This window comes from Streptomyces sp. SP17BM10 (assembly GCF_036322405.1).
GTDB lineage: Bacteria > Actinomycetota > Actinomycetes > Streptomycetales > Streptomycetaceae > Kitasatospora.
This window is the reverse complement of sequence record NZ_JAQYXB010000334.1, coordinates 1-53264: the sequence shown is the minus strand read 5'-3', so window position 1 is coordinate 53264 and position 53264 is coordinate 1. Positions and strand designations below refer to the sequence as shown.

The window sequence follows — 53264 nt, the reverse complement described above, 5'->3', positions numbered from 1 at the left end:
CAGCCCTCGGTGAGGAACTTCACGATGTCCGCGTCGGTGCCGTCCATCGCCCGGTTCGCGGCCTCCTTGACCCCCCGGCCGGTGGCGGCCGCCAGGATCTGCATGACCTTCACGCGGTTGTCGTCCGCGCGCTGCTTGGGGAGTTCGACGTCCAGGAAGTGCCGCACGGCGGCGGCGTCGCCCTTGAGGGCCTTCTCGCCGGCCTCGCGCACACCTCGGCCGGTGTCCTTGTCGGCGAGGATGGCCTGCACCGTGGCGCGGTCGCGCTTCTCCTGGTCGCCCGCGTCCTGGTGCCCGGCGTCCTGGTGCCCGGCGTCGTCGGGCTTGTCGGAGGCGGTGTCGGGTCCGGAGACGCCGGCCGGCTGCGGAGTGTCGGCGGCCGAGGCCGAGGACGGGAAGAGAACGGCGGGGGCCAGTACGGCCGCCACGAGTACGGCGGACACCTTGGGCAGCTTCATCCAGCGAAACCTGATTCGTGCGGAGAGTTTGTGAACGGCGCCAGCATAGATCAACTGACGCTATCTCAATACCAAGTTATTAACCGACTGTGTCACGTCGCCGCCCCTGTGCACCTGACGTCGGGGAGGGGCGAGGAGCAGGCGTTCGGCCGGGTGCTGCTGGAGGTCTTCGCCGACGCGGTGCACGCGCGGCTGGAGCTGTTCTGACGCCCCGCCCGCGGGCGGGGCACGGGTGTGGCGCCGCGGTCCCCCCACGGACCGCGGCGCCTTTTCCCCGTTGTTCCCCCTCCCCCGTCTCCCCCGTCTCCCCCGTGTCTCTCCGCCGTTGGTGTCCGGTCAGGCGCCGGCCGGGTACCACGTGGTGCCGTTGCCGCCGGTGGCGGAGAGGGTCTCGTTGATGATGGTGGCGGGGTAGCGCGGGTGCTGGGCGAGGAAGCCGCTGAAGGAGTCCAGGGACGTCGCGTCGCAGACGCCGTCGGTCTTGATGCAGAAGCGCCGGACCGGCACGCCGCCGGGGAAGTTCTCCGGGCCGGTGCCCGGGGAGTACGCCACGAACGGGATCAGGGTGCCCTGCGGGACGAGGTGCCAGAAGCCGGTGCCGGGCTGCATCGGGTCGGAGTAGAGCATGCCGTCGACCTGCTCGCGGGGCACGGCGGTGCCGTTGTTGGCGATGGTCTGCAGCAGCAGGTCGCCGACCCAGGCGCCCTGCGAGTAGCCGGCGATGGTGAAGCGGGCGGTGGGGTCGGCCTTGTAGGCGTTCTCCAGGGCGGCCTTGGCGTTCCAGTAGCCCGCGTTGACGCTGTCGCCGAAGCTCGGCGTGAACAGCGGGGCCGGCATCTCGTTGTGGCTGCCGACGAACGGGCCGCCGCTGGCCGGGTAGCAGACCGGGATCGCGGTGCTGCCGGCCGCCAGGTGCTGGTTGGCGAGGTCGAAGGTGTAGGTGCAGCGGGGGGCGTCCAGGGCCGTCCCGGTGCCGCCGATCTCGATGTAGTAGTGGTGCGGCTGCGCGGTGTCGGCGTGCGCGGCGGTGGGGACGACGGCGGCGCCGGTGAGCGCGAGCGCCGTCGTCGCGAGGACGGCCTTGAGGCGGCGGGCGAGGCTGGCACGCATGGTCATGTGGGGTCGGCTCCCTCTGGTCGGGTGGGGCGCCGCGTCGGGTGCGGCGACCTGTGGCCATCGTGGTGTCCGGGCGCCGCGGGGAACCAGGACGGGCACCGGCCATATCTGGCCGGTGCCCGGAATCCCTGGTCAGGGGCCGTTCCTGACGCCGCCGTAGCCGGTGCGGAGGTCAGGGGAGCCGGCCGGCCCCGGCCGCTCGGGCCCTCACGACCACGCCAGCCCCGCGCGCGTGTGCCAGTACTCCTGCGCCGGCTCCGTGAGCGGGGCGAGGGCGGTGAGGTCGTCCGGGGTGAGGGGGTGGGCGGCGGCGGTGAGGTTGGAGGCGAGCTGGGCGGGGGTGGCGGCGCCGGACAGGACGAGGCCTGCCCAGGGCTGGGCGGCGGCCGCGGCCAGGGCGAGGGCGTCGCAGGTGGCGCCGGTGCGGGCGGCCAGGGCGCGCAGGGCGGCGGTGTCGGGGCCGGTGGCGTTGCGGCCGGCGAGGCGGCCGTTGGCCATCGCCTCCTTGACGACGACGAGCCAGCCGGCGTCGTGGGCCTCGGCCAGGGCGGGGGCGGCGGAGGTCTCCAGCAGGTTCCAGGTGGACTGGACGGCGGCGAACAGCGGCTGCCCGTCGACCGTCACGGCGAGGGCGGCGCGGATCGCGGCGCCCTGGTCGGGGCCGCTGGTGGACAGGCCCACCCGTACGCCGTCGGCGGCGAGGCGGGCCAGGCGGGCGTGCAGGGCGGGGTCGGTGAGGGCGGGGCTGTCGGGGGTGACGGAGTGGACGAGGTAGACGTCCAGGTGGCGCCCGAGCAGGGCCCTGGTCTCCTCGACCTGACGGTCGAACACCGCCGTCGAGTGCTCCTTGACCTCGTGCGCGGCCACCCCGGAGGTGCGCCAGCCGGCCGTGTAGGTGTAGCCCCACTTGCTGCCCACCACCGTGTCGGCCGCCTCCGCGGGGTGCTCGGCCAGCCACTGCGCGACGAACTCCTCGGCGCGCCCGTAGGAGCGGGCCGTGTCGACGTAGCGCACCCCGGCCGCGTACGCGGCGTCCAGCAGTTCGTGGGTGCGCCGGCGCAGCGCCTCGACGCCGCGTCCGGCGGGCAGGTCGGCGTCGCGCCCGAGGTTGATGTAGCCCGGGCGGCCGACGGCGGCGGTGCCCAGGCCGAACCGGGTGACCGGCGCGCCGGCGGGCGGGTTCGGCGCGGCACTCACGGCGGCATTCATGGGCGGCACTCCTCGAAGATCGTCCGGTCGTCCGTAGGGACCCTATCCGCGCTGTCCGGCCGGGGGCCGCCAGCGCGGAGCCTGGTCGTCCGGTTCGTCGGGGGCGGCGAAGTGGAAGGGCACGCCCAACTGCCCGGCCAGGGCGCGCCCCGCCTGTTCGGCGACGGCCGCGGACGGGTGGCGGCGGCCGGCCGGGGCGTCGCCGAGGAAGCGGACGGCGGTGCCGTGATGGACGGTGGCCAGGTGGTGCTCGCCCGCCGGATCGGCCGTGACGGCCACCAGACGGACGAACCAGTCGTGCACGGTGTCGCCGTCCCAGAGCGCTTCGATCGCCACGATCCGGCCCGGTGCACCGGTGGCGAGCAGTGCCAGGGACTCCGGGTCGAGCGGACTGTCGGGGGTGCGGGCGATCCGGTCGCCGAGGTGCTCGTAGCGGTGCGCCACGATGTCCTGGGAGTCGACGAGCCCCCATCCGAGGGCGCGCCCGGCCGTCCACACGACGCGCACCGCACGCATCGGCGAGTCCTGCAGGACGTAGCCGTCGACCTGCTGCCGGATCCCCTCCGGCAGCGACTCCCAGCGCTGCTCGGTGGCGGCGGCACGCCCGCCCGTCCTGTTGCCCATGCGGTCCCCCTCAAGGTGCTCGGCCCGGGCCCGCGCGGTGCCGGGGCCCGGTCGGGCGTCACCCTATCCGGCCTGCTCGCGCGGTTCGGGGCGGCCCGCGGCCTCCGACGGCGGCGGTGCCGGGTCCGGGGCCGCTTCCGGCGCCGGGGCGTTGAGGGCGGTGAGCGTCGCCGGGGTGAAGCCGAAGGCGTGGGTGACGGCGCAGGCGGCGAGCGCGGCGGTGAGCCAGCCGCCGGTGTAGACGAGGACGGCCGGGCCGATGCCGTGGCTGCCGTCGAGCAGGGGCAGAAGGACGAGCCCGGAGGGGCCGACCGCGGTGGAGCCGGTGGTCAGGCCGAACTGGGCGAACGCGCCGACGACGGCGCCGCCGACCGCGGCCCCGATCCCGGCCGTGACGAAGGGCCGCACCAGCGGCAGGGTGACACCGTAGATGACCGGCTCGGCGACGCCCAGGACGCACGTGGGCAGCGCGGACCTGATGACGCGGCGCAGCGAGGGGTTGTGGCGGGCGCGCAGGTAGACGGCGACGGCGGCGCCGGCCTGGCCGGCGCCGGCCATGGCGAGGATGGGGTAGAGCGCGCTGTAGCCCTGCTGCTCGATGAGGGTGGTGTGGATGGGGATGAGGGCCTGGTGGAGGCCGAACATGACGAGGGTGGCGAAGGTGCCGCCGAGGACGACGCCCGCGCCGGCGCCGGCGTGGGCGAGCAGCCAGGTGGCGCCGTTGCCGATGCCGTCGGCGAGGAGGCCGGCGAGCGGCATGAGCAGGAGCAGTGCGGCCAGGCCGGACAGGGCGAGGGCGAGGGTGGGCACGAGCAGCATCTGCAGGGCGTCGGGGATCCGTCGGCGGGCCTGGCGTTCGAGTGCGGCGCACAGGGCGGCGGCGGCGAGGGCTCCGAGGACGCCGCCCTGGCCGGGCTTGAGGTGGCCGAAGGGGGTGTGGGTGATGGCGGCGACGCCGGGGTGGACGACGATGGCGGCGACGGCGCCGCCCAGGACGGGGGTGCCGCCGAACTCCTTGGCGGTGTTGTGGCCGACGAACACGGCGATCAGGGACATGAAGCCCTGGGAGAGTGCGGTGGTGACGGGGACGATGCCGGTCAGGGCGCCGGTGTGGGTGGACAGGGCGAGGGAGTTGAGGGTGGCGCCGAGGCCGGCGATGACGCCGCAGGCGACGAGGGCGGGGATGAGCGGGACGAAGATGTCGGCGATGCGGCGCAGGAACAGTTTGCCGGGGGTGGCGTTGCGGCGGGCGCGGTCGTCCTTGAGGGCGGCTCCCCGGGCGGCGAGGGCGTGGGCGTCGGTGGCGGGGGTGGTGGCTGCGGCGGCCCGTTCTCGGGCCAGGGCCCGGTCGAAGGCCTGTGCGACGTGGTCGACGGCCGCGGGGCCGAGGACGATCTGGTAGGTGTCGTCCACGACGACCCCCAGCACCGCCGGGTGGTCCTTGATCTGCCGGGTGCGGGCGAGGCCCGGGTCGGCCAGGCCCAGGCGCAGGCGGCTGATGCAGTGGGCGGTGGAGGTGACGTTGGCGGCTCCGCCGACGAGGGCGAGGAGGTCGCGGGCGGTGCCGGTGTGGGTGTCCGTCATGGGTCCTGATTGTCCGCGCACGGTGCGGGCATACCGTTGACTTCTCCCCGTCCTGGAGGGCGGGGGTTCCACACCGACCGGCGGATACCGCCGAACTCCTCACATGACTCAGCCTGTGCCACGTCGGGTTCAAGCCGATACCCGCGGCCTGACAGCATGGGAGCGCCCCCGCTCGGTTGCCGTGTTCACCATGGGGCACGTCACTGACAACGCAGCGAACTCCGCCGCTTCGCGGCTCCGGAGCAAAGATCATCGTCCGTACGCACCCGCCCGCCGCCCCCGAAAGGCCCGCGCATGCTCGACCACGACGCCTCCGGCTTCCTGCGCGACGGTGCCCCGCACCGCATCGTCGCCGGCGCCCTGCACTACTTCCGCGTCCACCCCGACCAGTGGGAGGACCGGCTGCGCCGGCTGCGGGCGCTGGGCGTCAACACCGTCGACACCTACGTCCCGTGGAACTTCCACGAACTGCCCACCGGTGAGGTGGACTTCACCGGCTGGCGGGACGTCGCCCGGTTCGCCCGCGCCGCGCAGGCGCTGGGCCTGGACGTGATCCTGCGCCCCGGCCCGTACATCTGCGCCGAGTGGGACTTCGGCGGCCTGCCCGCCCGGCTGCTGGCCGTCGAGGGGCTGCGGCTGCGCTGCTCGGATCCCGTCTACCTCGCGGAGGTGGACGGCTGGTTCGACGCCGTCGTGCCCGAGATCCTGCCGCTGCTGGCCGGCCGCGGGGGGCCGGTGGTCGCGGTGCAGGTGGAGAACGAGTACGGCAGCTACGGGCGCGACGGCGCCTACCTGCGCCACCTGCGCGACGGCCTGGTGCGCCGCGGCGTGGACTGCCTGCTGTTCACCGCCGACGGCGCCCACGACACCATGCAGCAGGGCGGCGCCATCCCCGGCCACCTGTCCACGGCCACGTTCGGCTCCCGCGCGCCCGAACGCCTGGAGGTGCTGCGCCGCCGGCAGCCGCAGGGACCGCTGACCGCGATGGAGTTCTGGATCGGCTGGTTCGACCGCCTCGGCGAGCCGCACCACGTGCGCGACCCCGAGGAGAGCGCCGCCTCCCTCGACGAACTCCTCGCCACCGGCGCCTCCGTCAACCTCTACATGGCCCACGGCGGCACCAACTTCGGCCTGTGGGCCGGCGCCAACCACAGTGGCGCCCACCCCTGCGACGCCGGCTTCGAGCCCACCTCCACCAGCTACGACTACGACGCGCCGATCGGCGAGGCGGGCGAGCTCACCGAGAAGTTCCACGCGCTGCGGGAGGTCATCGGCCGCTACGTGCCCCTGCCCGATGGCGAACTGCCCGCCCCCGTGCCGCGCCTGGCCCCGCGCCGCCTGGAGCGGGCCACGGGCCGGGCCCGGCTCCTCGCGGCCCTGGACTGCCTGTCGGCGCCGGTGGAGCGGGCCTGCCCCGAACCGATGGAACGCCTCGGCCAGGCCCGCGGCCTCATCCACTACCGCACCCGTGTGCCCGGACCGCGCCCCGAACTGCCGCTGCGCATCGACGGACTCGCCGACCGCGCGCACGTCTTCGTCGACGGGCGCCCGCTCGGCGTCCTGGACCGCAACAGCCCCCGCGCGACGCTGCCCCTGGCCACCGGGCCCGGCGGCGCCACCCTCGACATCCTGGTCGAGGCCCTGGGCCGGGTGAACTACGGCCCCACCATGGACGACCGCAAGGGCATCACGCGGGGCGTCGCGCACGACGGCCAGTTGCTCTTCGAGTGGGAGATCCGGCCGCTGCCGCTCGACGACCTCACCGCCCTGCGGCTGGAGGAGCCCGAGGCGGTGGCGCCCGCCGACGGCGACCCGGTGTTCCACCGCTTCGAGACGGACGTGGACACCCCCGCCGACGCCTTCGTCGCCCTCCCCGGCTGGGGCCGCGGCCTGCTGTGGCTCAACGGTTTCCTCCTGGGCCGCCACACCGCCGAGGGGCCCCAGCGCACCCTCTACGCCCCGGCCCCCCTGTGGCGGCCGGGGCGCAACGACCTCCTCGTCCTCGAACTCGACCACCACGGCGAAGCCCTGGAACTGCGTGACCGCCCGGACCTGGGCCCCACTGCCCAGGCCCCGAGCAGCGAATACTGACCGCGCCCGACCGGGAGCCGGCCCCCGACGTGCCGCGCCGACGTGCGCGCGGCGCCGGCTCCTACCGGTCCTCGGGTCCGGCGGCCCCGGCGCGGGCGGCGGCCGCCTCCAGCAGGGACCAGCCGTCGAGTTCCACCGCGCGCCGCTGCCCCGGGTGCCATCCGCGGGCGGTGGCCGCGTCGAGCAGGGCCCGGACGGCGCCCGGCTCGTGCAGGTTCAGGCAGGCGCCCCGCGCGTACCCGACGTCCCCGGAACCCAGCGGGGCCCCGCCCACGTAGCGGTCCGGGCCCTTGGCGAAGACGATGCGCAGCGGGCCGCCGGTGCCGGCCGGCTGGGGGTGCAGCGTGAGGGTCTCGCGGCAGTGCGCCGGGCGGCCGCCGTCCAGCGCGCGGTGGCTGTGGCGCAGGGTCCACACGTAGGCGCGCCCGTCGGCGACCAGGCGGCGGGGTTTTCTCGGATCACGGGGCACGCGGGCGAGGGTACGCGCAGTGCCACGTGCTCGGCGGCCACCCGCAGGGCCTCTTCCCTCGTCATGGGCGGGGCGGGGACGCTCAGTTCCACGGTGTCGAAGCCCGCGCGGAGGACGCGGACGTTCGCCCGACAGCCAGGGGCGGAAGTCCGGCGAGCGCTCGAGCGGGGCGAGCGGCAGCGGCCACAGTCCGGTGCGCGGGTGGGCGCGGTGGAGCGTCTCCCACAGTCCGGGGGCCGGCGCCGCGTCGCTGACCCACATCGCGGGCGCGTCGCGGGCGCCGACGACACGGCCCGGCGGCGGATCGGGGCAGTCGGCGTGGACACGGCGAGGTCCACGTGGCTCATGCCGCTCACCCTAGGCGCGGGCACCGACAGCAGGGCGAGAGGATTCCCGCCCCGTCCGTCGTGCCTTCACGCCCCCGACCGCAGCGGGTCCAGGGCCGCCGGGGGGATCGCGGCCGCGGCGGCGGAGCCCTGGAGGAGGTCGGCCAGGGTGTGGGGCGGGGAGGGTTCGGTGGTGGGGGTGGCGGCCGTGATGCGGTCGAGGCGGAAACCGCGGCCGGCGTGGCGGGTGCGGCACCAGGCGATGAGGTACCACGTGCCGCCGGCGGTGAGCAGTCCGGCGGGTTCCACCTCGCGTTCGCTGGTGCGGCCGGCCGCGTCGACGTAGGACAGGCGCAGCACGGTGGCGTCGGTGAGGGCCCGTTCGACGGCGGTGCGCACCGGCTCCTCGGTGCGCGCCGCCGGCAGGGCGACGATGCGGGCGGCGAGGTCGCGGGCGGCGGTGGCGGCGGGGCCGGTGATGGTGGCGGCGATCTTCTGGGAGGCGGTGCGGGCGGCGCCGGCGTAGGGAGCGCCGGGGTCGGCGGCGGCGAGGGCGGCGACCAGGGCGCAGGCCTCGTCGGTGGTGAAGCGGATCGGGGGCAGGGTCATGGCCCGGTCGATGGACCAGCCGCCGCCGCGTCCGGTGGTGGCGCGGACGGGGACGCCGGCGTCCATGAGGGCCTGGAGGTCGCGTTGGACGGTGCGGGTGCTCGTCTCGAACCGGGCGGCGAGCGCCGCGACCGTCAGCGGTCGCGGCGCCGCGGCGCGCAGTTCTTCCACCAGGGCGTAGAGGCGCGGGGTGCGGTTCACGGCGCCGACGCTACCGTCCGGGTCCTCACGCGCCGGCCAGGAAGTCGCGCTCGCGCCGGTGTTCGCGCTCGGTGACGGTGAGCGGGAACAGGGTGAATCCGTGCATCGCGCCGGCGACGACGCCGAGGTGGGCGCGTGCGCCGGCGGCCTGCCAGCGGGTGGCGAGGAAGAGCGAGTCGTCGAGGAGGGGGTCCTCGGTGCCGACGACGATGCGGGCGGGCGGCAGGCCGGTGAGGTCGGCGTGGAGCGGGGACAGGGCCGGGTCGCGGCGCCGTTCGGCGTCCAGGCCGGGGGTGCAGAGCTCGTAGGTGCCGCGCAGGGAGTCGGTGTTGCTGAGCAGTTGCCGGGAGCCGAAGAGGCGCTGGCTGGGGGTCATCGACAGGTCGTAGGGGCCGTAGACGAGGTTGGCGGCGCGGAAGGCCCCGGTGACGCCGTGGCGGTCGCGCAGGCGCAGCAGGGTCAGGACGCTGAGGTGGGCGCCGGCGGATTCACCGCCGATCATCAGGCGCCGGGTGCCGAACTCGGTTTCGGCGTGGTCGACGAGCCAGCGGGCGGCGGCCTCGCAGTCGTCGGGCCCGGCGGGGAAGGGGTGTTCGGGGGCGAGGCGGTAGTCGACGCTGAGGACGGCGAGGCGGGTGCGCCGGGCGAGGTGCCACAGCCGCTGGTCCTGGCCGTCGGCGGAGCCGAACGCCCAGGCGCCGCCGTGGATGTGGAGGTAGACGCCCTCGACGTGCTCGGGGACGAAGGCCCGCACGCCGACCCCGCCGGGGAGGATCCGGTCCTGGGCCTGCGGCAGGCGCACGGGCGGGGTGTCGCCGCCGAGGCGGTTGGCGCGCAGGCGGGCGAGGGTGGCGGCGTCGAGGGCGGTGGAGCGGGAGGGGCGGGTCGCGGCGGCGGCCTCGAACTGGGCGTTGAAGGCGAGGGTCTCGGCGAGGCAGTCCTCGTCGGTGAGGGCGGCGAGGGCGGTGGTGGCGGTCGTCGTTGCGGTCGTCGTTGCGGTCGTCGTGGTCATCGCGGTGATCGTCATGCGTCGATGATCACGCCCGTCCGCGACAACACCATGTCACCCTTTTCGGGTGTCCTGCGTCACACTTCCGCCGCCTGCCCGCCGCGGACTTGCGGCAGTACCGACGCCGGCGTGGGACGGGCGCACGCGAAGCGGCTGGTATTACTGGGGCATGCAGGAAGAGACCGCACGCTCCGCGATCGACACGTTCATCTCGGCCTTCAACGCCTCGAACGACAGCTATGTGACTGCCCTGCTCCCGCAGGCCCTGACCTCGGACGTGGTGTTCTGGGGGCCGTTGGGTCGCAGCGAGGGGATCGCGGCGGTCGAGCGGTTCGTGCTGGACATCCGGCGCCACCCGGCGGGGACCGGCACGATGGTGCGCTGCTCAGCGGTGGACATGCCTGACGAATGGGCCCGGTACCAGTGGGTCTTCACCACGCCTGACGGAGGCCCCCGCCTGGCGGGAACGGATGTCGTCCATCTGCGACGGAGCCTCATCGACCAGATCATCGTCTTCGCGGGGGAGATCCAGCCGTTCGCCCCCTGAGTCATCCGTCTGACGCCGCCGGGCGGGTCTCGGTGGGGCGGCCGTAGGAGGCGGCGGAGGACGTCGTGCGGATCGCCCGTGGGGCGGTGGGGGCGGCCGGGGTCATGGGGGCGCCGACGGGGCGGAGGGCGCGCAGGGCGGTGGTGGGCTGATCCAGGCGCAGCACGAGGTTGGGGTAGTCGAGGGGCTTGCCGGGGAAGTGGCGGTCGCTGCTGGTGAGCAGGCGGCTGCGCAGGCCGGCGTGGTCGGTGAGCGGGCCGGTCGTGGTGCGCTGGTTGGGTTCCCAGGTGCGGCCCCAGGCCAGGTGTTCCAGGGCGAGCGTCCAGGTGTCCTCGTCGACCTCCAGGGTGGCGCCGGGCCGGCCGGGGACGACGCGGGTGCCGTGGGGGCCGCGGACGACGGCGCGCTGTTCGAAGTCGGCGTCGCGGGTGAGGACGGTGATGCGCCACGCGCCGTGGAAGGTGAGCATGGGACAGCGGCTCCCTGGCCTCTCGCGCGCTGCCGGCCGGCGCGCTCCTGCCTGCGTCAACGGGCATGGGCGGGCGGCGCGTTCAACGGCAGCGCGTTCAACGGCGCCACGGTCAGCGGCGCCGCGTTCAGCGGCGGCCCAGCGGGGGCCTGCCGTGGGCGGACAGGACGAGGGCGGCGTAGTGGGGGGCGTCCAGGCGCACGCCGTGGCGGTCGAGGAGGGTGAACAGGTCGGCGAGCTCGGGGGGTTCGGTGCCGCGGGGAAGGCGGTCGCCGGTGGTGGGGAGGGTGCCGAGGGCCGGTCCGCAGCCGGTGCGGCGGGTGGTGGTCAGGCGCAGGCGCAGCGCCAGGCGGGGGCTGCCGCTCTCGGAGTCCTCGCCGAAGTCCATCTCCAGGCCGGTGACGTCCTGCCAGCGGTAGCGGCGGCTGAGCAGGAGGCGGGTGAGGGTGAGTCCCTGTTCGTCGGCGCGCAGGCGGAAGGTGCGGGGGGCGGGCAGCGCGACGGCGGCGGCGGTGACGAGCAGCAGGGACGGGAGGACGCCGAGGTGCTCGACGGCGCCGCTCTCGGCGAGGGTGAAGGCCAGCAGCAGGCCGGCGAGGCTGCCGAGGGCCCAGCCGGCTCCGCGCCACAGGAAGCCGAGGCGCACGGTCGAGGCCGGGCCGTCGGTGACGGTGGGGTACGGGCTGTTGTCGGCGGTGTTGTCGGCGGTGTTGTGCACGGCGTCGTTCACGAACCTCCCGGGCCGGCGGTCAGATCGGCCAGGATGGCACCCGCCACTCCACCGGTCAACTGGCATGGAAGAGTTGACGCACGGCATCCACCCGGGCTCATTGCCTTGAGCTATGGTGATCGAGCAGGGTGTCCTCCGTTCACCCAGGCTGAGGCGCGGAGGTCACGGGCGGGAGAGGGGTTGCCATGGCGGAGTCGCCCCGCGAGGACGGGCCGGTCGAGACGTCCGGGCTCGCGGCCAGGATCGAGGCGCTGTTCCAGACGGTCCGCCGGCCGGACCGCGAGCAGTACACCAACGAGGAGGTCGCCCGGGCCTGCCGCGAGGCGACCGGCGAGTCCTTCTCCACCACCTACCTGTGGCAGCTGCGCACCGGGCGCCGGGACAACCCGACCAAGCGTCACCTGGAGGCGCTCGCCCACTTCTTCCAGGTGCCGCCCGCCTACTTCTTCGACGAGCGCCAGGGCGCGGAGATCGCCAAGGAGCTCGCCCTGCTCGGCGCGCTGCGCGACGCGGGCGTGCGCAGCCTGGCGCTTCGGGCGGTCAACCTCTCGCCGGAGGGGCTGGACACGGTCAGCGAGCTGATCGACGTCATCGCCCGCCGGGACTCCGCCCGCCGCCCGGCCTCCTCGTGAGGCGTCCCCGAAGATGACGCGTTCCTGACGGTCCCCCGGCGGCAGGTGTCCTCGGGGCAGGCATCTTCGGCCGGCGTCTTCGGACAGGCGTCTTCGGCCGGCGTCTTCGGGACGAGTCCGTGACGAAGTCCGCAGAACTCCGGGAGACTTCCGGGCGACTCAACTGACACAGGGACGAGTCACGGCGACGGACCGCGGCCGGGGGGCGCGGCGCGGCGGCGGGTCGTGGGGACGACCGGCCGGGGGCCGGATGGCAAGGAGGACACACCGTGCGGGTTGCGTGGGGCGGCGGCGACGGTTACCGGGCGGTACTGCGGCGGTGCCGGCGGATGGCGCAGGAGCTGGACCTGCCGGCGCCGTTCGACCCCGCCGTGCTCCTGGACCGGCTCGCCGCCCGGCGCGGGCGGCCCATCGAGCTGGTGCCGGTCGCCGCGCGCCCGAACCTGCCGTGCGGGCTGCTGGTGTCCACGGCGGAGGCGGACTACATCCTGTACGCGGCGGACACCAGCCCGCTGCACCGCCGGCACATCCTGGTGCACGAGATCGCGCACCTGCTGTTCGACCACGCCGGTTCGGCGCCGATCACGCCGGTGTCCTCGCAGGCGCTGCTGCCGCACCTGTCCCCCGCGCTGGTCCAGCGGGTGCTGGGGCGCACCGGGTACGACGAGCCGCAGGAGCGCGAGGCGGAGCTGCTGGCGTCGCTGATCCTCAGCCGTGCGGCGAAGGCCGACGCGGCGGCCCGCCCGGGTTCGACGCCGGCGCTGGACACGCTGCTGTCGGCGCCGCCGCCCTCCGGCTCCGGCTCCGGCTCCGAGAGCGGGGGCGGGGGCGGGGGCGGGCGGCCGTGAGCGAGCTCGCGCTCTACCCCGTCGCCGCGTTCTTCGTGTTCAACGCCTGCCACCTGGCGCGCAGCACCCGCGACGCCCGTAACGCGCGCAGCCCGCGCGACGGCGCCCGCGGCGGGTGGGCCGGGCCGGGTGCCGCCACCCGCTACGCCTGCTACTGCACCGCCTTCCTCGGCGCGGCCCTGCTGCTGCTCGCGCCGCCCACCGTCGCCGGCGCGGCCCGGCTGCTGAGCCTGGCGGGCCTGCTCGCCTCCCCCGCGCTGCTGCCCGTCCTGCTCGGCGACGCCCTGCACCTGTGCGCGACCGGCGCGATCGCCCTGCTCACCGTCGCCCTGGCCTCCGCTGAGCCGGCCCGGACCGCCGTGCGGCGCCAACTCGGCGTCCTGGCAACGGTCCTGGCGCTGTGCGCGGTGCTCATCACGGCCGCCGACCCGGGCGTGACGAGCGGCGATCTCACCGTCGCCCCCGCCGGACGGCCCTACCTGGCCGCGTACAACGCGCTGCGCACCCTGTACATCGCCTACCGCCTCACCGCGCTGCTGCGCCAGGTCGCCCGCCGGGCGCGCGCCACCGCCCGCGGGCACCGGCGCACCGGGCTGCGCCTGCTGACCCTCGGGCTGGCCGTGGGCCTGGTCTGGGACGCCTGGGGCATCGACGACGTCGTGGACGCGGCCACCAGCGGCGCCCAGAGCGCGGGCGAGGACAGCGCCTCCGCCGTCCTCGGGCTGCTGTGCGCGGCGCTGCTGGCGGCGGGCCTGTCGACCGCGCTGTGGCCGGCCGTGCTGACGCCCGTGCGTGGGTGGCTGCGGGCCCACCGGCACTACCGGTCGCTGACCCCGCTGTGGACCGAACTGCACACCGTGCTGCCGGAGATCGCGCTCGCGCCCGCCCGCCGGCTGCTGCCCCGGCGGCTGCCGCCGCGCGATGCGCAGTTCGCCCTGTACCGGCGGATCATCGAGATCCACGACGCGCGCCTGATCCTTCGCCACCACCTCGACCCGCGCACCCCGCAGTGGCTCACCGCCGCCGCCCGCCGCTTCCCTCCGCCGGAGGCCCTGGTCGCGGCGACGGCGGAGGCGGCCGCGCTGGCCGCCGCCCTGGAACGGGTGGCCGCCGGCGCCGTGCCCGCCCCGGCCGCCCCGCGGGCCGTCCCGCCCGCCGAACCGCCCTGCGCCGCACTGGAGTCGGAGGCCGACCGCCTCGTCGACCTCGCCCGCGTCTACACCACCTCCCCGGCCGTCGCGGCCGTGCGCATGTACGCCCGCGCGGCGCGGCCGCTGCCGTCGTGAGGAGGCCCCGAGCTGATCACGGCGGGCGGCCGGGGGGCGGTGGCGCCTGTTCGCCGTCGCCTCGGGAGCGGATCGTCGAGCAGTGGTGGCGACCCGGGCCAACGCGTCGTGCCTGCAGTGGAGTTGGCGAGTGGTGGCGGCTCACCCCGGTCTCCGCGCCGACGCCAGCGAACGCAACCGGGCGTGCACGGCGGCCGGTTCGGTGCCCGTGAGGGCGGCGATCCGGTCGGCGGGCAGGTCGAGGGCGAGGTGGAGCAGCAGGACGTCCTGCTGGGGTGCGGTGAGGTGGGCGACGGGGCCGAGTGTGCGGGGGCCGGCCAGGGTGCAGACGCGGTCGCGGACCGCCTGCCAGGCGCAGGCGGCCGGGCTCGCGGTGGCGAGGGCCTCCAGCCAGCGCCCGGCGAGGTCCTCGAAGGCGCCCTGGACGGCGAGTCGCGCCTCGGCCGGGGAGAGCAGCAGGGCGGCGTAGGCGAGGTAGTGCCGCCGGTGGAGGTCGTGCAGCGCCCACAGGCCCAGGGCGGGCGCGGGGGCGGTGACGGCCGCGGGGGTGCGTCGTATTGGCATGAGTGTTCCCGTGGTGGCGCGGGCGGGTCGGGCCCGCGGCCGGGTTCCTGGTGGGTGTCCCGGCCGCGGGCCCCGGTCACACGAGAACCGGCGGGCTGTCCCCGGTGTCCTCGGCCCGGTCCGCGGCGTGGCTGTTGCGCAGCGTGACCCACAGCTTGAGCAGGTTCTCGGTGGAGATGCCGCCGCTGGAGTTGCGCATGGCGCGGGTGAACTCCCGCTGGTAGGTACGGGGGGTGACGGACACCGGGGTGCGGGCGATGGCCGCCCGGTCCCAGGCCGTCGCCCACAGTTCCCGGCGGGTCTCGCGGACCCCGCAGACCTCCATGTAGGTGCGGAACACCGGCTTGTGCAACGGCGCCTCGCCCTTGAGGACCAGGGCCAGGGTGCTGGAGGGCAGGCGCGCGCCCCTGGCCCGGGCCCGGCGGTCCAGTTCCTCCAGGGCCGGCCAATCGGCCTTGCGCCGCATCTCGTGCATCGCGCGGCGCAGGTCGGCGAAGGAGTCGACCTGCTCGGGGTGCAGGGGTCTGGGCGCCCTGCGGCGCTGGGGCCCCGGCGGGCGCGGCACGTGCGCCCAGTAGTTGGCCTGCGCCCATTTGCGGCGGGCGGCCCTGAGGTCCCCGCCGCATTCGCGGGTGAAGGCCTCGACGACCGTCCAGTTGGGCACGGTCCGCCCGCCGGCGGCCCGTTGCAGGGTGGTGGGATGGTAGTTGGTGCGGGCGGCGAGCTGCCGGTACGTCAGCCCGGCCCGTTCGCGCTGCTCGCGCAGCCACGCGGCCAGCCGGCCCAGTGCCGGGTCACTCGCCGCGACCGGTTTCTCTCTGCGTCCCATCGCGGGGGTCTCTCGCAGACGTTTCTCGCAGGCGTTCTCTAGGCCCGCTCCCGCCGGAGCCTGAGTCCCAGCAGCAGCCCGCCGGTGGCCAGTTCGAGCGCGGCCTGGGCCGACAGGCCGGCCTCCACCAGGACGGCCGCCGCGGCGACGACCACGGTCACGACCACCACGATCACGACCGTCTCGACGGGTCCGGGTCCCCACGGCCACCGGGGCCGCCGGGGGCGCCGCACGGACTGCCGCATGGTCTGCCGCGGGCGCGGCGCGGTGACGGCGTCGGCGACGCATCGGGCCGGGGTGCGCTTCTTCCGTTTCCTCGTCATCGACGAGACCTCCTATAGCACTGTCACTCCAACAGACGGACGTCTTCCCGTGGTTGGCGTCACCGGAAGGGCCCGTGCGAGGTAACACTCTGTCAGGCGTATGGGTGATTCCCAATCGGTTCGGTGAACGTCGCGCAGATTGATGCGACCGCGTCCCGCCCCCTGCCCGCCATCCCGGACGATCTCGGTCACGAACGCGCAGGCCGCAGTGTCGAAACCGATAATTGATGCGCTTTCGTGCAACATCCCCTTGTAGGCCGCCCTGGCCGGATGTGACGATTTGCAGCGGCGTCGTCCGGACCCGCGGGTCCGGAGCCCGGGGGCGCTGTTCACTCCAACACATTTCGGGAACACCGGCAGCGGGCCGTGTTGGCGCATGGGCCCGCCCGAGCAGCAGAGACCGCCCGGCCCCGACAGGGGCGAGCGGTCTCTGTGCGTTGTCCGTGGTCCGGCAGGTGGCCGCCCGCCGTCGCCCGGCATGCTGAAGTCCGGTGGACGTCCCGCTCCCGGCGCTCGACGGGAGCGGGCCGTGCCGGGCGGTGCGAGGGGCCGGCCCGGTCCGTCGGACGTCGACGGCTCCCACGGGGCCGGCGTGCGCGTGGCAGCCGCAGCCGACGCCGTGGAAGGTGTCCTGCGTGGGCCGGTTCTCCCGGGTGCTGCGCCTCGGGCGGGACACGGGTCGGCGCGGGACACGGGTCAGCGCGGGCGGTACCTCCGGTACCGGACGTACAGCACGATGCACGTGATCGCGCCGACCGCGCACACCGGCAGGCTCAGCCCGACCGCCATGATCACGCCGTCGCTGACACCCTGCACGGTCTTCTCGACCGTCATCCCGCTCGCGTCGGTGTACCTGCGGGTGACGTCCGCGTGGCTCGCGAGGTAGGCGACCATCGAGACGCCCACCGCCAGGAACGCGAACGCCCCGCCCAGGAACCAGCCGCCCGCCTTCTCCTGCCACTCGTCCCCGGCCAGCCGCCGCGCGTGCGGGCTGTGCTGCAGCACGGCGCGGCCCAGGCCAAAGGCCCCGGCGGCGTGCCCGTCGATGTGCAGGCGCGCGCCGCCGTCGAGGGCGAGGCGGCAGCGGTAGTCGTTGCCCAGCCGGCGGGCGAGGCCGTGGATCCTCGGGGTCCCGGGGATCGTGATCGACACGACCTGGTCCCACTCCCAGCCCACCGCGCCGCGCCGCGAGCCGTGGACGAGCCCGCGCTCGCGGACCTCGAAGTACTCCCCCGCCCCGCCCCGCAGCGCGCGCCACGCCTGCGTCACGGCGACGTACAGCGCGCCCAGGGACAGGCCGATCACGAGGCCGATCACCCGGCCGCCGCCCGAGCGGCCGTCGTCCACGGTGAGCAGCGCCCACAGCCCCAGCCAGCCGGTGGGCACGGCCAGCACCAGCGCCCACACGGCGTTGTGCCACCGCGCCCGGGTGTCCACCCGGTGCCTGCTGAGCACCGCGCCGAACAGGTCCGTCATGTCCGCCTCGCCGATCATCCGCACAGTGAAGCACCGCCGCCGCACCCGCTCAAGGGCGGGGGCCCGCTCCCGATCGGTGCCGGTACGCCGGCGCCGGCCTCACCGACCTGCGCTACGCGCCACTGCGCGCCGCCTACGAGGAGGCCGCCGCCCTGCTCGGGCACGACCCGGGCGCCCTGGAGCACGCGGTGTGGCGCTTCGGGGCGGCGTGAGCGGGCGCCGGGGGCCGGGGCCGATCGGGCGACGAACGGGGCCTACCGCCCCGGTAGCGCGCGAGGTCCCGCCGCGGCCTCCTCGGCCGCGGCGGGACGGTGGCCGCCGGCTCTCAGCACTGCGGCCGACGGCCGTGGTTGGCTCCGCGCCTGGCCCGCGCCTTCTTCTTGCGCCGCCTCTTCGATGACATGACACCGTTCCTCTCTCCAGGACCGCCCCCTGCGTCCCACCGTTCCACACCGGCCCGAAACGGGCCTGTCGAGCCGGGGAGGGCGCCGGAGGCGGCGAGCCCCTTCCGATCCCCGGCCGGCCTCCCCCGGCGGCCGATCGCCGACCGACGGGTGGGCTTCCGGCGCCGGGGCGGGTGTCACCGTCCCGGCGGGCCGCCCAGGGGCGGCAGGACGCCGATCTGCTGGAGCAGGCCGAGTTCGTCCTTGCCGGACCACTTCTCGGCGAGTTTCCCGTCCGCGCTGCGGTGGATCACGACGGCGGTCATCGTCATCGGGTTGCCAGTCGCCGGGGCACCGGGCAGGTCGCCGCGGTGGATCCCGGTGGCGGTCAGGCGGGTCACCGCCTTGTCGCCCTCGGCGATCTGGTCCTCGATGCGGTGGGTGCCGGGGGTGGCGTCCCAGAACAGCCGGAAGGCCTCCTTGAGGCCCGCTCGTCCGGGCGCGACCGGGAAGGGCGGCGGGTGGTGGGGACGGCTCACCACTGGCCGGGCCGGTAGTTCCCCGCCGGGACACGGCAGATGACGTTCAACCGGTTGTAGGCGTTGATCAGGGCGATCGTCGACACCAGGGAGGCGAGCTGCTCCTCGTCGTAGTGCTTGACGGCGTTCTCCCACACCGCGTCGCCCACCCCGCCGGCGGCGTCGGCGATGCGGGTGGCCTCCTCGGTCAGCGCCAGGGCGGCCCGCTCGGCGTCGGTGAACACGGTCGCCTCGCGCCAGGCGGCCACCAGGTTGAGGCGCTCGGGCGTGTCGCCGGCGTGCACGGCGTCCTTGTAGTGCATGTCGGTGCACATGCCGCAGCCGTTGATCTGGCTGGCGCGCAGCAGCACCAGCTGGGTGGTGGCGTAGGGCACGCCCGCGTCCTTGAGGGCGGCGCCGGCCGCGTTGATGTGCTTGACGAACTTCGCGCCGGTGGCGGTGGCGTAGTAGTTGAAACGGGCTTCCATGGCGGGCTCCTCTGGTCGGTGCGTTCGCTGTCGCGTGCGCCGTTCGCGGTTGCTTTCACTACCCCGACCCCTCCCGCGCCGCGGATGTGACATCCCCGGCCCGCCGCCCGCCGTGACCTGCGTCACGCCCGGTTCAGGCCCGGGCCGCCTCGCGCAGGTGGACGAGGAAGGCGGCGGCGGCCGGGGGCGGGTGGTGGCCGCGGCGCACGGCGGTGAAGACCTGCCGCACCGGGGTGTCGTCGGGGTGCAGGGCGACGAGCGCGATGTCGGGGCGGGCGGCGCGCGCGGCCAGGGACGGGATGAGGGCGGGGCCGAGCCCGGCGGCGACCAGGCCGAGCTTGGCGCTCCAGCCGGCGACGGCGTACTCGACGCGCGGGCGCAGGCCCTGGCGCACGAAGGCGGCCAGCAGGGTCGTCTCGATGGTGCGGCGGGCGGCGATCCAGGGCTCGTCGGCGAGTTCGGCCAGGCGCAGGCGCCGGCGCCGGGCGAGGCGGTGGTCGCGGGGAAGGGCCACCAGGACCGGGTCGTCGGCGAGCGGCTGCAGGTCGAACTGCTCGTGGTCGTAGGGGTGTTCGGGGTAGGAGGCGACGACGGCGAGGTCGATGTCGCCGTCCGCGAGGCGGGTGAGCAGGCTCGCGGAGAGGCCTTCGGTGAGCGAGAGGGCCACCTCGGGGTGGGCGGCGCGGAAGGCGGCGAGGGCGGCGGGCACCAGGGCGGCGTTGGCGCTGTCGAAGGCGCCCAGGCGCAGCCGGCCGGTGCCGAGTTCGGTGAGGGCGGTGAGTTCGCGGCGGGTGGAGTCGAGGCGTTCCAGCAGGGCCTCGGCGTGTGGGAGGAGGGCGCGGCCGTGTTCGGTCAGGCGCACGCCGCGGGCGAGGCGGTCGAACAGCGGGGCACCGAGTTCGGCTTCGAGGGTGGAGATCTGACGGGAGATCGCCGATTGGGTGAAGCCGAGGTGCTCGCCGGCGGCGGTGAAGGAGCCGAGGCGGGCGGCGGTGCGGAAGACGTCGAGCCAAGCCATGTCCATGGGGCATGGGTACCATGCGAGACATTCGTTTGTCGCCTGGCTCGGGGCTGCCTAGCGTGGTGGCCATGAACAGCGAGCACGCTTCCTCCGCGTCCCTTTCCGCTCCCTTCCCCGAGCCCTCTCCCGCGCCTTTCCCCGAGCCCTCTGCCGCGCCCTTGCGGAAGATCGCCTTTCTCGGCCTGGGCCGCATGGGCCTGCCGATGGCCCGTCGACTGGCCGCCGCCGCACTGCCGTTGACCGTCTGGAACCGCAGCCCCGAGCGCGCCGGCGCCCTGCCGTGCGCCGCGAGCCCGGCCGAGGCGGTGGAGGGCGCGGACGTCGTCATCACGATGCTCGCCGACCCGGCGGCGGTGGAGGAGGTGGCCGGGCGCTTCCTCGGGCACCTGGCGCCGGGGGCGCTGTGGATCGACATGTCCTCGGTCGGGCCACGGGCGGTGGCCGCGCTGCGCGGACGGCTGCCGGCCGGGACGTCCCTGGTGGACGCTCCGGTGCTGGGAAGCGTCGGGCCGGCCGCGGAGGGCACGCTGACGGTCTACGCGGGCGGCGAGCCGGGCGACCTCGACCGGGCGCAGCCGGTGCTGGAGCACTTCGGGCGCGTGCTGCGCTGCGGCGGGCCGGGTGCGGGCGCGGCGCTGAAGGTCGTGGTGATGGGCGCGGTGGTGGCCGGGGTGACGGCGCTCGGCGAGGCCCTGGCGGTGGCGGACGGGTTCGGGCTGCCGCAGGAGCTGGCGCTGGAGGTGCTGGGGCGCGGGCCCCTCGCGGGGGTGGTGGCCCGTGCCCGCAGCCGGGAGTCGGACTTCCCGGTGCGCCTGGCCGCCAAGGACCTGGCGCTGGCGGGCGGCGGCCGGGTGCTGACGGCGGCGCACGAGGTGCTGCTGTCGCACCCGGCCATCGCGGAGGAGGACCTGTCCCGGGTGGTGGAGGCGATCCGCCGGGGCTGAGGGCCTACGGGGGCGGGGCTGTCCGGGGGGCTGTCCGGGGGGCTGTCCGGGGGGCTGTCCGGGGGCTATCCGGCGCGGCCCTCCAGCCAGCCCGCCGCGGCCGCCCAGCTCGCGTGCTGCGGGTCCACCACCTGGAAGTGGTCGGTGCCCGCGTGCTCCACGTACGTCACCGGGTCCCCTCCCGCCTTCGCGGCCTCGACGTAGGCGCGGCTGTGGGTGACGGGCACGCGCTGGTCCTGGTCGCCGTGGACGATCAGGTGGGGGCGGCCCAGGGGGAGGCGGTGGAGCGGGGAGGCCTCGCGGTAGCGGGCCGGGTCGTCCTCGTAGGGGGTGGCGACGAACAGCGGGGTGGCGCCCTCGCCCAGGCCCTCGGCGGCGCAGCGCGGCAGGTCGGTGATCGGGGCGAGCGCGACGACGGCGTTGACGAGGCCGGCGGCTGCCGTCAGCAGGGCGAGCTGTCCGCCGGCGGAGTGGCCGACGGCGATCGACGGGAGGTCGGCGAGGGCGGGGCGCACGGCGTGGGCGGCGGCGACCGCGTCGAGGACGTCGGTGAGGGTGTGCGGCCAGCCTCCGCCGTCGCCGCCGGTGCGGCGGTACTCGATGTTGGCCACGCACCAGCCGCGGTCGGCGAGGTCGGCGGCGAGGCCGTCCATGAGGTGGAGGTCATGCCGGTCGCGCCACCAGCCGCCGTGCACGGTCACCGCCAGGCCCCGGGCGGGCGGGCCCTGCGGGTCCGCGTCCCACAGCTCGACGAAGTGACTGGGCGCGCTTCCGTAGCGCACGACCTCACGCTTCTGCATCCGTTTTATCCCTCACCCACATAGACCAACGGCACGTCGGTGGCCAACGGTACCGCTCCGAACGCGAAGCAGGTGGCGTCACACCACTGAGACAGGCACACGGGGGTTAGTACGATGTGCGGACCGCAAGGCGCCACCCCCCTGGATGGGAGGAACTGCCCGTGTCCGTGCCCGTGTTGGAGATCCGTGACGCCGGTCCGCTGGACGTCGACGAGGACGCCTCGGTGTTCGAAGACGAGTTCGACGCCGCTCTCGCCCCGGCGGCCTGTCCCGCCGATCCGTTCGTCACCTGGATGCCGACGCGCTTCCGGTGCGGCGGCGACTTCCGATCCGTGCGACCGCACGACACGTACGTCCCGCACGGCATGATCGACCAGCGGGTGAGCGCCGCACTCCGGGTACGGGGGCGCTCACCCGCCCGGCGTTTCACGGGGGTTCGGTGCGGGAGCAGCCGACGGAGCACCTCGCGCAGGCCGCCCGCCTGGTGGCGCGGGCGCCGCAGGGCGGCGGGCGGCGGCGCCTGCACGCGGACGGGCCGTGGCTGTACCTGCACGACCCCGCGATGCCCGCGCTCGACCACGGCTGGACGCTGCACCTCTCGGCCCGCGCGCCTCCCAACTCCCGCTCCTGCTGGACCTGGTGGTGCCGGTGCTGCTGCGCCGTACGTGCGACGCGAAGGTCGCGGCGGGCGCGGGCGTGCTGGGCGCGATGAACTCCGGGGCGCACGGGGCGGCGGCCGTCGGCGAGGCCGTCACGGTGTACCCGCGCGAGGGTGAAGCCGTCGCGCTGGGCGAGGAGTTGGCGCGGCTGCTGGCCGGGGGGGACGGCCCGCGGCGGCCCGGCGGGAGGACCGCACGCCGGCGGCCGGGCGGCTCGCCGCCGACGGGCCCGGGGTGGTCGTCGCCGACACCCCGGCGGCCACGGCCCTGTGGGAGAGCCACACCCCGGCCGCCCCGCGCACCACCGCCCCCGGCGCCGCAGCAACCACCCCGCCCCGCAGGGACCTGGACCCGGCCGCCTCGGGCACCGCCGGCGGCCCCGGCCCCGGGCCCATCTCCCCCGGCGCCGCAGCGACCACCGCGCTCCGAATGAGGGCCGCGCCGGGACCTCGACCACCGGCGGGAAGGGGCCGGGCCGCTTCCCTCAGCCGGTCGTCGGCGACGGTTCCAGCGGCGGAGGATCGGCGACCAGGCGGGTCCGGCGGCGGGCGCCTTCCACCCGGGCCTGCGTCGTCGGCGTGTTCCAGGAGCGTGCCCAGCTCTCCGCCTGTTCCGCGGGCCACAGGAAGTGGGCGCCGAACTCCTTCTCCTCACCGGGTTCCGCCCCTGTCAGCGCACGCAGCAGCGCCGGGCTGTAGACGGCACGGACCCGGAAGTTCGTCAGGAACCGGCGCTCGATGACGATCCGCATGTACCGGCGGCTGGTACCCCGATGACGCCCGGCCACGATGACCCGCTCGCCGCCGTCACCCCAGGCCGGCGGCGCGATCCACACCTTCGCCCCCGGCGCGAAGTGCCGCAGCCCCTTGCGGATCTCCAGCCCGCCCTCGCCGTGGCTGGTCTCCTGAGCGACATTGGCCACGAGACATATGCCCAGCGGCTCCGGTCCGTTCGTATCCGTCATGGCCGCCATGATCGCCGAGTCCGGGCGTCGTGGCCTGGGATTTTCGGGCCGGCCCGTGAAACCCTCGGACAGCCCGGGGATCTCACCCCCGGCCACCTCGAGCACCACCGCCCCGACCCTGCACCGCATCCCCCCTTTCCGCCATGGCCACGCGCACGCCGCCCGGCCGGTTGTACACCCACCGCCATCACCCCGTAGCGTCATCGCTGCACGCCGCACCCACGGGCCCCAGAGGCCCCACGGGCCCGCGGCGGCGTCGGGGGAACGACCTTTGAGCGCACGACCATTGAGGGCACGACGTTGGGGGCACGACGTTGAGGGCACGACGTTGGGGGAACAGCCGATGACGCGTGGGCGCCGTCCCACCCGGGCCGCGGCGGCACTGGGCCTGGCCGCCGCACTGCTGGCGGCGAGCACCGGCTGCGCAGCGCCGCAGGCCGACGACCGCTCGCAGGACGCCGCGCCCGCGCCCACCGCGCCGGCCGCCGCCCCCGCGAGCACGGACCCGGCCCGCCCCCTGGCCGTCGTCTACCGGGGCCCCGCCGCGTGCGACGGCTGCTCCGAGGCCGCACAGGACCTGCTGGAGCGCAACGGCTTCACCGTCCGCTTCATCGGCCCCGACGAGGACCTGCGCTTCGGCCCCTCCGCGCTGACCGGCGCCGCCCTGTACGTCCAACCCGGCGGCACCAACGGCCAGGAGGTCACCACCGCGTGGGACCTGCTGCGCCGCACCCCCGGCTTCCGCCCCGAGCTGATCCGCGACTACGTGCGCGGCGGCGGACGCTACCTGGGCCTGTGCATGGGCGGCTACCTCGCCGGCGACCCCGGCTACGACCTCCTTCCCGGCGACTCCGGCGAGTACATCAAGTCCCCCGGCGCGAGCGTCACCGACGACAAGGACCGCCTCGTCGACGTCAGCTGGCGCGGCCACAAGCAGCCGATGTACTTCCAGGACGGCCCCTACTTCGACCTCGACGGCCCCGGCGCCGACGTCCTGGCCCGCTACACCAACGGCCGCATCGCCGTCGCCGTCGCCGCCTACGGAACCGGCCGCGTCGCCGTCAGCGGGCCCCACCCGGAGGCGCCCGCCGACTGGTACCGCAGCTACCGCCTCACCGACGTCTCCGCCACGGGCCTGGGCCTGGGCGAGGACCTGCTGAAGACACTGATGGCCACGCCGTAACGGGAATGCTCCGGCGGCTCAGCCGGCGGCCGGGGTCCAGCGCGGATCCCGGCCCGAGAACGCCGGCAGCCGCTGCGCCGCGCCCCGGACTGCGGGCATTGGCCCCCTCGGCGCCGGTGCACGGCGTCGGCGCCGCCGTTCGGCACATTCGGCCCCGGCCCCGCCCGCGCCCCACCTGCCTAACGGCACACGTCCTGCTGCTGCCCGGTGACGACGGCCTGCGCGAGCTGGCCGAGGGCGCGGTCGAAGGCGGTGGAGTCGGCGTGCGCCCTGGGCCGGATCGGGGCCTGGGCGAGGACGGTGGCGCTGACGACGTCCGTGCGGCTGCCCGCCCAGTACTCGGTCACGCCGGACCCGCCGCCCCCGGTGATCGGCCCGCGCCCCACCAGGGCCCGCAGGTCGTGCCCGTCGGTGGCGGACGGCTGGTCGGGCCCGAGGCCGAACAGGACGATGCTCAGCGCCTCCTGGCCGTCGACGGAGATCGTGCAGGACGTCTGCGCCCCCTGCCCGTTGCCCGCCGCCTGCACCTTGCGCTCGTCGGCACCCGGACGGCCCTTGGGCAGCAGCGTGCCGAGCGGGGTGCCCTTGGCGCGGGGCTGGCCGCAGAGGGTCTGCGCGAGGTCGGACTCCCCGGCACCGAAGGCCAGCAGGGCCCCGCCGGTCCCGAGCCCGGCAACGACGAGCGCCCCGACGCCCAACACCCAGGGCCGGTACCCCGTGAGCCTCAGCATTCACATTCCTTCTGCCGTTCGTACACGCGATCGGCGCGAAGCTTAAGCACGCTGCCCACACAGAAGTAACGGAACCACCCGCCCCACCAGCGCCTCCCCCACCCGCGCGGCCTGCGCGGGCGCCATGACGGCGGGCAGTCGGGCGACGGGGACGAAACACGCCCCGAGCAGCCCGGTGCGGCGCCGGGAGGGGGCGGAGGGCTCGGAGGTGGTGGTGCCGCCGTCGATGACGAGGTTGAGGCGCTCCAGGTAGCGGTCGGCGGGCGTGTAGTCGACGGTGAGGAGGTGGGTGAAGCGCAGGGCGATGCCGGTGGCGTCGAGGAGATGGCGGGCGGCGGCCTCGTGCGGCGGCTCGTCGGGACGGGCGGCGCCGCCGGGCAGGATGAGGCCGTCCATGTAGTCGGGGTCGACGAGCAGGACGTCGCCACGGGGGTTACGGACGAGGGCGAGGCAGCCGAGCCGGCACACGGGCGGCTTGGCGAGGAGCCGAGGGTCGCGCATGGAGGAGTGCTACTTCCTGTTCCGGAAACACCAGTTGATCAGGACGGCGAAGCACAGCAGCCAGAGGAGACGGGCGGCGAGGTCAGCCGCCGTCATCCGTCAGCCGCTCGAAGTGCAGCCCCTTGCGGAGCAGTTCGACGATCCGCTCCACCTCGCAGGCACGGGCGGCCCCGAGGGAGATCAGATAGCAGCCCGTGCGGCGCCCGAAGTCCCAATCCACTTCGAGAGACGGCAACTCGACGCCACGGAGGGCGAGAACGGCCGCCAAGTCGTCGGCGACGAGGGCGGCTTCACGGCGCTGATCGGCAGTAGCGCGGCTGAGGGCGGACCCCATCACTCCCCCAGCCTCTTGTGCACCTCGAAGACCCGCCACGCGGAGAAGGCGGCACAGAAGGAGCGGAAGGAGGCGAGTTCACCGGTGGAGTGGCTGCGCAGCCACTCCCCCGTGACCTCGTTGCGCACCCGGTAGCACCGGGCGTCCGGGTCCCAGCGAACCCCGTACCCGGGGAGCTCGCGAAGCGCCCTTCCGGCAAGCCTCCGGGACGGCCCGGACACGTCCTCGATCGCAACTGCTTCCATCTGCACGACTCCCATCACGTGGCCTACGTGAGGATCATCGGCACCCATACGGCCTATAGACGTTCCATCTCACGGACAGCTGGCATCTCTTGGCGCTATCGTCCAAGAAAGCCCAAACGTCTCAGGACTCCCCCTTGAATACTGCGCTTCAGCAAGGTATGGCGGCAGCTCGGGTGTCACCCCGTCAACTGGCGGCCCGGATCGGTGTTACACCTAAGACCGTGGAACGCTGGCTCTCTGATGCGTCTCTCGTGCCGCATCAGCGGAACCGTATCGATGTCTGCGCGGCTTTAGGGGTTGATGAACGCGTGATCTGGCCGAACACCGTCCGGGCGAACGTCAAGACCGGGCACGACCGGGAGGTCTTCGCTGTCTATCCCTACCGATCGGCCTGCCCGCAGTCGGTGTGGGGGCACTTGATCGCCGAGGCTCGGACCGACATCATCCTCGCGGGATACACCAACTACTTCGTCTGGCTGGAGCAGCCCGCTCTCCTGCAAACCCTTCGCCGCAAGGCCGACGGCGGCTGCCGAATCCGTTTCCTCCTCGGGGATCCCGGATCCGACACGACCCGCCAGCGCGAGCGGATCGAGGACGTGACCCTCACCGTGTCAACACGGATCAGGATCACGCTGGAGAACCTCGCCAAGCTCACCGGCACCGACGGCATCGAAACCCGCTTCAGCGCCCCGGACGACGGCCCCAATCACATCGGGCTCTCGGTATTCCGCTTCGACGAGCACGCCCTCGTCACGCCCCACCTCGCCCGCGCCGTCGGCCACGACTCGCCCATGATGCATCTGCGGCGCAGCGAGGAGAGCGGCATGTTCGACCGCTTCGCCGAGCACGTCGAGGAACTCTGGTCCCGGGGCACCGACATCCACCCCGCCGCCTGAACCGACCCAGCACAGGACGTCGGTCCCGCCCACTTCCCGCTCCCCGGCCCTGCTCCCCCTCCCACTCGTGATCAACGACGCCGAGGACGGCCTCCGCCGCCAGGTCCGCGAGGAGACGGGGGTCGAGGTCTCCGTCGGCCGACTGGCCGGCGTCTACAGGAACATGCCGCGCGGCATCGTCGCGCTCGTCCTCCGCCGCCACCCCGATAGCCGCTGCGAACGTCTCTGCCACGCGTGGATGGCGAAGGGGGGCGGAGGAGCGGGAATCCGGCAGGGCCGGCGTCTTGGGTGAGCCGGTGGCCCGCCGTGGGAGCGGATGCGAAGCTGATCACGCCGAACCAGGGCTTGGCGCGGGAGAGTTGGGGGTAGAGTCGGGGCGGGTCACTGGATGTCGGCTCTGGCCGGAGACTTCATGCGCGTGAGCGCGTGGGGTGCCCAGTTCGTGTCGCCGTCCAGCACACAGCTCCCCTTCGGGGGACTTCATCTGGAGGTCGACGCATGCCCGCGTGGCTGTCACGCCCGTTTCTGACCGCGCTGTTCGCCCTGCCGCTCCTGGCCGTCGTGCTGTTGTCCGCTCCGGCCTGGCTGAGCTGGCCCTTCCTGCCGCCCGGGCGGCAGGACGTCGTGCTGGCGGTGCTCGACCGCCTGGTCCAGTGGACCCGCGCCAGCGGCGCAGCGGGCCGGGCCGTGGCGGTCGAGTAGGTGATGGCGCCCTTTAGGGTGACCGGATGGACGTAGCGGGGGCGGCGGTCGCGGTGGTGGGTGTGGCGGGGACTCTCGGGGCCGCGTTGCTGACCCAGCGGGGTGCCGAGCGGGCCAAGCGGCGGGAGTTGGAGCTCGCCCGCGGTTTCCAGGAGGCCCGGGAGAGCCTCGCTCTGCGGCGTGAGTGCTACACCCGGCTGTACCGCGACGCCCGGCAGTTCGCGACCGCGCTCACCCGTCATCTGCACGTCCTGCGGGAGCGGAGGCCCGACGAGGGTGATGTGCGGGCGTTGGAGGAGGCCAAGGACGCGCACCGCAACCACTGGTCCGAGACGCTGATGGTCGCGCCCGATGCCGTGATAGCTCCGGGCGACGAGGCGAACCAGGCGCTCACCCGTGTGTACGGGATGGTCAAGCGCCTGGAGCAGGACAACGCGCGGCCCGGTGAGAGCGTGGCGTCCGCCGCCCGGGCGCAGGACGAACTGTGGCCGCTCATCAAGGCCCTGCGGCACGCGATGCGCCAGGACCTGGGGGTGGGCGGGGAGTTCTGACGCCGCGCCGGGGTGTGGCGCCCGGCCGGTGGGCCGGGCGCCGCCGCCGTGCGCGTCAGGCTGCCGGGATGGGCGCCGGGAGGGCTGCCGTGCCGAGGTGGCGGGCGAAGAAGCGGACCGCGCTGTCGACCTCGAAGCGCGGCAGTTCCTTGTGCTTGCCGGAGTTGACGTGCAGGGACTTCTCCGCCGAGGCGAAGGCGGTGAACAGCGCGAGGCCGTCCTCGCGGGAGATGTGCTCGTCGTCCCACTGCAGGTCGAACTCGATCGGGACGGTGATCCGCTTGGCGTGGTCGGCCAGTGCGTGGGGCCAGTGCTGGCCGAAGACGGCGGCGGTGATCCGGGGCTCGGCGGCCACGAACGGCACGCCGATCGCGGTGCCCATGTTGATGCCCCAGAAGCCGACCGGCCCGTCGGTGCCGATCTCGGGGAGTTGCTGGAGGGCGTCCAGCAGCGCGTGGTGCTCGGGCACGGCGGTCCTGGCCAGGTGGTCGTTGTAGCGGACCACGATGGGGCCCTCCGGCTCGCCGGCCGCGCGGGCCGCGAACAGGGCGGCGATCTCCTGCTCGTCGTGCTCGGTGCGCGGCCGGTCGCCGTGGCCGGGTGCGTCGAGGACGGCCACGTGGTAGCCGCAGCCGTGCACGAGGCGCCTGGCGCGGCCCGCCATCGCGGGGTGCTTCTTGTGGTTGCCGCCGCCGTGGGCCTGGAGGACCAGCGGCGCGGGGCCGGTGGCGGACTCGGGGGACCACAGGACGCCGGGGATGCCGTCGAGGGTGAAGTCGCGCTCGACGATGCCGCCGGCGGTGGACTCGGCGGTGATGAGGAGAGTGTTCATGGCGGATGCCTTTCGGGAGTGCCTGATGAGGGGCGCTCCCGGCGACATCCGTGTCAGTCGCCGGCCGTGACGGGAAGGGGGAGCACCCACGTGGGTCCTGCGGTCATGGGTCTCACCTCCTCGTGCGGTGTCGCGGTCGACGCAGAAGCTACCAGCTTGATCATCGGCTCTTCAATCCCTTTCCCGCGTCGTCGTGGAGGGCGGCCAGGTCGCGGGCGGATTCCTCGGTGAGGCGGTAGAAGCCCTGGAGGCTGACGGCGCGTTCGAGTCGGCCGTCGACGACGTACTTCAGGCCCCGGGTGCGCCCGCGCTGGTTGCGCCAGGTGAGGCGGGGCAGGAGGGCTCCGGGGACGGCCAGGTCGAAGCGCACGGGGGTGGCGTCGAGGTGGACGGGTTCGGCGCCGCAGCCGCCGAGCATCGCCCAGTCGTGGTGGCCGGGGAAGGGCCGCTCGCGCCAGGACTGCGGGGCGGGGCCGCAGCACTCGCGCCGTTCGCGGTCGACGATCCGCATGCGGCTGACCAGGAACACCTCGCACTGCTTGACCTGCACCGCGTACACCTCGTCCCCGGGCCGCGCACCCGACCAGGCGGGCAGGGAGGTGTGGATGCCGCTGAAGGCGACCGGCGGGCGCCGGCCCTCGAGGCCGGCCTTGCGCAGGTCGGTGCAGGTCCCCTGGGTCCACAGAACGGTGAAGGCATCGGGCATGCGGCGATCCTACGAACCGGGACCGACAACGAACTCCCCGGTCCGCGCGGGGGTCTGTGCGGGGGTCTGTGCGGGGGGTCTGTGCGACCTGCGGGCGGTCGTGACGGCGACGCCGGCTCTCGGGCGGCGCCCGCAGGTGCGCGAGGGCCGGCGGGCGCCGAGGGCCGGGGCCGGGGCGGAAGGAATTTTCGCGCCGCCCGTCGGCCGCACTAGTGCACCACCCGCCCCGCCCTGCCTGCGCGACCGGTCCGCCGGCCCGCCCGAGCACCCTAGTGCACTAGTGCGGTGTCGACAGATACCGTGCAGATGGGGCTTGTTGAGTGCGCTGCGTACGCCGTACATTCGAAGCATGGAGAACACCACCGCGCCCACCACGCCCACCACGCCCACCATGGACAGCGACGGCAGCGACGACGTCCTGATCTCCGGCGGCGGCATCGCCGGCCCCGTCCTCGCCCACTGGCTGCGCCGGGGCGGCTTCAACCCCGTCATCGTCGAGCGCGCCCCCGCCCCGCGCCCCGGCGGGCAGAACGTGGACCTGCGCGGCGCGGGGCGCACCGTCATCGAGCGGATGGGGCTCATGGAGCAGGCCCGCGCGCTCACCGTCGACCAGCGCGGGCTCGGACTCGTCGACCGCAGGGGGCGGCTGACGGCGCGGATGCCGGTCGAGCTGTTCGAGGGCGAGGGCATCGTCGCCGAGATCGAGATCCTGCGCGGCGACCTCGCCGACCTGCTGTACCGCTCCACCGCCCACGAGGCCGAGTACGTCTTCGACGACACCGTCACGGCCCTCGCCGAGGACGAGAGCGGCGTGAGCGTCACCTTCGAGAGGTCCGCGCCGCGCCGCTTCGCCCTGGTCATCGGCGCCGACGGCCTGCACTCGACGGTGCGCCGCCTGGCCTTCGGGGACGACGGCGGGCACTTCAAGCCGCTGGGCGGCTACAACGCCTGGTTCACCGTCCGCGACGAGATCGACCTCGACGGCTGGTTCCTGATGTACAACGCGCCCGGCGGCCTGGTCGCCGGTGCCCGCCCGGGCCGGCTGCCCGGCGAGGTCAAGGCCTCGCTGAGCTTCCGCTCGGCGCCGCTGGGCCTGGACCGGCGCGACACCGCCGCCCAGCGGCGCCTGCTCGCCGAGCGCTTCGCCGGCGCCGGCTGGGAGGTGGAGCGGCTGCTGGCGGGCATGGCCCGCGCCGAGGACTTCTTCTTCGACTCCTACGGGCAGATCCACCTCGACCACTACACCCGCGGTCGCGTCGCCCTGGTCGGCGACGCCGGCTACTGCCCCAGCCCGCTCACGGGCCTGGGCACCAGTCTCGCCCTGGTCGGCGCCTACCTGCTGGCCGGCGAACTGGCCGCCGCCCGCGCCGCCGGCTCCGGCCACCGCGCCGCGTTCGCCCGCTACGAGGAGCTGATGCGCCCCTACGTCACCCGCTCCCAGGAACTGCCGCCCGGCGGCATGAACGGCTACGCCCCCAACAGCGCCACGATGATCCGCCTGCGCGCCGCCTCCATGCGGATGATGGGCCGCTGGCCGATGCGCACCATCCTGGCCGCCCAGTTCGCCAAGGCCGGCGACATCGACCTGCCCGACTACGCCCTCGCCGGCGCCGCCTGATGCCGCACCGGCCGGGAACGGACGGGGCGGGCGGAGCGCCGCCGCCACGGGGGTGCGGCGGCGCTCCGGCGCCGGGCAGGGCGCTGGAACGCTTTCAAGCCTGTTGGCGAAGGAGCCAGGCCCGAGCCTCCTGGCGCTCCACCCGCACCGCTGCCGTCCGCGCGATCGCGGTGACGGTCTGAGCCCAGCAGGACGCGACGTGCAACCGCCAGCAGATCTCCAACCAGCTCCGCTCCCCGCCCCGCGAGTACTGCCCTGCCGCCCTCGACGCCTTCGGACCCCGGCGGCCTCTGCCCGACCCGAGGCCCGCTGGAGCGCACCGTCCTCGTGCGCCCCGACGGCCACATCGCCCGGCAGGCGAGCGCCCCGGCACCGCTCGCCGACGACGACACCCGCCTGCCCACCGTCCTGCGAGAAGTCCTCCGCGCGCCCACCGCTTGAACCTCACCCGACGTCAGGAGGCATCGTTGCGCCATGACCTGCGAACAGACGTGGAAGGTCGGCCCCCTCGCCGAGGCGAGCGGGCTGACCGTGCGCACCCTGCACCACTGGGACCACACCGGTCTCCTCAGCCCCTCGCGCCGCACCCCCGCCGGGCACCGCGAGTACACCGAGCAGGACGTCGTCCGCCTCTACCTCGTCCTGGCCCTGCGCCGCCTGGGCCTCGGTCTGGAGACCATCGCCACCTGCCTGGACGCCGGCATCGACCCGCTGCGCCTGGTCGGCGAACACCTCGTCGGCGTCGACGCCGCCCTCGCCTGCCTGAGCGCGCTGCGCGAGCGCCTGGCCCACGTCCACGGCGAACTCGCCGCCGAGCGCACCCCCGACACCGCCGCCCTCATCCGCGTCCTGCAGGCCATGCGCGGCACCGCCACCCCCGCCACCGAACCCGCGCTGCGCCGCCACCTCGACGACGACCAGATCGACGCCCTGCGCGAGCACGCCGCCGCGCTCGGCCCCGCCGCCCACTACTACCTCGACGTCGAGTGGCCCCAGCTCTACCGCCGCGCCGAGGCCCTGCGCCGCTCCGGCGCCGACCCGGCCGGCCAGGAGGTCCGGCGCGTCGTGCGGCGCATCGACGAACTGGGCGCCCTGTTCTCCGGCGGCGACCGCTCCCTGTCCGACGCCGTGCGCGGCGCCTGGCACGAGGACCCGGCCGCCGTCTGCGGCCGGAGTGACGCCCCCGCCGACCAGTGGCGCGAACTCGCCGACTTCCTCGACCGCGCCCGCCGGAGCGACGCGTGAACGCCGTGCCCGGGCGCGTGCGGGCGCGCGTGGCCGTGATCTCCGTCCTGCCGGTGCTGTTCCCGGCGCTGCTGCTCCTGACCGTCCTGGCGATGGTCCACGTGATGCCCTGGCCGGTGGTCCCCGCGGTGGCGGTGGCCCTGCTCGTCCAGGCCGCGCTCACCTACCTGCGCCTGGGCCACTGCGACGAGCCCGGGAACTGACCCGGGCCCCCGGCCGCAGGGGAGCCGGGGGCCCAGCCGTCCCGCGCACAGGCCTCAGCCCTCCCCCACCCACTGCGGCAGGGCCTCGCGCCGCTGCAGCCACACCGGGTCGGCGCCGGCAAGACCGGTGCGGGCGGCGACCGTGCCGGCGGTGATCGCGCAGGTGGTGTCGACGTCGCCGAGGCCCTCGGCGGTGCTCCACAGCGCGTCGGTGAGGCTGTCGAGGTGCACGGCCGCCGACCACAGCGCGAAGGGGACGGTGTCGGCGGCGCTGACGCGCTGCCCGTTGCCGAGCAGGTCGGCGGCCCGCCACGGCCGGACGTCGGGGCGCACCGCGCAGGCCAGGGCGAGGGTGTTGCGGACCTCTCCGGCGGGGGTGTGGCGCAGGACCTGCTTGAGGAACTCCTCGCCGTGGGGGGCCGGTGCGCCGCGCGAGGCGGCGGCCAGCGAGGCGGCGACGGCCACCGCGACGGCCCCGGCCACGCCCTCGGGATGGGCGTGGGTGACCTCGGCGGACAGCGCCGCCTGCCGGGCGGCCTCCTTGGCGTCGCCGGCGAACCAGGCGCCCAGCGGGGCGGCGCGCATCGCGGCGCCGTTGCCGAAGCTTCCCTGGCCGTCGAAGAGTTCGCGCGTGCGGGTGCGCCAGGAGGGCGGGTCGTCGGCGAGGGCGGGCAGCAGGCGGTGCATGCCGGCGCCGTAGCCGCGGTAGGCGTCGGCGCGGTAGGCGGCGCCGAAGGCGGCGGCGAGGGCGTCCTGGTCGACGGTGCCGTGGACGGTGAGGACCTTGTGGACGGACAGGGCCATCGCCGTGTCGTCCGTCCAGTGCCAGGGCGACTCCTCGGGCGTGCGGCGCGCGCGGATGTCCCGGTGGGCCTCGGGGGCCGGGCGGAACAACGGGAACCAGCGCTCCCCGAACGCGTCCCCGAGGGCGAGCCCCTCCAGCGCGTCACGGGCGGCCTCGGGCACGGGCGGACGAGTCGTCATGTCCTCCATCCTGCCCCGCAAAACCGGTGGCACCACCCGTCGCCGGACGGCGACACCGCACCGGTGAACACTCCTGCCCCCGACCCGCGTGCGTGGGGCGTAGCCCCGCACTACGAGGGCATGCAGGCCCTGGTGGACGCCCTGGTGCTGCCCGAGGGCGCGCCGATGCACGTCGCGAGCGCGCTGGAGACCTCCCGCGAGCTGATCCGGCACTCCTACTACCGCTGCGAGTTCGCGACCGTCGCCGTCACGCACGGGCGGGGTGCGGGTGCCGCCGGGGCCCTTGTCGTCGGGCCCGGACCAGCGCAGCGCGAACACCGCCTGCCCGCCCGCGCCGAGCGTCGCCGCCACCGGGGCGCCCTCGCCGCTCCCCCGGGCCTGCGGGCCCTTGCCCTGGCGGAACTCCAGCCTCGGGTAGCCGGCCGGGGTGCAGGGCCGGGTGCCGGAGTCGACGGCGGCAAGCTCGGCGTCGGCGGTATCCGGTGCCGTCGTGGCCTCGGCGGCGAGCAGGGTGAGCGTCCACCTCGGGTCCGCGGCCGGCAGTTCGCCGCCCCGGCGGCGGACACCACGGTGGCCCCGGCGCTCACCGGCTTCACCCGGGAGGCGGCCGTGCGGGTGCTGCGGGAGGCGGACCTGCGCTGGGAGGTCCACGAGGTGACGGACGGGAACGTGCCCGCCCGGGAGGGTGGTGTCCACCGGGCCGTCCGCCGGCGCCGTGGTCCCGGCCGGCTCGACGGTGCGCGTGCTGGTCTCCACGGGCCGGCCGGGGGCCTGACCTGCGCCGGAGCCCCCCGGCCTGCGGGTGCGGGGGGCGGCGATCTAGGGTGCTGGCATGATCTCCTCCCCGATATCCGGCCCCCGCCACGCCCTGCAGACGCTGCTGGAGGGCAACGCCCGCTTCGTCGCCAGCTCCCCCGAGCACCCCAACCAGGACGCCGGGCGCCGGGCGGCGCTCGCCCCGGCGCAGCGCCCGTTCGCGGTGCTGTTCGGCTGCTCGGACTCGCGCCTGGCGGCCGAGATCATCTTCGACCAGGGTCTGGGTGACCTGTTCGTGGTGCGCACGGCCGGGCACGTGGCCGGGCCGGAGGTGCTGGGGAGCATCGAGTACGGGGTGAGCGTGCTGGACTGCCCGCTGGTGATCGTGCTGGGCCACGACTCGTGCGGCGCGGTGGCGGCGGCCCTGGACGCGGTGGACGAGGGCCGGCTGCCGGGCGGTTTCGTGCGGGACGTGGTGGAGCGGGTGACGTCGAGTGTGGTGTCGGCCAGGGCGGCGGGCATCGGGGACCCGGACGCGATCGTCGACGAGCACATCCGTCAGAGCGTGGACCTGCTGCTGGAGCGTTCGCAGCTGCTGGCGGCGAAGGTCGCCGAGGGCACGGTGGGCGTGGTGGGCCTGTCGTACCGCCTGACCGACGGCCGGGCCCGCACGGTCACCGCGCACGGCGACATCCTCTAGCAGCCCCCGCAGAAGAGCTCCGAACGCGGCGTCCGATCCCCGCCAGCGCCGCGTGCGGGGCCGGGGCACAGTCGGGGGCATGCACAAGGTCACCGATCTCAAGGTCCTCTACTTCGGCACCCCGGTGGTGCTGATCGGCTCCCGCAACGCGGACGGCAGCGCGAACCTGGCGCCGATGTCGTCCGCGTGGTGGCTGGGCCGGTCGTGTCTGCTGGGGCTGGGCGACAGCGCGCAGACGTCCGCGAACCTGCTGCGCGAGCGTGAGTGCGTGCTCAACCTGCCCTCCTCGGCGATGGTCGACGCCGTCGACCGGCTGGCGCTTTTGACCGGCAATCCGGTCGTCTCCGAGTACCGGCGCGAGCAGGGCTACCGCTACGAGCCGCGCAAGTTCGAGGCGGCGGGGCTGACCGAGCTGCCCGGGGAGCTGGTGCGGGCGCCGCGCGCGGCGCAGTGCCCGGTGCAGCTGGAGTGCCGGCTGGTGGCGGCGAACCCGCTGGCGGGCAACGAGCGGTGCACGGCCTTCGAGGTGGAGGTGGTGCGCGCGCACGTGGACGAGCGCCTGCTCGTGCCGGGCAGCGACCACTACGTGGACCCGGTGGGCTGGGACCCGCTGATCATGAAGTTCTGCGAGTTCTTCGGCGACGGGCGGCGCCTGTCGCCCTCGCGCCTGGCGGAGGGCTGGCGGATGCCGGGCCGGCTGGCGCCCGCGCGGGCCTGACGGCAAGTCCGGCTCCGGTCCGGGGTTGACCTCACGTCCTGTCGAGGTTGCCGAACGGGCCCCCGGCCCCCGGCGCGGGCGCCCGTGCCGGGGCCGGGGCCGGGGCCGGGGCCGCCTTCCCTCCGATCGTGCCGGAGGCGGCCCCGGCCCCCGCCGCCGTTTCGGGGCCCGTTCAGGAGGCCTGGGCGAGGGTGTGGGCGACGAGGGCGTTGGCGTGCCCGTGGCCCAGGCCGTGCTCGGCCTTGAGCCAGGCGAGGAGTTCCATGTGCCGGGTGAGCGGGCTGGAGCGGATGAGGTCCTGCCACTCGGTGACGGGGCGGCCGTACTTCTTCTCGATGGCGGGGAAGTAGCCGGCGGGGCCCTTGGCGGGTGCTGCGGTCATGGTGGGTCGTCCTCCCGGGAAGATGCGGTGCGCGGTGCGTTCCACGGGATTGGACCGTGATCGCACCGCGCACTCATCGCTTCACCGGCGTGACGCCGCTCACACCGTGGCGCGGCGTCTTCCCCGGCCGGCGCGGCGCCCGGGCGGCGGGGTGGGGTCGGTGTTCCACGCGGCGACGGGGTTGCCGAGCCAGCGGGTGGAGGCGGGGACGTTCTCGCCGCGCATGACCAGGGAGGCCGGGCCGACGGTGGTGCCCTCGCCCAGGGCGGAGTTGAGCAGCACGATGGAGTGCGGCCCGGTGGTGGAGCCGGCGCCGAGGTGGACGGTGCCCAGGCGCATGACGCGGTCGTGGAAGAGGTGGGTCTGCAGGACGGTGCCGCGGTTGACGCTGGCGCCGGCCCCGACGGTGACGAGGTCGCTCTCGGGCAGCCAGTGGGTCTCGCACCACACGCCCCGCCCGATGCGGGCGCCGAGGCTGCGCAGCCACCAGTTGAGGTAGGGGGTGCCGGTGATGCTGGAGCCGCCGAAGGGCATGGCGAGTTCCTCGACGAAGGTGTCGTAGAGCTCGTTGCGCCACACGAAGGAGGACCACAGGGGGTGCTCGTCGGTGCGGAAGCGGCCGACGAGCAGCCACTTGGCGGCGGTGGTCAGGGCGCAGGCGACGACGGCGGCCAGGGCGAGGACCAGTCCGCCGGTGGCGATGGCGGTGGGCACGCCGTAGTCGTCGCGGATCTCCTGGAAGGCGGCGAGGACGAGGTCGCCGAGGATGACGGCCAGGACGATCGGCAGCAGCCGGCACAGCTCGACGCCGGCGCGCGCCCACATCAGGCGCCGGGGCGGGTCGTAGGTGCGGGCCTCGCCGCCGGTGTCGGCGACGCGGGGCAGGGCGAAGGCGGGGCGCCCGAGCCAGGAGGAGCCCTCGGGGGCGTGGGCGGGGGTGTCGGACAGGACGCCGACCAGGGAGTTGTCGGGCAGGTGGCGGCCGGGGCCGACGATGGCGGAGTTGCCGACGAAGGAGCGCTTGCCGACCTGGGCGGGGCCCAGGTGCAGCCAGCCGCCGCGGACCTCGTAGGGGGCGAGGAGGGTGTCGTCGGCGAGGAAGGCGCCGTCGTCCACGCGCATGAGGCCGGGCAGGGACAGGACCGTGGAGGCTTCGACGCGCCGGCCGATCCTCGCTCCGAGCAGGCGCAGCCACAGGGGGGTGAAGAGGCTGGCGTAGAGGGGGAAGAGGGTGCGGCGGGCGGTGTCGGTGAGGCGGTGGACGGCCCAGGCGCAGAAGGCGACCTTGCCGTGGGCGGGGTGGTGGCCGGGGCGCAGGGGGCGGGAGAAGAGGCGCACGGCCAGGACTATGAGCGTGGCGTGGCACAGGAGGGTGAGGATCGTCAGGGGGAGGGTGAGGGGCAGGAGTTGGAGGATGACCTGGCCCAGGGTGCGGTCGGCGTCGATCATCGGGTAGATGATCATGAGGGCCGGTGTGGCGGCGAGCAGGGGCAGGAGGCCGAAGAGGGTCAGGCCGGTGGCGTAGGCGAGGTTCCAGGCGCGTGAGCGGGTGCGGGGGGCGGGGTGCCGGGGCCAGCCGGTGGGGGCCTGGGGGGCGGGGCGGGCCGGGGAGCCGTGCCAGTGTTCGCGGGGCGGGACGGTGGCGGTGACGCAGGAGCCGGGGGCGATGTCGGCGCCGGCGCCGACGCGGGCGCCGGGCATGAGGGTGGAGCGGGTGGCGACGCGGGCGCCTTCGCCGACCTCGACGTGGCCGAGGTGGAGGATGTCGCCGTCCAGCCACCATCCGGCGATGTCGGCCTCGGGTTCGAGGACGGCGCCGGTGCCCAGGCGGGCGAGGCCGGTGACGGGGGGAAGGGTGTGCAGGTGGACGTCCTTGCCGACGCGGCAGCCGAGCATGCGGGCGTAGCGGGCGGCCCAGGGGGTGCCGGTCAGGGCGGCGACGCCGAAGAGGGCGACGGTGCGTTCGGCGAGCCACAGGCGCAGGTGGACGTGGCCGCCGCGGGGGTGGCTGCCGGGGCGGATGCCGGCGGTCAGCAGGCGGGCGGCGGTGGCGGCGAGCAGGGTGCGGCCGGGGGCGCTGTAGAAGAGGAGGAGGCCGGCGAGGACGGGCCACCAGGAGGAGTGGGGGGCCCAGGGCAGGTGGGTGCCGGTGAGGTTGTCCAGGGCGGTGAGGACGAGGACCCAGCGCAGGCCGGCGAGGGTGAACAGGGCGAACAGGGCGATGGTCTGCCACAGGCCGGCGCCGGCGGGGGTGCGGCGCACGTGGCGCGGCCGGGGCGCGGGGGCCGGTGGGGCGTGGGTTTCGGTGGGGGGTGGTGCGAGGGTGTCGAGGTGGGCGGCCATCGCGCTCAGGGCGGGGTGGGCGTAGAGGTCGGCGACGGACACGCCGGGGTAGCGGGTGCGCAGTTCGGAGACGAGGCGGGCGGCGGTGAGGCTGGAGCCGCCGAGGGCGAAGAAGTCGTCGCCGGCGCCGGGGGTCGTGCCGAGCAGGGCCTGCCAGTGGGCGGCGAGCCAGCCGGCGGTGCCCTCCAGGGGGCCGGTGGCGCCGTCCTGGTGGCCGGTGGTGGCCAGGGGCCAGGGCAGGGCGTGGCGGTCGACCTTGCCGGAGGTCTTGGTGGGCAGGGACTCCACGAGGGCGAGGACCGGCACGAGCGGGGCGGGCAGGCGCTCCAGCAGCAGGTGGCGGGCGGTGGCGAGGTCGGGGCGGGTGCCGGGGTGGGCGACGAGGTAGCCGACCAGCAGGTCGGCGCCGGCGGGGGTCTTGCGGACGGCGGCGGCCGCGGCGCGCACGTCGGGCAGGGCCTGGAGGGCGGCGTCGATCTCGCCGAGTTCGATGCGCCGGCCGCCGAGTTTGACCTGGTCGTCGGCGCGGCCGACGAAGACGAGGCCCTCGGGGTCGTTGCGCACGAGGTCGCCGCTGCGGTAGACGCGCGGGGAGGTGAAGGCGGGGTGGGGGCTGAACTTCTCGGCGTCCTTGGCGGGGTCGAGGTAGCGGGCGCATCCGACGCCGGTGATGAGGAGTTCGCCGGTCTCGTACCAGGGCACGGGGTTGCCGGTCTGGTCGACGACGGCGATCTCCCAGCCGTCCAGGGGGGCGCCGATGCGCACGGGCCGGCCGGGCAGCATGCGGGCGGCGGTGGCGACGACGGTGGTCTCGGTGGGGCCGTAGGTGTTCCAGAACTCGCGTCCGGGGGTGGCCAGGCGTTCGACGAGTTCGGCGGGGCAGGCCTCGCCGCCGACGATGATCAGGCGCACCGCGGCCAGGCATTCCTGGGGCCACAGGGCGAGCAGGGTGGGGACGGTGGAGACGGCGGTGATGCGGCGTTCGACGAGCCAGGGGCCGAGGTCGGTGCCGGCCTTGACCAGGGAGCGGGGGGCGGGCACCAGGCAGGCGCCGTGGCGCCAGGCGATCCACATCTCCTCGCAGGAGGCGTCGAAGGCCACCGACAGGCCCGCCAGGACGCGGTCGCCGGGGCCCAGCGGCTGCGGCTGGAGGAACAGGCGGGCCTCGGCGTCGACGAAGGCGGCGGCCGAGCGGTGGGTGACGGCGACGCCCTTGGGGCGGCCGGTGGTGCCGGAGGTGAAGATGATCCACGCGTCGTCGGCGGGCGAGGGCCAGGCGGGGCGGCCCGAGGGGCGGGCCTGGGGGCCGGCGCTCAGCTGGTGGCCGGCGCCGATGACGGCGCACACCCGGGCGTCGTGCCAGATCATGTCGGCGCGCTCGTCGGGGTCGTCGGCGTCCACCGGCACGTAGGCGGCGCCGCAGCGCAGGACGGCGAGGATCGCGACGTACAGGTCGGCGGTGCCGGAGGGGATGCGCACGCCGACGCGGTCGCCGCATCCGATGCCGTGGCCGGCCAGGGTGGCGGCGAGGGCGTCGACCTCCTGCAGGAGGGTGCGGTAGTCCAGGACCCGGGTGCCGGTGTCCAGGGCGGGCGCGTGGGGGTGGGCGTGCGCGGTGGCGGCGATGATGTCGAGCAGGCTGCGCGGGTGGGCGGGCTGGGCCGCCGGCCAGGCGGCCGCGTACCCGGGGTGGGGGCGGTGCAGCGTGCCTGGGCCGGCCGTGTCCTGGCGTGCGTCCATGGGGGGTGGTCCTCGGCTCCGGTTCCTGGGTCGGGTCTGTGGGCTCGGGTGCGGCGTCACCCGCGGGGTGGGCGGGTGAGAACGCGCGCGGGCGTCACTCGGGGTGACGCCCGTGGAAGCACGTTCTTTCACCATGACTCGGTCGGGAGTCCGGCGGATGCAGGTGGTGCGGGGTCAAAGGAAATTCTCATCATCAGTGCCGCATGGGGCGGCAGAGGAACGATTCGAATGTCATTTCGGTCTTTATGGGGCGTTTTCGCTGGTGAAGCGTAACGGTTGCCGGAAGCCGGTGCCGTGACGGGAGGGATGCGGGTGATGAACGCCCTGCGACCGGGACGCTACCGGTCGCAGGGGGCGCGCCGCCGCCGCGGGGGTGTGCGAACCGTTCACCCGGACGACGCACAGTGACGGCGGCCTTGAGCTGGGCGGACGCTTCGGGAACGCACCGGGACGGCTGCGGCGCCCGGGTGAGGACTTCGTGAGGGGAGCGCGGGCGGCGGCGCGGCGGCGCACACGCATTCGACGTAGGAGGCGCGGACGGCGCCGTGGACCGGCCCCCGGGTTTCTCCCGGCGATCCCCCCGCCCCGCCCGGCGCCCCCGGCGCCCCGGGCCCGCCCGCCGCCCCGCCGCCCCGCCGCGCTCGCCCCGCCTCCCCGGGCCCGCCCGCCGCGCTCGCCCCGCCTCCCGCCGGCCTCCCGCCCCTCGGCAGCGGCGGGGCCGGACGGCCCGTGACACGTTCCGGGCCCACGGGGCCGCCATGGACGAGACTTCGACGGCCCGTGCCGAACGGGACCGGGCGGGCCGCTCGCTGCGCGGACAGCCGCCCGCCCTGATCAAAGACCTGATCAAAGAGCCGACCATCCGTGTCCACCTGCGCCGGCCGTCCCCCGACGAGCCGAAGACCGCCGGCCGGCGCGAGCCCCCGCACCACCCCTACGCCACGCAGGACCAGGGCGACCGCCCGGCGACCGTCACCGCCGCCGAGACGGCTTCCCCCGCGGCCTCCCTCCTGCGCGCGGCCGGCTGGGACGTCACGGCGGCACGGGAGGAGACCGCGGGCGGCTCCGGACCGTGCTCGTCGCCCACCGCGAGGCAACGGCATCCGCATCCTGACGAGCGAGGACACACCCGCCCGCGGTGTTCCGCACCCGGACACCGGCACCGTGCCCGCCGCGACCCGTCCGGCAGCCGGAGCCGGAGCCGGAACAGGTGGCGGTGGCGGTGCCGGTGCCGGTGCGGACGCCGGAGACCCTCACGCCTGGCTACGTCCCGTGCTGCGCGTGCGACGGCCTCGGCCGGTGCCCCGGCGGCGGTGGCCGCGGACGGGTGCCCGGCCGGCCGCCCCACCGAAAGCGCCGGGCGGGGAATGCGGCACGACGAAGGCCTGCCCGGTCTGCCGGGGCGCAGGCCGGCTGAGCACCCGAAGTCCGTCGCCCTGCCAACGCCGCCACTACCCCGGAGCGGGCCGCCACTGACACGGCACCGCATCCCCATTCCCGATCGGGACGTCGACTGCGCCGACTTCCCCCGCCGCGCACGGGTCCGCCGCCAGCGCGGGACGCCGCCAACCAGGAGGGCACCCCCACGGACGCCGCCCGACACCGGATCCTGCAGGCCCTGGCCGGCACCGCGCTCCCCGCGCCCGGCGCCCCGCCGCGTGCCGTGACCGACGAGCGCGACGACGACGGCGACGGCGACGGCGAGCACGAGCGGTTCATGTGGCCGGCCATCGACCTCACCCGCACCAACCCCGCCCACCCCTTCGGCGCCGTCATCGTCGCCACCGCCGGCGGCGAGGTCCCGGCGCGCGGCGTCAACGCCAGGGCCTCCAGCCCGCTCCCGCACGGCGAGAGCGCCGCCATCGCCGACCACCTCGCACGGCACGGCACGGCAACGACGGCTGGAAGGCCACCACCCTCCACACCACCGGCGAGCCCTGCCCCATGTGCACCGGCGCCATGATCCGAGCCGGGCTGCGCCGCATCGTCCGAGCCGGGCTGCGCCGCATCGTCCGGACCGGCTCCGTCGACGCCATCCGCCGCACCGGCCTCCCCCAGATCGACCCGTCCGCCCGCGAGGCGACGGCCCGGGCGGACGGCTTCTCCACCCCCGAACCGCTCCTGGGCCGCGTGGCGGCCCACTGCACCGACACCCTCTTCGAACAGGCCCGGCAGGTACGGGAGCACACCGCCGGGGCGGGCGGGCTCAGGCCCTCCTCCATGCCGCGGTGAGCAGCGCGACGACGCCGCCCAGGGCGGGTTCAGTGCGCCGCCATCCGTGCGGGGGTGGGCCACGGTGCATCCGCAGGAGCGCCGGCGGGGCCCGGGGGGTGCGACCGGCGCGGGCGGCGGCCGCCGAGGCACGGACGCGCGGGGCGCAGTGGCTGCACGTCGACTTCGAGCCGCACCCGGGGGGCCTTCTACGAGCGGTGCGGGTTCCGGCCGACGGCGGCGGGGCCGATGGCGCTGCGAGACGGAGAGCGGGCGGGCAGGCGACGGGCGGGCGACGGGCGGACGGGCGGGGACCCCTTGCACGATAGTCGTCGCGGAGATAATCTCTGCGTAGAACATTTCGAGCGACGGGGAGCACGCGACATGTGGAGCCACGAGTACACCGGCCAGACGACGGCGGCGCCCGAGGCGGTCTGGGCGGTGCTGAAGGACCTCGACAACTGGCCGCGGTGGGACACCTCGATGGAGTCGGTCACGCTGCTCGGCCCGTTCGAGGTCGGCGCGAAGGTGTCGATGACGCCCTGCGGCCAGGACCCGATCACCTCGGTGATCACCGCCATCGAGGAGAACGCCCACTACGCGGACGAGACCGCGTTCGCCGGCGTGGTGCTGCGCTTCAGCCACCGGCTCAGCCCGCGCGGCGACGGCGGCACCACGGTGGTGCACCGCCTGGAGATCGACGGGCCGGCCGCCGGCGAGACGGGCCCGCAGCTGGGACCGGCCATCACCGAGGACTTCCCCGAGGCGATGGAAGCCCTGTTCACCCACGCGGGCGGCTCCGCCTTGTGAGCCCCCGCCCGAGCCCCCGGCCGGAAGCCCGTCCCACCCGACGCGCCACCGGCCGTCCCACCAGACGCGCCAACGGCCGTCCCACCAGACGCGCCACCGGCCGTGCCAACGGCCATGGCACGGACCGGACTTGCGGCTGTGGCAGGCGGCGCCGCGCCGGCGGCGGGCGGTGGCGGCGGGTGGTGGAGGCGGGTGGTGGAGGCGGCGCCGGCGCCGTACGGCCTGACGCATGGCCAGTTCGCGCCCGCCGGCCTGCGCGTGGCACCCCGGCGGGCGCGGCGAGGCGCCGCCCCACCGGCGGGCGCCGGCCCGCCGGGCGGGCACCGACGCGCGGACGGTCCGGCAGGCGGTGCGCCGCCTGGAGGCCACGGGGCCGCTGGAGCGCGAGGCCGACCCACGCGACGCCCGGGCCCGGCGCCTGCGGGTCACCGGCCGGGGCGCGGAGGCGGCCCGCGCGGCCGCCGCGGCGGTGGGGCGGGCGGAGGCGGCGTTCTTCGCCCCGGCCGCCCGCCCCGACGCCCGCGCGCCGCAGGCCCTGCTGCGCGCCCTGGCCACCGGGCGGCCTCCACAGCAGCCGCACAGACCCTCCCCGTCCACCCCTCGGCTTCCCGGTTGATCGCGCACCGTCGCACTGCCAAGATCATCTGACGGTACGACAGTGATGTGACGGGAGAGGCGTTGTGCGCAGGACGACGGGCACAGGCCGCGCGGGGGCGGCGGCCCTGGTGGCGCTGGGGATCCTCACCGCGGCGGGCTGCGGCGGCGGGGGCGGGGGCGGGGCGCTGCCCGGGGCGGCGCCGGTGCCGGCCGGGGTGGACTTCGCCACCGTCCTGAACGACAAGGCGAAGATCCAGGCCGCCCTGCCCGACCCGGGCTCGATGCACGGCTGGGCGTACAAGAGCGGCAACACCGACGTCGCCCCGACGCCGCCCGGCGCCGACGACTGCGCCGGGGACGGTTCCTGGGACTGCGCCGCCCTCGCGACCGGCCGCATCCGCTTCGAGGCCGAGGGCGAGCGCGCCACCTTCGTCCTGCGGGCCTTCGCCGACCGCCCCGGCGCGCAGGACGCGTGCCGCAAGGAGAGCGCGTGGTCGGCCGGGTACCCCAAGGCCGACGTCCCGCCGGTGGCGGGCACCGCCGGCGGCCACGCCTACCGCCGCAACGCCGGCGGCCTGGACGGCATCAACCTCACCATGTGCCTGGGCACGGTCGTGGCCACCACGACCCTGGAACGCGGCGCCCTCGACCCGGCCGAACTCCACCGCCTTTCCGAGCTGTTCGCCGCCCGCATCCAGAAGGCCGCCGCCCCCTGACGGATCCCCGGCGGCCCCCTCCCCCGACGCCCCCTCCCCCGACGCCCCCGGGCGGCTCGCCGCGCGCCGGGCACCGCCCGCCCGCGGAGGCCGGACCCGGCGCGCGCGGCGAGGAAGTGGACGCCGTCGTGGCCGCCGGGACGGCTCACGCACGGCCGCTCGACCCGAAGGCCCGCCAGCGCGCGCCGGGCGGCGCCGGCGCCTCGTCCGGGGGCCGCCGGTGCGCCCGGCGGGCCCCCGGCGGCCGGGCCCCGTTGCCCTGCTCACCCCTGCGGCCGGATCATCCGCCGCCCCGGACCGGCCCTTGACGGATCCCTGACGCCTGCGGCCGGGGCCGGGTGTCGCCGCCGGGTGCCGCGCCCGTACCGTGGTGGCCAGTTGACCGTGTTCGATCAGGAGGGGTTACCGCGATGGACAACGACCGTACGACCACCTGGCGCAAGAGCACCCACAGCGGCGGTTCCGACGGCTGTGTGGAGGTCGCCGACGGGTTCACCGGCGTCATGCCCGTACGGGATTCCAAGGATCCGCACGGGCCGGTGCTGCGTTTCCGCTCCTCGGCCTGGCAGGCCTTCGTGACGGCCGTGCGCGACGGGGAGTTCGACCGCCCGGCGTAGCGCGGCCCCCGCGTCACAGGGCCAGCACCATGCCCTCCTCGGCGGCGAGGACCTCGCCGCCGGGGAAGGCGGCCCGGGCCTGGGCGACGGGGCGGGTGCGGTCGGTGCCGGGCCGGAAATGGGTCAGCAGGAGGCGGCGGGCCCCGGCGCGGACGGCGCAGGCGGCGGCCTGGGCCGGGCTCAGGAGGCGGGGGTCGGCCCCGGCGGCGTCCAGGGTGGTGCCGGCGATGAACAGGTCCGCGCCGGCGGCGAGCTGGTCCAGGGCCGGGCCGGGGCCCGCGTCGCCGCTGTAGGCGAGGGTGAGGCCGGGGGCCCTCAGGCGCACGCCCGCGTGGGGGACGTGGTGGGGCAGCAGGGCGCTGTCCAGGCGCAGCGGTCCCACCCGCAGGGTGGCGGTGGCCGGCAGGGGGTGGATGTCGAAGACGTCGTGGAGGTCCTCGGTGGGTTCCATGCCCTGCACGCGGGTGAGGACGCCGGGCGGGCAGTACAGGGGCAGGCGCGGGCCGCGGCGGGGGGCGAAGTAGCGGGCGCGGGCGAGGGCGCTGAGGTCGGCGCAGTGGTCGGGGTGTTCGTGGGTGATGACGACGGCGTCCGGTTCGGCCCCGAGGGCGGCCAGGCGGGGATAGGTGCCGTAGCCGAGGTCGAGGACGAGGCGGTGGCCGTCGTGGTCGAGGAGGAAGCCGCTGGCGGCGCGGTGGGCCTCGGGCCAGGCGCCGCAGGTCCCGAGGACGGTGAGGTGGCTCGGCATCGGACGATCATCGCACGCCCCTGCCCCGGACCCGTCACCGGGAAGGAGGGCAACGGCCGCGGGCGCCACAGGCGTTGGCGGTGGTCGGGCACACGGCCTGCCGGGGAGGGGGCGTTCACGGCCGCACGCGTGCAGAGGCCGGCGGGCGTTCACCGGCGGCACGCGAAGCCGGGCAGCCGCGAGGGCACCGGGTTCTCGCCGGCGGGGCCCGACGGCGCGGATACGGACGGGACGCGGACGGGAACCGGAGGGAAACCGGCGCGGATACGGACGGGACGCGGACGGGCACCGGAGGGAAACCGGCGCGGATACGGACGGGACGCGGACGGGCACCGGAGGGAAACCGGCGCGGATACGGACGGGACGCGGACGGGCACCGGAGGGAAACCGGCGCGGATACGGACGGGCCGCGGACGGGCACCGGCGCGGATGCGGACGGGCGCGGACGGGCACCGGCGCCGATACGGACGGGACGCGGACGGGCACCGGCGCCGATACGGACGGGATATGGAGGGGATGCGGAGGGGGCCTGCTTCGCCACGCGCCGGTTCACGCCGGTGGGCACTGGCTGCGGGTGTGTGAGGTGTCGTGGGTCACCGTGGTGTGACGGGCCGCCAGGCCTCGTGCAGGAGGGCGGCGGCGGGGGTGGCCTGGGTGTGGCCGGCGCGGTAGGCGGCCTGCCAGGTGGCGGGGTCGGCGGGGCCGGGGGTGTCCAGGAGGCGGGCGGCGGCCGGGTCGGGGGCGAGGGTGAGGGCGCCGGGCGCGGTGGGGGTGCCGGGGTGGCGGTGGGCGAGCGGGTCGATGACGACCAGGGTGCGGGCGCCGGCGGCGAGGTCGGCGTTGGTGCCGGCACGCAGCGCGCCGTCGATGTAGTGGCGGCCGTCGACGGTGACGGGCACCTCGATGCCGGGGAAGGCGCTGGAGGCGGCGACGGCGCGGGCCAGCGGCACGCCGCAGGCGGCGTCCCAGAGGGCGGGTTCGCCGTTGTGCGCGCACACGGCGGTGATGAGCAGGCGCTGTTCGGGCCAGGTGTCGGTGGCGATCAGGGCGGTGCGGCGGCGCAGGAGGTCGGCTTCGGCCTCGGGGTCGGCGCTCTGAAGGGCGAGGCGGCCCACGCGGCGGCGGGCCTCGGCGGGGTCCAGGCCCTGGCCGAGGAGGGCGAAGACGGCGCCGGTGAGGGCGGTGTCGGGACGCCGGGCGGGGGCGGCGCCGGTGGGGGTGGCGAGGCGGGCGGGGTCCTGGCCGGCCGTCAGGACGGCGGCGACGATGGCGCCGGCGGAGGTGCCCACCGTCAGGTCGGCCTCGGCGAGGTCGATGCCGGCTTCGCGCAGGCCGGCGGCCAGGCCGGCCGTCCAGGCGGTGCCCAGGTAGCCGCCGGGGCCCAGCACCAGGGCACGGTCGGCCGCACGGTCGGTGGTGACGTCGTCTTCGGTGCGCATAACGGTTCCCCCCGTTGTCGAGAACACCGTTGTTGAAACGGTTGTTTCATATACTGGCACACCGCACGGGCGTCTTGGAGGAGGGACCGCGCAGATGGGACGACCGGCCGATCCGCACCGGCGCGAGCGCACGGTGGCGCTGGCCGCCGACTACGTACTGGCCCACGGGCTGGCCGGGCTGAGCCTGCGTCCGCTGGCCGAGGCGCTCGCCACCAGTCCGCGGATGCTGCTCTACGACTTCGGCAGCAAGCACGAGCTGGTGGCGGCGGTGCTCGCCGAGACGCGCCGGCGCGGGGCCGCGCGGCTGGCCGAGGGGCTGCCGGCGGCCGACGGGACGGGTGCGGCGCAGCGGCTGCGCGGGATCTGGCGGTGGCTGAGCGCGCCGGAGCGGGCGCCGTTCGTGCGGCTGGCCTTCGAGGTGCACGCCGACCACCTGGCCCATCCGGAGCGCCACCCCGAGGGGCGGCGCTCCGTCACCGACTGGCTCGCCGTGCTGCGCGAGCACCTGGCCGGGGTGTGTGCGGGGCCCCAGGACGCCGTCACGCCGACGCTGGTGATGGCCGTGCTGCGGGGCCTGCTGTTCGACCTGACGCTGACCGGTGACCGCGAGCGCACCGCCCTGGCGGTGGAGCGCCTGGCCGAGCTCCTGGAGGCGCAGGAGCCGCGGGAAGCGCAGGAGCCGCGGGAGGGGCACGAGGCGCACGAGGCGCAGGAAGTGCACGAAGTGCACAAGGCGCAGGAGCCGCAGGAGCCGCAGGAGGGGCAGGAGGGGCACAAGGTGCACGAGGTGCACAAGGCGTAGGAAGTGCACGAGGCGTAGGAAGTGCACGAGGCGCAGGAGCCGCGGGAGGCACAGGGGCCGCGGGAGGGGCACAAGGTGCACGAGGCGCAGGAAGTGCACGAGGCGCAGGAAGCGCACGAGGCGCGGGAGGCGCAGGGGCCGCGGGAGGGGCACAAGGTGCACGAGGCGCAGGAAGTGCACGGGTTTCACGAGGCGCAGGAGGCGCAGGAGCCGCGGGAGGGGCACAGGGCGTACGAGGCGCAGGAAGTGCACGGGTTTCACGAGGCGCAGGAAGTGCACGAGGCGTAGGAAGTGCACGAGGTGCGCGAGGCGTAGGAAGTGCACGAGCCGCGGGAGGGGCACAAGGTGCACGAGGCGCAGGAAGTGCACGAGGGGCACGGGGTGCACGAGGCGCAGGAGCCGCGGGAGGGGGACGAGGTGCAGGAGGTGTAGGAGGTGCACGGGGTGCAGGAGGCGTGAATGCGGGCGGGCCCGCGCCGTCCGTTGCGGAGGGCGCGGGCCCGGGAGCCGGACCGGAGGGTCAGGTGCGGCTGTTGGTGGCGCGGGTGCGCCGGGAGACGGAGTCCAGGACGACGGCGGCGAGCAGGACGGCGCCGGTGATCATGTACTGGATGGCCTGGGCGGCGTGGACCATGTCGAGTCCGGTGGTGATGGACTGGATGACGAGGATGCCCAGCAGTGCGGACCAGGTCTTGCCGCGTCCGCCGAAGAGGCTGGTGCCGCCGATGACGGCGGCGGCGATCGCGCTCATCAGGACGTTGCCGCCGCCCAGTTGCTTGTCGGCGGAGCCCTGCTGGGAGGCGATGAACAGGCCGCCGAGGCCGGCGAGGGTGGCGGAGGTCATGTAGACGGAGATGCGCACCCAGGCGACGTTGATGCCGGCGCGGCGGGCGGCCTCGACGCCGCCGCCGACCGCGAAGACCTGGCGGCCGTAGGCGGTGCGGCGCAGTACGAAGTCGGTGGCGAGGACGACGCCGAGCAGGACGACGAGTGGCAGGGGCAGGCCGCGGTCCTGGTTGAGGGCGTAGGCCAGGGGCAGGGCGAGCAGGGCGAGGGCGCCGGTGCGCAGGGCGATGTCGGCGGTGGGGCGGGCGGTGAGGCCCAGGGCCTTGCGGCGCTGGGCGGTGCGCAGTTGGGCGGCGAGGTAGAGGAGGGGGGCGAGGATCGCCAGGGCCCAGGCGTAGACGATGTCGCCGTCGCCGAGGAAGTGGGTGTCGAGGGTGGCGATGAGGCCGTCGTGGCGGTTGTTGACGGTGCCGAGGTCGCCGAGGACGTAGTCCTGCAGGCCGCTCCAGGCGAGCATGCCGGCGAGGGTGACGACGAAGGCGGGGACGCCGATGCGGGCGAAGAAGAAGCCGTGCAGGGCGCCGATGGCGCAGGCGGTGGCGAGGGCGAGGAGGACGGCCTGCCATTCGGCCAGGCCTTCGCGCACGGCGAGGGCGGAGGCGATGGCGGCGCAGACGCCGGCGACGGAGCCCAGTGAGAGGTCGATCTCGCCCAGGAGGAGGACGAAGACGACGCCGACCGCGATGAGGCCGGGTCCGGCGATGTACTTGGTGATGTTGGTGAGGTTGTCGGCCTGGAGGAAGTGGCCGGTGGCGGACTGGAAGATGACGGCGATGAGGATGAGGCCGAGGACGACGGGGGTGGAGCCGAGTTCGCCGCTGGTGAGGCGGCGGCGGGCCTCCTCGAGGTAGCCGCTCAGGCCGGTGGCGCGTACCAGCAGGCGCGGGTCGGCGACGGGAGCGCCGCCGGCGGCGGGGGTGCCGGCGGGGGTGCCGGCGGGGGTGTCGGCGGGGGTGTCGGTGGGGGTGCTCATGCGGCGTCCTCCTGCGAGGCTCGGCGGGCCTGGCGGCGGGTGACCGCGTTGTCGCTGGCGCCGGTGATGGCGGAGACGATCTGTTCCTGGGTGGTGTCGGCGACGGTGAAGACGCCGTTGTTGCGGCCCAGGCGCAGGACGGCGACGGTGTCGGCGACGGCGCGCACGTCGGCCATGTTGTGGCTGATGAGGATGACGCCCAGGCCGCGTTCGCGCAGGCGCTCGACGAGGTCGAGGACCTGGGCGGTCTGTTCGACGCCGAGGGCGGCGGTGGGTTCGTCGAGGATGACGACGGCGGGCTCCCCGACCAGGGCGCGGGCGATGGCGACGACCTGGCGCTGGCCGCCGGACAGGGCGGCGACGGGGATGCGCACGTCGGGGATGCGGATGGACAGGGTGTCCAGGAGTTCGCGGGCCTGCTGTTCCATGGCGACCTCGTCGAGCAGGCCGCCGCGCAGCTTCTCGCGGCCGAGGAAGAGGTTGGCGACGACGTCGAGGTTGTCACACAGGGCGAGGTCCTGGTAGACGGTGGCGATGCCGAGGGCCTGGGCGTCCTGGGGGCGGGTCAGGCGTACCGCCTCGCTGCGCCAGGTGATGGTGCCCTCGTCGACGGGGTGGACCCCGGCGATGGTCTTGACGAGGGTGGACTTGCCGGCGCCGTTGTCGCCGACGAGGGCGAGGACTTCACCGGCGTGGACGTCGAGGTCGACGTCGGTGAGGGCCTGGACGGCGCCGAAGCGCTTGGAGACCGCGCGCAGTTGGAGGACGGGTGCGCCTGTCACGTGAACCTTCTCGTGTGGTGGGGTGCTTGAGGCGGGACGCAGGCCCGCGGGCCTGGTGCGGGCGCTGCTACTGGAGACCGGCGGCGGCGCAGGCGGCGGCGTAGTCGGCGGTGCAGATGTCGGAGACCTTGTAGAGGCCGTCGGCGACGACGGTGTCCTTGATGTTGGCCTTGGTGACGACCTTGGCGTCCAGGAGCTTGGCGGGGATGGCCTTGTCGGTGTCGCTGTCGACACTGGCGGTGGCCAGGGACTTGACGTCCTTGCCCTTGAGGAGGTCGACGGCCAGTTCGGCGGCGGAGTCGGCGAGCGGGCGGTAGGCCTTGTAGATGGTGTAGGCCTGGTCGCCGGTGACGATGCGCTGGATGGCGTCGAGGCCGGCGTCCTGCCCGCCGACGGGGACCTTGATGCCGGAACCCTGGAGCTGGGTGATGATGGCGCCCGCCATACCGTCGTTGGCGGAGTACACGGCCTGGAAACCGCTCTTGCCGAGCTGGGAGACCGCGGCACCGATCTTCTGGGAGGCCACGGTGGGCTTCCACTCACCGGACTGCTCGTAGACGACCTTCTTGACCTTGCCGTCGAGGACCTTGTGGGCGCCGGCCTTGAACTGCGCGGCGTTCGGGTCGGCCTCGTCACCGTTGATCATGACGATGTTCGCGTCGGAGGCCTGCGGGCCGACCGCGTCCAGCAGGGCCTGGCCCTGGAGCTCGCCGACCTTCTCGTTGTCGAAGGAGGCGTAGGCGGCGACCGGGCCGGTGGCCAGGCGGTCGTAGGCGACGACCTTGACACCCTTGGCGGCGGCCTCCTGCACCCAGCCCTGGGTGGACTTGGCGTCGTAGGCGTCCAGGACGATCACCTTCACACCCTGCGCCATCAGGGTGTCGAACTGCTGCTTCTGCTTGGCGGCACTGCCCTCGGCGTTGTTGTAGAGCACCTTGCAGTCCGGGCACAGGGACTTGACCTTGGCCTCGATGAAAGGCCGGTCGAAGGACTCGTAGCGCGTGGAGGAGGCGTTCTCGGGCAGCAGCAGACCGATGGAGGTGCTGTCGCCGGAAGCGGCGGAGTCCTTCTTGTCGCCACCGGCCTTGCCACACGCGGCCATGGACAGGGCCATCGCGACAGCGGTGGTGGCGATGAGGGCGCGACGCGTCATTGCGTTCATGGGTGGAGTGCCTCTCGTGGACGTCGCCGCGGCACAGCGGCGGAGTGGGGGGAGTTAAACCTGCCCACACGTATGACGTCAATAAGTAAATCCATACTCCGGGGAATCGGCCATCATTCGTTATCTTCATGAACACTGACCCGGGACCCAAACCTGGAGGAATCTCCAAAGGCCAGGTCAGGACGGCGGGCATGGCGGCGGGCTTCGAGACTTGATCCACCTGACGAAGTGTCAGGTCACGGTCAGGTCGTTCCAGGTCACAGGCGCCGGGAGCCGGGCGCCGGGAGCCGGGCGCCGGGAGCCGGGAGTCGGCCGTGAACGCGCAAGGGGGTGCTCGCTGTCCCCCCGCGACAGCGAGCACCCCGGCAATTCGCCTGACCGGTCGTCAGGGCCGGTCGAGAGTGATCGAGTTGATCGGCCCCAGGTCGTACCAGACGCCGTTCCGGGCGGCGATGTCGTAGACGCAGTCGGCGCCGCCCGAGCCGCGGCACAGGTGGGCGTGGGCACCGCCGGTCTGGTTGTTGAGCACCCAGTGGTTGCCGTACTGACCGCTGAGGTTGTGGGCACCGTAGCTCCAGAACACCTCGCTCGGGGCGGCGGCGGGGTCCTGGTCCTGGGGGTAGATGCAGACCGCGCCGGACGGGCAGCCGGCCCACGAGCCGTCGGCGGCGCCGGCGCTTCCGGCACTCAGGGTGGTCAGGGCGGCCGTCGTCAGAGCGAGTGCGGCCGCGGCGTAGGTGATCCTGCGCATCAGGTGGTTCTCCCTTGCTGGTGTGCGCTGGTCTGGCCAGTGCCGTCAGCGTAGGAAGAAGCGGGCGGCGGCGGTCCCTGACAGGTGACAGGGTCTGCGCCGCCGCACGGGACCCTCAGAGCCTGGTGACGGAGAAGGTGTCACACTGGGCCATGTCACCGCCGCGGTAACCCGTGGTGAACCAGCTCTTGCGCTGCTCGGAGGAACCGTGAGTCCAGCTCTCCGGACTGACCTTGCCGGCAGCCTGCTTCTGGATGCGGTCG

63 protein-coding genes and 3 pseudogenes (1 of these 66 running past the window's edge) are annotated in these 53264 nt (G+C 75.0%); 28 read left to right on the top strand and 38 right to left on the bottom strand.

From position 1 onward, the window contains the following. The 6 genes from PUR71_RS02310 to PUR71_RS02285 form a co-directional block, all read right to left on the bottom strand. Nucleotides 1-458, bottom strand: the 5' end (the start) of a protein-coding gene (locus tag PUR71_RS02310; protein ID WP_329924598.1) for an ALF repeat-containing protein. Its footprint begins 685 nt before the window's first position; the window shows 458 of its 1143 coding nt (coding positions 1-458); it begins with the start codon at nt 456-458; the stop codon falls past the left edge of the window. 336 nt (nt 459-794) lie between these two features. Then, on the bottom strand, nt 795-1574 hold the full coding sequence (locus PUR71_RS02305) for a PE-PPE domain-containing protein (protein WP_329924597.1): 780 nt from the start codon (nt 1572-1574) through the stop codon (nt 795-797). 207 nt (nt 1575-1781) lie between these two features. Further along, entirely contained in the window at nt 1782-2783 is a 1002-nt protein-coding gene (locus PUR71_RS02300; protein ID WP_329924596.1) for an aldo/keto reductase, read from the bottom strand. A gap of 42 nt (nt 2784-2825) precedes the next feature. Then, the gene (locus PUR71_RS02295; protein WP_329924595.1) at nt 2826-3407 is read right to left on the bottom strand and encodes a hypothetical protein; all 582 of its coding nucleotides are present in this window, start codon (nt 3405-3407) and stop codon (nt 2826-2828) included. A 63-nt stretch (nt 3408-3470) separates the two neighbouring features. After that, nucleotides 3471-4991, bottom strand: a complete 1521-nt coding sequence (locus tag PUR71_RS02290) for a PTS transporter subunit EIIC (protein ID WP_329924594.1) — start codon at nt 4989-4991, stop codon at nt 3471-3473. Continuing rightward, nucleotides 4988-5149 (bottom strand): helix-turn-helix domain-containing protein, encoded by a 162-nt coding sequence (locus PUR71_RS02285; RefSeq protein WP_329924593.1) that lies wholly within the window; start codon nt 5147-5149, stop codon nt 4988-4990. Before PUR71_RS02285 ends, PUR71_RS02290 begins: the two co-directional genes overlap by 4 nt. 136 nt (nt 5150-5285) lie before the next feature. Here PUR71_RS02285 and PUR71_RS02280 point away from each other — a divergent pair, with 136 nt between their 5' ends. Then, nucleotides 5286-7082 (top strand): glycoside hydrolase family 35 protein, encoded by a 1797-nt coding sequence (locus tag PUR71_RS02280; protein ID WP_329924592.1) that lies wholly within the window; start codon nt 5286-5288, stop codon nt 7080-7082. Between the two features lie 61 nt (nt 7083-7143). On the opposite strand, the gene PUR71_RS02275 is transcribed toward PUR71_RS02280, so the two are convergent. The 4 genes and pseudogenes from PUR71_RS02275 to PUR71_RS02265 all read right to left on the bottom strand — a co-directional run bounded on the left by PUR71_RS02275 (nt 7144) and on the right by PUR71_RS02265 (nt 9714). Further along, nucleotides 7144-7551: a hypothetical protein gene (locus PUR71_RS02275; RefSeq protein ID WP_329924591.1), complete on the bottom strand. Its 408-nt coding sequence runs from the start codon at nt 7549-7551 to the stop codon at nt 7144-7146. Between the two features lie 32 nt (nt 7552-7583). Beyond that, nucleotides 7584-7898: pseudogene (locus PUR71_RS40975) on the bottom strand (hypothetical protein); the annotation flags it as partial. 66 nt (nt 7899-7964) lie between these two features. Beyond that, nucleotides 7965-8687, bottom strand: coding sequence for a helix-turn-helix transcriptional regulator (locus PUR71_RS02270; RefSeq protein ID WP_329924590.1), 723 nt, complete (start codon nt 8685-8687; stop codon nt 7965-7967). Nucleotides 8688-8712: 25 nt separating this feature from the next. After that, a complete protein-coding gene (locus PUR71_RS02265) occupies nt 8713-9714 on the bottom strand; it encodes an alpha/beta hydrolase (protein ID WP_329924589.1) in 1002 nt (333 codons plus the stop codon). A gap of 151 nt (nt 9715-9865) precedes the next feature. Here PUR71_RS02265 and PUR71_RS02260 point away from each other — a divergent pair, with 151 nt between their 5' ends. Then, the gene (locus PUR71_RS02260) at nt 9866-10243 is read left to right on the top strand and encodes a nuclear transport factor 2 family protein (protein ID WP_329924588.1); all 378 of its coding nucleotides are present in this window, start codon (nt 9866-9868) and stop codon (nt 10241-10243) included. A 1-nt stretch (nt 10244) separates the two neighbouring features. Here the strand turns inward: PUR71_RS02260 and PUR71_RS02255 are convergent, their stop codons facing one another. Both PUR71_RS02255 and PUR71_RS02250 read right to left on the bottom strand, forming a co-directional pair. Beyond that, on the bottom strand, nt 10245-10712 hold the full coding sequence (locus tag PUR71_RS02255) for a hypothetical protein (RefSeq protein WP_329924587.1): 468 nt from the start codon (nt 10710-10712) through the stop codon (nt 10245-10247). A gap of 127 nt (nt 10713-10839) precedes the next feature. Further along, nucleotides 10840-11442 (bottom strand): PH domain-containing protein, encoded by a 603-nt coding sequence (locus PUR71_RS02250; RefSeq protein ID WP_329924586.1) that lies wholly within the window; start codon nt 11440-11442, stop codon nt 10840-10842. A gap of 185 nt (nt 11443-11627) precedes the next feature. Here PUR71_RS02250 and PUR71_RS02245 point away from each other — a divergent pair, with 185 nt between their 5' ends. The 3 genes from PUR71_RS02245 to PUR71_RS02235 all read left to right on the top strand — a co-directional run bounded on the left by PUR71_RS02245 (nt 11628) and on the right by PUR71_RS02235 (nt 14208). Continuing rightward, on the top strand, nt 11628-12074 hold the full coding sequence (locus tag PUR71_RS02245; RefSeq protein WP_329924585.1) for an XRE family transcriptional regulator: 447 nt from the start codon (nt 11628-11630) through the stop codon (nt 12072-12074). 269 nt (nt 12075-12343) lie between these two features. Then, nucleotides 12344-12922, top strand: a complete 579-nt coding sequence (locus PUR71_RS02240) for a ParH-like protein (RefSeq protein ID WP_329924584.1) — start codon at nt 12344-12346, stop codon at nt 12920-12922. Further along, the gene (locus PUR71_RS02235) at nt 12919-14208 is read left to right on the top strand and encodes an MAB_1171c family putative transporter (RefSeq protein ID WP_329924583.1); all 1290 of its coding nucleotides are present in this window, start codon (nt 12919-12921) and stop codon (nt 14206-14208) included. Before PUR71_RS02240 ends, PUR71_RS02235 begins: the two co-directional genes overlap by 4 nt. A 141-nt stretch (nt 14209-14349) precedes the next feature. On the opposite strand, the gene PUR71_RS02230 is transcribed toward PUR71_RS02235, so the two are convergent. From PUR71_RS02230 to PUR71_RS02200, 7 genes are all read right to left on the bottom strand, one after another. Next, on the bottom strand, nt 14350-14772 hold the full coding sequence (locus tag PUR71_RS02230) for a hypothetical protein (protein ID WP_329924582.1): 423 nt from the start codon (nt 14770-14772) through the stop codon (nt 14350-14352). A gap of 76 nt (nt 14773-14848) precedes the next feature. After that, nucleotides 14849-15601, bottom strand: a complete 753-nt coding sequence (locus PUR71_RS02225) for a helix-turn-helix domain-containing protein (protein ID WP_329924581.1) — start codon at nt 15599-15601, stop codon at nt 14849-14851. A gap of 38 nt (nt 15602-15639) precedes the next feature. Then, a complete protein-coding gene (locus PUR71_RS02220) occupies nt 15640-15924 on the bottom strand; it encodes a hypothetical protein (RefSeq protein WP_329924580.1) in 285 nt (94 codons plus the stop codon). 696 nt (nt 15925-16620) lie between these two features. Then, the gene (locus tag PUR71_RS02215) at nt 16621-17418 is read right to left on the bottom strand and encodes a hypothetical protein (RefSeq protein WP_329924579.1); all 798 of its coding nucleotides are present in this window, start codon (nt 17416-17418) and stop codon (nt 16621-16623) included. Between the two features lie 562 nt (nt 17419-17980). Further along, nucleotides 17981-18325 carry an ester cyclase gene (locus tag PUR71_RS02210; RefSeq protein WP_329924578.1) on the bottom strand — a complete coding sequence of 115 codons (345 nt, stop codon included), beginning with the start codon at nt 18323-18325 and terminating at the stop codon, nt 17981-17983. Beyond that, entirely contained in the window at nt 18319-18789 is a 471-nt protein-coding gene (locus tag PUR71_RS02205) for a carboxymuconolactone decarboxylase family protein (protein ID WP_329924577.1), read from the bottom strand. The genes PUR71_RS02210 and PUR71_RS02205 overlap by 7 nt, the downstream gene beginning before the upstream one ends. Before the next feature lie 133 nt (nt 18790-18922). Then, nucleotides 18923-19813 carry a LysR family transcriptional regulator gene (locus PUR71_RS02200; protein WP_329924576.1) on the bottom strand — a complete coding sequence of 297 codons (891 nt, stop codon included), beginning with the start codon at nt 19811-19813 and terminating at the stop codon, nt 18923-18925. A gap of 155 nt (nt 19814-19968) precedes the next feature. On the opposite strand from PUR71_RS02200, the gene PUR71_RS02195 reads away from it, so the two are divergent. Beyond that, complete coding sequence (locus PUR71_RS02195) at nt 19969-20754, top strand: NAD(P)-dependent oxidoreductase (RefSeq protein ID WP_329924575.1); 786 nt, start codon at nt 19969-19971, stop codon at nt 20752-20754. A 65-nt stretch (nt 20755-20819) separates the two neighbouring features. Here the strand turns inward: PUR71_RS02195 and PUR71_RS02190 are convergent, their stop codons facing one another. Next, nucleotides 20820-21554: an alpha/beta hydrolase family protein gene (locus PUR71_RS02190; RefSeq protein WP_329924574.1), complete on the bottom strand. Its 735-nt coding sequence runs from the start codon at nt 21552-21554 to the stop codon at nt 20820-20822. Between the two features lie 116 nt (nt 21555-21670). On the opposite strand from PUR71_RS02190, the pseudogene PUR71_RS02185 reads away from it, so the two are divergent. The 3 genes and pseudogenes from PUR71_RS02185 to PUR71_RS40970 form a co-directional block, all read left to right on the top strand. Further along, nucleotides 21671-21859 (top strand): annotated as a pseudogene (locus tag PUR71_RS02185) (SflA family class IV lanthipeptide); the annotation flags it as partial. A gap of 134 nt (nt 21860-21993) precedes the next feature. Next, complete coding sequence (locus PUR71_RS02180; RefSeq protein ID WP_329924605.1) at nt 21994-22266, top strand: hypothetical protein; 273 nt, start codon at nt 21994-21996, stop codon at nt 22264-22266. After that, a complete protein-coding gene (locus tag PUR71_RS40970) occupies nt 22194-22646 on the top strand; it encodes a class III lanthionine synthetase LanKC N-terminal domain-containing protein (protein WP_443077323.1) in 453 nt (150 codons plus the stop codon). The genes PUR71_RS02180 and PUR71_RS40970 overlap by 73 nt, the downstream gene beginning before the upstream one ends. A 51-nt stretch (nt 22647-22697) precedes the next feature. Here PUR71_RS40970 and PUR71_RS02175 read toward each other — a convergent pair whose 3' ends face one another. After that, nucleotides 22698-23285 (bottom strand): hypothetical protein, encoded by a 588-nt coding sequence (locus PUR71_RS02175; RefSeq protein ID WP_329924573.1) that lies wholly within the window; start codon nt 23283-23285, stop codon nt 22698-22700. 235 nt (nt 23286-23520) lie between these two features. Between PUR71_RS02175 and PUR71_RS02170 the strand changes: the two genes are divergently transcribed. Further along, nucleotides 23521-24360, top strand: a complete 840-nt coding sequence (locus PUR71_RS02170) for a BPL-N domain-containing protein (protein ID WP_329924572.1) — start codon at nt 23521-23523, stop codon at nt 24358-24360. Nucleotides 24361-24539: 179 nt separating this feature from the next. Here the strand turns inward: PUR71_RS02170 and PUR71_RS02165 are convergent, their stop codons facing one another. The 4 genes from PUR71_RS02165 to PUR71_RS02150 all read right to left on the bottom strand — a co-directional run bounded on the left by PUR71_RS02165 (nt 24540) and on the right by PUR71_RS02150 (nt 26171). After that, on the bottom strand, nt 24540-25091 hold the full coding sequence (locus PUR71_RS02165) for a hypothetical protein (RefSeq protein WP_329924571.1): 552 nt from the start codon (nt 25089-25091) through the stop codon (nt 24540-24542). Between the two features lie 42 nt (nt 25092-25133). Continuing rightward, nucleotides 25134-25592, bottom strand: a complete 459-nt coding sequence (locus PUR71_RS02160; RefSeq protein ID WP_329924570.1) for an NUDIX domain-containing protein — start codon at nt 25590-25592, stop codon at nt 25134-25136. Nucleotides 25593-25674: 82 nt separating this feature from the next. Continuing rightward, entirely contained in the window at nt 25675-25926 is a 252-nt protein-coding gene (locus PUR71_RS02155) for a hypothetical protein (protein ID WP_329924569.1), read from the bottom strand. Beyond that, on the bottom strand, nt 25926-26171 hold the full coding sequence (locus PUR71_RS02150; protein ID WP_329924568.1) for a hypothetical protein: 246 nt from the start codon (nt 26169-26171) through the stop codon (nt 25926-25928). The genes PUR71_RS02155 and PUR71_RS02150 overlap by 1 nt, the downstream gene beginning before the upstream one ends. A 221-nt stretch (nt 26172-26392) precedes the next feature. Between PUR71_RS02150 and PUR71_RS02145 the strand changes: the two genes are divergently transcribed. The 4 genes from PUR71_RS02145 (at nt 26393) to PUR71_RS02130 (ending at nt 28320) form a co-directional block, all read left to right on the top strand. Next, a complete protein-coding gene (locus PUR71_RS02145) occupies nt 26393-27067 on the top strand; it encodes a DUF5919 domain-containing protein (RefSeq protein ID WP_329924567.1) in 675 nt (224 codons plus the stop codon). A gap of 67 nt (nt 27068-27134) precedes the next feature. Beyond that, nucleotides 27135-27359 (top strand): hypothetical protein, encoded by a 225-nt coding sequence (locus PUR71_RS02140; protein ID WP_329924566.1) that lies wholly within the window; start codon nt 27135-27137, stop codon nt 27357-27359. A 206-nt stretch (nt 27360-27565) separates the two neighbouring features. Then, nucleotides 27566-27769: a hypothetical protein gene (locus PUR71_RS02135; protein WP_329924565.1), complete on the top strand. Its 204-nt coding sequence runs from the start codon at nt 27566-27568 to the stop codon at nt 27767-27769. A gap of 26 nt (nt 27770-27795) precedes the next feature. Beyond that, nucleotides 27796-28320 carry a hypothetical protein gene (locus PUR71_RS02130; RefSeq protein WP_329924564.1) on the top strand — a complete coding sequence of 175 codons (525 nt, stop codon included), beginning with the start codon at nt 27796-27798 and terminating at the stop codon, nt 28318-28320. Between the two features lie 55 nt (nt 28321-28375). On the opposite strand, the gene PUR71_RS02125 is transcribed toward PUR71_RS02130, so the two are convergent. Together PUR71_RS02125 and PUR71_RS02120 are read right to left on the bottom strand one after the other, a co-directional pair. Continuing rightward, nucleotides 28376-29152 (bottom strand): alpha/beta hydrolase, encoded by a 777-nt coding sequence (locus tag PUR71_RS02125; protein ID WP_329924563.1) that lies wholly within the window; start codon nt 29150-29152, stop codon nt 28376-28378. Between the two features lie 160 nt (nt 29153-29312). Then, nucleotides 29313-29858 (bottom strand): hypothetical protein, encoded by a 546-nt coding sequence (locus tag PUR71_RS02120; RefSeq protein WP_329924562.1) that lies wholly within the window; start codon nt 29856-29858, stop codon nt 29313-29315. Between the two features lie 349 nt (nt 29859-30207). Between PUR71_RS02120 and PUR71_RS02115 the strand changes: the two genes are divergently transcribed. The 3 genes from PUR71_RS02115 (at nt 30208) to PUR71_RS02105 (ending at nt 32924) form a co-directional block, all read left to right on the top strand. After that, a complete protein-coding gene (locus tag PUR71_RS02115; RefSeq protein ID WP_329924561.1) occupies nt 30208-31476 on the top strand; it encodes an FAD-dependent monooxygenase in 1269 nt (422 codons plus the stop codon). Nucleotides 31477-31950: 474 nt separating this feature from the next. Beyond that, entirely contained in the window at nt 31951-32721 is a 771-nt protein-coding gene (locus PUR71_RS02110; RefSeq protein WP_329924560.1) for a MerR family transcriptional regulator, read from the top strand. Continuing rightward, entirely contained in the window at nt 32718-32924 is a 207-nt protein-coding gene (locus tag PUR71_RS02105; protein WP_329924559.1) for a hypothetical protein, read from the top strand. Before PUR71_RS02110 ends, PUR71_RS02105 begins: the two co-directional genes overlap by 4 nt. A gap of 54 nt (nt 32925-32978) precedes the next feature. On the opposite strand, the gene PUR71_RS02100 is transcribed toward PUR71_RS02105, so the two are convergent. Continuing rightward, on the bottom strand, nt 32979-33917 hold the full coding sequence (locus PUR71_RS02100) for an ADP-ribosylglycohydrolase family protein (RefSeq protein WP_329924604.1): 939 nt from the start codon (nt 33915-33917) through the stop codon (nt 32979-32981). A gap of 264 nt (nt 33918-34181) precedes the next feature. Continuing rightward, nucleotides 34182-34559, bottom strand: a pseudogene (locus tag PUR71_RS02095) (DUF4232 domain-containing protein); the annotation flags it as partial. Between the two features lie 34 nt (nt 34560-34593). On the opposite strand from PUR71_RS02095, the gene PUR71_RS40965 reads away from it, so the two are divergent. From PUR71_RS40965 to PUR71_RS02085, 3 genes are all read left to right on the top strand, one after another. Further along, on the top strand, nt 34594-34683 hold the full coding sequence (locus PUR71_RS40965; RefSeq protein ID WP_443077322.1) for a hypothetical protein: 90 nt from the start codon (nt 34594-34596) through the stop codon (nt 34681-34683). Nucleotides 34684-34740: 57 nt separating this feature from the next. After that, nucleotides 34741-35364: a carbonic anhydrase gene (locus PUR71_RS02090; protein ID WP_329924558.1), complete on the top strand. Its 624-nt coding sequence runs from the start codon at nt 34741-34743 to the stop codon at nt 35362-35364. 79 nt (nt 35365-35443) lie between these two features. Beyond that, nucleotides 35444-36082 (top strand): flavin reductase family protein, encoded by a 639-nt coding sequence (locus tag PUR71_RS02085; RefSeq protein WP_329924557.1) that lies wholly within the window; start codon nt 35444-35446, stop codon nt 36080-36082. 172 nt (nt 36083-36254) lie between these two features. On the opposite strand, the gene PUR71_RS02080 is transcribed toward PUR71_RS02085, so the two are convergent. Further along, nucleotides 36255-36464, bottom strand: a complete 210-nt coding sequence (locus tag PUR71_RS02080) for a DUF4287 domain-containing protein (protein WP_329924556.1) — start codon at nt 36462-36464, stop codon at nt 36255-36257. Nucleotides 36465-36563: 99 nt separating this feature from the next. Next, nucleotides 36564-40547, bottom strand: coding sequence for a Pls/PosA family non-ribosomal peptide synthetase (locus tag PUR71_RS02075; RefSeq protein WP_329924555.1), 3984 nt, complete (start codon nt 40545-40547; stop codon nt 36564-36566). Nucleotides 40548-42210: 1663 nt separating this feature from the next. On the opposite strand from PUR71_RS02075, the gene PUR71_RS02070 reads away from it, so the two are divergent. The 6 genes from PUR71_RS02070 to PUR71_RS02045 all read left to right on the top strand — a co-directional run bounded on the left by PUR71_RS02070 (nt 42211) and on the right by PUR71_RS02045 (nt 45498). Beyond that, on the top strand, nt 42211-42510 hold the full coding sequence (locus PUR71_RS02070; RefSeq protein WP_329924554.1) for a hypothetical protein: 300 nt from the start codon (nt 42211-42213) through the stop codon (nt 42508-42510). Beyond that, nucleotides 42507-42779 (top strand): hypothetical protein, encoded by a 273-nt coding sequence (locus PUR71_RS02065; RefSeq protein ID WP_329924553.1) that lies wholly within the window; start codon nt 42507-42509, stop codon nt 42777-42779. The genes PUR71_RS02070 and PUR71_RS02065 overlap by 4 nt, the downstream gene beginning before the upstream one ends. A gap of 363 nt (nt 42780-43142) precedes the next feature. Then, nucleotides 43143-43568 (top strand): SRPBCC family protein, encoded by a 426-nt coding sequence (locus PUR71_RS02060; RefSeq protein WP_329924552.1) that lies wholly within the window; start codon nt 43143-43145, stop codon nt 43566-43568. A 229-nt stretch (nt 43569-43797) separates the two neighbouring features. Continuing rightward, nucleotides 43798-44184 carry a MarR family winged helix-turn-helix transcriptional regulator gene (locus PUR71_RS02055; protein WP_329924551.1) on the top strand — a complete coding sequence of 129 codons (387 nt, stop codon included), beginning with the start codon at nt 43798-43800 and terminating at the stop codon, nt 44182-44184. A gap of 64 nt (nt 44185-44248) precedes the next feature. After that, a complete protein-coding gene (locus PUR71_RS02050) occupies nt 44249-44881 on the top strand; it encodes a hypothetical protein (protein ID WP_329924550.1) in 633 nt (210 codons plus the stop codon). Between the two features lie 410 nt (nt 44882-45291). Next, complete coding sequence (locus PUR71_RS02045) at nt 45292-45498, top strand: DUF397 domain-containing protein (protein WP_329924549.1); 207 nt, start codon at nt 45292-45294, stop codon at nt 45496-45498. A 13-nt stretch (nt 45499-45511) separates the two neighbouring features. On the opposite strand, the gene PUR71_RS02040 is transcribed toward PUR71_RS02045, so the two are convergent. Together PUR71_RS02040 and PUR71_RS02035 are read right to left on the bottom strand one after the other, a co-directional pair. Beyond that, nucleotides 45512-46246 (bottom strand): MBL fold metallo-hydrolase, encoded by a 735-nt coding sequence (locus tag PUR71_RS02040; RefSeq protein ID WP_329924548.1) that lies wholly within the window; start codon nt 46244-46246, stop codon nt 45512-45514. 593 nt (nt 46247-46839) lie between these two features. After that, nucleotides 46840-47685, bottom strand: coding sequence for a patatin-like phospholipase family protein (locus PUR71_RS02035; RefSeq protein WP_329924547.1), 846 nt, complete (start codon nt 47683-47685; stop codon nt 46840-46842). Nucleotides 47686-47779: 94 nt separating this feature from the next. On the opposite strand from PUR71_RS02035, the gene PUR71_RS02030 reads away from it, so the two are divergent. Together PUR71_RS02030 and PUR71_RS02025 are read left to right on the top strand one after the other, a co-directional pair. Then, a complete protein-coding gene (locus PUR71_RS02030; RefSeq protein WP_329924546.1) occupies nt 47780-48487 on the top strand; it encodes a TetR/AcrR family transcriptional regulator in 708 nt (235 codons plus the stop codon). A gap of 75 nt (nt 48488-48562) precedes the next feature. Then, nucleotides 48563-48775 carry a hypothetical protein gene (locus PUR71_RS02025; RefSeq protein ID WP_329924545.1) on the top strand — a complete coding sequence of 71 codons (213 nt, stop codon included), beginning with the start codon at nt 48563-48565 and terminating at the stop codon, nt 48773-48775. A 232-nt stretch (nt 48776-49007) separates the two neighbouring features. Here PUR71_RS02025 and PUR71_RS02020 read toward each other — a convergent pair whose 3' ends face one another. The 5 genes from PUR71_RS02020 to PUR71_RS02000 form a co-directional block, all read right to left on the bottom strand. Next, the gene (locus PUR71_RS02020; protein ID WP_329924544.1) at nt 49008-50306 is read right to left on the bottom strand and encodes a sugar ABC transporter permease; all 1299 of its coding nucleotides are present in this window, start codon (nt 50304-50306) and stop codon (nt 49008-49010) included. Next, nucleotides 50303-51088, bottom strand: a complete 786-nt coding sequence (locus PUR71_RS02015) for an ATP-binding cassette domain-containing protein (protein WP_329924543.1) — start codon at nt 51086-51088, stop codon at nt 50303-50305. The genes PUR71_RS02020 and PUR71_RS02015 overlap by 4 nt, the downstream gene beginning before the upstream one ends. A gap of 67 nt (nt 51089-51155) precedes the next feature. Next, nucleotides 51156-52250, bottom strand: coding sequence for a sugar ABC transporter substrate-binding protein (locus PUR71_RS02010; RefSeq protein ID WP_329924542.1), 1095 nt, complete (start codon nt 52248-52250; stop codon nt 51156-51158). A 385-nt stretch (nt 52251-52635) separates the two neighbouring features. Beyond that, nucleotides 52636-53001, bottom strand: a complete 366-nt coding sequence (locus tag PUR71_RS02005) for a hypothetical protein (protein WP_329924541.1) — start codon at nt 52999-53001, stop codon at nt 52636-52638. A gap of 115 nt (nt 53002-53116) precedes the next feature. Further along, nucleotides 53117-53264 (bottom strand): neutral zinc metallopeptidase (locus PUR71_RS02000; protein WP_329924603.1); only part of this gene is annotated, 148 nt, incomplete at its 5' end.

Coding starts and splice junctions, on each gene's coding strand:
- PUR71_RS02305 (WP_329924597.1), bottom strand. CDS start 1,574: ATGACCATGCGTGCCAGCCTCGCCCGCCGCCTCAAGGCCGTCCTCGCG.
- PUR71_RS02300 (WP_329924596.1), bottom strand. CDS start 2,783: ATGAATGCCGCCGTGAGTGCCGCGCCGAACCCGCCCGCCGGCGCGCCG.
- PUR71_RS02295 (WP_329924595.1), bottom strand. CDS start 3,407: ATGGGCAACAGGACGGGCGGGCGTGCCGCCGCCACCGAGCAGCGCTGG.
- PUR71_RS02290 (WP_329924594.1), bottom strand. CDS start 4,991: ATGACGGACACCCACACCGGCACCGCCCGCGACCTCCTCGCCCTCGTC.
- PUR71_RS02285 (WP_329924593.1), bottom strand. CDS start 5,149: ATGCTGTCAGGCCGCGGGTATCGGCTTGAACCCGACGTGGCACAGGCT.
- PUR71_RS02280 (WP_329924592.1), top strand. CDS start 5,286: ATGCTCGACCACGACGCCTCCGGCTTCCTGCGCGACGGTGCCCCGCAC.
- PUR71_RS02265 (WP_329924589.1), bottom strand. CDS start 9,714: ATGACGATCACCGCGATGACCACGACGACCGCAACGACGACCGCAACG.
- PUR71_RS02260 (WP_329924588.1), top strand. CDS start 9,866: ATGCAGGAAGAGACCGCACGCTCCGCGATCGACACGTTCATCTCGGCC.
- PUR71_RS02255 (WP_329924587.1), bottom strand. CDS start 10,712: ATGCTCACCTTCCACGGCGCGTGGCGCATCACCGTCCTCACCCGCGAC.
- PUR71_RS02245 (WP_329924585.1), top strand. CDS start 11,628: ATGGCGGAGTCGCCCCGCGAGGACGGGCCGGTCGAGACGTCCGGGCTC.
- PUR71_RS02230 (WP_329924582.1), bottom strand. CDS start 14,772: ATGCCAATACGACGCACCCCCGCGGCCGTCACCGCCCCCGCGCCCGCC.
- PUR71_RS02225 (WP_329924581.1), bottom strand. CDS start 15,601: ATGGGACGCAGAGAGAAACCGGTCGCGGCGAGTGACCCGGCACTGGGC.
- PUR71_RS02220 (WP_329924580.1), bottom strand. CDS start 15,924: ATGACGAGGAAACGGAAGAAGCGCACCCCGGCCCGATGCGTCGCCGAC.
- PUR71_RS02215 (WP_329924579.1), bottom strand. CDS start 17,418: ATGATCGGCGAGGCGGACATGACGGACCTGTTCGGCGCGGTGCTCAGC.
- PUR71_RS02205 (WP_329924577.1), bottom strand. CDS start 18,789: ATGGAAGCCCGTTTCAACTACTACGCCACCGCCACCGGCGCGAAGTTC.
- PUR71_RS02200 (WP_329924576.1), bottom strand. CDS start 19,813: ATGGACATGGCTTGGCTCGACGTCTTCCGCACCGCCGCCCGCCTCGGC.
- PUR71_RS02190 (WP_329924574.1), bottom strand. CDS start 21,554: ATGCAGAAGCGTGAGGTCGTGCGCTACGGAAGCGCGCCCAGTCACTTC.
- PUR71_RS02170 (WP_329924572.1), top strand. CDS start 23,521: ATGACGCGTGGGCGCCGTCCCACCCGGGCCGCGGCGGCACTGGGCCTG.
- PUR71_RS02165 (WP_329924571.1), bottom strand. CDS start 25,091: ATGCTGAGGCTCACGGGGTACCGGCCCTGGGTGTTGGGCGTCGGGGCG.
- PUR71_RS02160 (WP_329924570.1), bottom strand. CDS start 25,592: ATGCGCGACCCTCGGCTCCTCGCCAAGCCGCCCGTGTGCCGGCTCGGC.
- PUR71_RS02155 (WP_329924569.1), bottom strand. CDS start 25,926: ATGGGGTCCGCCCTCAGCCGCGCTACTGCCGATCAGCGCCGTGAAGCC.
- PUR71_RS02150 (WP_329924568.1), bottom strand. CDS start 26,171: ATGGAAGCAGTTGCGATCGAGGACGTGTCCGGGCCGTCCCGGAGGCTT.
- PUR71_RS02135 (WP_329924565.1), top strand. CDS start 27,566: ATGCCCGCGTGGCTGTCACGCCCGTTTCTGACCGCGCTGTTCGCCCTG.
- PUR71_RS02130 (WP_329924564.1), top strand. CDS start 27,796: ATGGACGTAGCGGGGGCGGCGGTCGCGGTGGTGGGTGTGGCGGGGACT.
- PUR71_RS02125 (WP_329924563.1), bottom strand. CDS start 29,152: ATGAACACTCTCCTCATCACCGCCGAGTCCACCGCCGGCGGCATCGTC.
- PUR71_RS02120 (WP_329924562.1), bottom strand. CDS start 29,858: ATGCCCGATGCCTTCACCGTTCTGTGGACCCAGGGGACCTGCACCGAC.
- PUR71_RS02115 (WP_329924561.1), top strand. CDS start 30,208: ATGGAGAACACCACCGCGCCCACCACGCCCACCACGCCCACCATGGAC.
- PUR71_RS02110 (WP_329924560.1), top strand. CDS start 31,951: ATGACCTGCGAACAGACGTGGAAGGTCGGCCCCCTCGCCGAGGCGAGC.
- PUR71_RS02100 (WP_329924604.1), bottom strand. CDS start 33,917: ATGGAGGACATGACGACTCGTCCGCCCGTGCCCGAGGCCGCCCGTGAC.
- PUR71_RS02090 (WP_329924558.1), top strand. CDS start 34,741: ATGATCTCCTCCCCGATATCCGGCCCCCGCCACGCCCTGCAGACGCTG.
- PUR71_RS02085 (WP_329924557.1), top strand. CDS start 35,444: ATGCACAAGGTCACCGATCTCAAGGTCCTCTACTTCGGCACCCCGGTG.
- PUR71_RS02080 (WP_329924556.1), bottom strand. CDS start 36,464: ATGACCGCAGCACCCGCCAAGGGCCCCGCCGGCTACTTCCCCGCCATC.
- PUR71_RS02075 (WP_329924555.1), bottom strand. CDS start 40,547: ATGGACGCACGCCAGGACACGGCCGGCCCAGGCACGCTGCACCGCCCC.
- PUR71_RS02065 (WP_329924553.1), top strand. CDS start 42,507: ATGATCCGAGCCGGGCTGCGCCGCATCGTCCGAGCCGGGCTGCGCCGC.
- PUR71_RS02060 (WP_329924552.1), top strand. CDS start 43,143: ATGTGGAGCCACGAGTACACCGGCCAGACGACGGCGGCGCCCGAGGCG.
- PUR71_RS02055 (WP_329924551.1), top strand. CDS start 43,798: ATGGCCAGTTCGCGCCCGCCGGCCTGCGCGTGGCACCCCGGCGGGCGC.
- PUR71_RS02045 (WP_329924549.1), top strand. CDS start 45,292: ATGGACAACGACCGTACGACCACCTGGCGCAAGAGCACCCACAGCGGC.
- PUR71_RS02040 (WP_329924548.1), bottom strand. CDS start 46,246: ATGCCGAGCCACCTCACCGTCCTCGGGACCTGCGGCGCCTGGCCCGAG.
- PUR71_RS02035 (WP_329924547.1), bottom strand. CDS start 47,685: ATGCGCACCGAAGACGACGTCACCACCGACCGTGCGGCCGACCGTGCC.
- PUR71_RS02030 (WP_329924546.1), top strand. CDS start 47,780: ATGGGACGACCGGCCGATCCGCACCGGCGCGAGCGCACGGTGGCGCTG.
- PUR71_RS02020 (WP_329924544.1), bottom strand. CDS start 50,306: ATGAGCACCCCCACCGACACCCCCGCCGACACCCCCGCCGGCACCCCC.
- PUR71_RS02010 (WP_329924542.1), bottom strand. CDS start 52,250: ATGAACGCAATGACGCGTCGCGCCCTCATCGCCACCACCGCTGTCGCG.
- PUR71_RS02005 (WP_329924541.1), bottom strand. CDS start 53,001: ATGCGCAGGATCACCTACGCCGCGGCCGCACTCGCTCTGACGACGGCC.